This window comes from Methylobacterium sp. 275MFSha3.1 (genome assembly GCF_900108435.1).
In the GTDB taxonomy this organism is placed as follows: Bacteria; Pseudomonadota; Alphaproteobacteria; order Rhizobiales; family Beijerinckiaceae; genus Methylobacterium.
The window spans coordinates 167,709-222,228 of record NZ_FNWP01000003.1 but is presented as its reverse complement, the minus strand read 5'-3'; the positions used below and the strand labels follow the sequence as shown (position 1 = coordinate 222,228).

62 protein-coding genes (1 of these 62 running past the window's edge) are annotated in these 54,520 nt (G+C 71.1%); 39 read left to right on the top strand and 23 right to left on the bottom strand.

Annotation, left to right across the window (positions count from 1 at the left end):
• Positions 1-94, bottom strand: partial view of a HesB/IscA family protein gene (locus BLW78_RS04020; RefSeq protein WP_020092036.1) — the 5' portion only. It extends 233 nt beyond the left edge of the window; 94 of the gene's 327 nt are visible here — the first part of the coding sequence; its start codon is at positions 92-94; its stop codon lies beyond the left edge, outside the window.
• A 153-nt stretch (positions 95-247) separates the two neighbouring features.
• On the opposite strand from BLW78_RS04020, the gene BLW78_RS04015 reads away from it, so the two are divergent.
• A complete protein-coding gene (locus BLW78_RS04015; RefSeq protein WP_091676856.1) occupies positions 248-1,495 on the top strand; it encodes a deoxyguanosinetriphosphate triphosphohydrolase in 1,248 nt (415 codons plus the stop codon).
• A gap of 25 nt (positions 1,496-1,520) precedes the next feature.
• On the opposite strand, the gene BLW78_RS04010 is transcribed toward BLW78_RS04015, so the two are convergent.
• Entirely contained in the window at positions 1,521-1,958 is a 438-nt protein-coding gene (locus BLW78_RS04010) for a hypothetical protein (RefSeq protein ID WP_091676853.1), read from the bottom strand.
• Between the two features lie 279 nt (positions 1,959-2,237).
• Between BLW78_RS04010 and argS the strand changes: the two genes are divergently transcribed.
• The 6 genes from argS (at position 2,238) to tatC (ending at position 8,625) form a co-directional block, all read left to right on the top strand.
• Positions 2,238-3,989 (top strand): arginine--tRNA ligase, encoded by a 1,752-nt coding sequence (argS, locus tag BLW78_RS04005; RefSeq protein WP_091676851.1) that lies wholly within the window; start codon positions 2,238-2,240, stop codon positions 3,987-3,989.
• Between the two features lie 48 nt (positions 3,990-4,037).
• Positions 4,038-5,417 carry an SPOR domain-containing protein gene (locus tag BLW78_RS04000; protein ID WP_091676848.1) on the top strand — a complete coding sequence of 460 codons (1,380 nt, stop codon included), beginning with the start codon at positions 4,038-4,040 and terminating at the stop codon, positions 5,415-5,417.
• Between the two features lie 251 nt (positions 5,418-5,668).
• A complete protein-coding gene (gene nagZ / locus BLW78_RS03995; RefSeq protein WP_091676847.1) occupies positions 5,669-6,673 on the top strand; it encodes a beta-N-acetylhexosaminidase in 1,005 nt (334 codons plus the stop codon).
• 157 nt (positions 6,674-6,830) lie between these two features.
• Entirely contained in the window at positions 6,831-7,103 is a 273-nt protein-coding gene (locus BLW78_RS03990) for a twin-arginine translocase TatA/TatE family subunit (protein WP_020092042.1), read from the top strand.
• 119 nt (positions 7,104-7,222) lie between these two features.
• Positions 7,223-7,828 carry a Sec-independent protein translocase protein TatB gene (gene tatB, locus BLW78_RS03985; RefSeq protein ID WP_091676844.1) on the top strand — a complete coding sequence of 202 codons (606 nt, stop codon included), beginning with the start codon at positions 7,223-7,225 and terminating at the stop codon, positions 7,826-7,828.
• A complete protein-coding gene (tatC, locus tag BLW78_RS03980) occupies positions 7,825-8,625 on the top strand; it encodes a twin-arginine translocase subunit TatC (protein WP_091676841.1) in 801 nt (266 codons plus the stop codon). Before tatB ends, tatC begins: the two co-directional genes overlap by 4 nt.
• Positions 8,626-8,640: 15 nt before the next feature.
• Here tatC and BLW78_RS03975 read toward each other — a convergent pair whose 3' ends face one another.
• A complete protein-coding gene (locus tag BLW78_RS03975; RefSeq protein WP_091676838.1) occupies positions 8,641-9,324 on the bottom strand; it encodes a response regulator in 684 nt (227 codons plus the stop codon).
• Between the two features lie 32 nt (positions 9,325-9,356).
• Positions 9,357-10,628 (bottom strand): tyrosine--tRNA ligase, encoded by a 1,272-nt coding sequence (gene tyrS / locus BLW78_RS03970; protein WP_091676836.1) that lies wholly within the window; start codon positions 10,626-10,628, stop codon positions 9,357-9,359.
• Positions 10,629-10,751: 123 nt separating this feature from the next.
• On the opposite strand from tyrS, the gene BLW78_RS03965 reads away from it, so the two are divergent.
• From BLW78_RS03965 to ribB, 4 genes are all read left to right on the top strand, one after another.
• Complete coding sequence (locus tag BLW78_RS03965; protein ID WP_091676833.1) at positions 10,752-11,885, top strand: anhydro-N-acetylmuramic acid kinase; 1,134 nt, start codon at positions 10,752-10,754, stop codon at positions 11,883-11,885.
• The gene (locus BLW78_RS03960; RefSeq protein WP_091676831.1) at positions 11,882-12,499 is read left to right on the top strand and encodes a DUF3578 domain-containing protein; all 618 of its coding nucleotides are present in this window, start codon (positions 11,882-11,884) and stop codon (positions 12,497-12,499) included. Before BLW78_RS03965 ends, BLW78_RS03960 begins: the two co-directional genes overlap by 4 nt.
• Positions 12,500-12,602: 103 nt before the next feature.
• Entirely contained in the window at positions 12,603-13,703 is a 1,101-nt protein-coding gene (gene aroC / locus BLW78_RS03955; protein WP_042675260.1) for a chorismate synthase, read from the top strand.
• 32 nt (positions 13,704-13,735) lie between these two features.
• Positions 13,736-14,812 (top strand): 3,4-dihydroxy-2-butanone-4-phosphate synthase, encoded by a 1,077-nt coding sequence (gene ribB / locus BLW78_RS03950; protein ID WP_042675272.1) that lies wholly within the window; start codon positions 13,736-13,738, stop codon positions 14,810-14,812.
• Positions 14,813-14,832: 20 nt separating this feature from the next.
• Here ribB and BLW78_RS03945 read toward each other — a convergent pair whose 3' ends face one another.
• On the bottom strand, positions 14,833-15,450 hold the full coding sequence (locus BLW78_RS03945) for a LysE family translocator (protein ID WP_091676828.1): 618 nt from the start codon (positions 15,448-15,450) through the stop codon (positions 14,833-14,835).
• Between the two features lie 132 nt (positions 15,451-15,582).
• Positions 15,583-16,512 carry a histone deacetylase family protein gene (locus BLW78_RS03940; RefSeq protein WP_020092052.1) on the bottom strand — a complete coding sequence of 310 codons (930 nt, stop codon included), beginning with the start codon at positions 16,510-16,512 and terminating at the stop codon, positions 15,583-15,585.
• A gap of 190 nt (positions 16,513-16,702) precedes the next feature.
• Between BLW78_RS03940 and BLW78_RS03935 the strand changes: the two genes are divergently transcribed.
• The 10 genes from BLW78_RS03935 to BLW78_RS03895 all read left to right on the top strand — a co-directional run bounded on the left by BLW78_RS03935 (position 16,703) and on the right by BLW78_RS03895 (position 23,317).
• Positions 16,703-17,281 (top strand): L,D-transpeptidase, encoded by a 579-nt coding sequence (locus BLW78_RS03935; protein ID WP_020092053.1) that lies wholly within the window; start codon positions 16,703-16,705, stop codon positions 17,279-17,281.
• 162 nt (positions 17,282-17,443) lie between these two features.
• Entirely contained in the window at positions 17,444-17,884 is a 441-nt protein-coding gene (locus BLW78_RS03930) for a hypothetical protein (protein ID WP_020092054.1), read from the top strand.
• 100 nt (positions 17,885-17,984) lie between these two features.
• On the top strand, positions 17,985-19,988 hold the full coding sequence (locus BLW78_RS03925; RefSeq protein ID WP_056528777.1) for an acetyl-CoA carboxylase biotin carboxylase subunit: 2,004 nt from the start codon (positions 17,985-17,987) through the stop codon (positions 19,986-19,988).
• Positions 19,989-20,016: 28 nt separating this feature from the next.
• The gene (locus BLW78_RS03920) at positions 20,017-20,247 is read left to right on the top strand and encodes a hypothetical protein (RefSeq protein WP_056528780.1); all 231 of its coding nucleotides are present in this window, start codon (positions 20,017-20,019) and stop codon (positions 20,245-20,247) included.
• Positions 20,244-20,366: a hypothetical protein gene (locus BLW78_RS31980; protein ID WP_280142449.1), complete on the top strand. Its 123-nt coding sequence runs from the start codon at positions 20,244-20,246 to the stop codon at positions 20,364-20,366. Before BLW78_RS03920 ends, BLW78_RS31980 begins: the two co-directional genes overlap by 4 nt.
• Positions 20,367-20,383: 17 nt before the next feature.
• Positions 20,384-20,815: a gamma-glutamylcyclotransferase family protein gene (locus BLW78_RS03915; protein WP_091676826.1), complete on the top strand. Its 432-nt coding sequence runs from the start codon at positions 20,384-20,386 to the stop codon at positions 20,813-20,815.
• 146 nt (positions 20,816-20,961) lie between these two features.
• On the top strand, positions 20,962-21,810 hold the full coding sequence (locus BLW78_RS03910; RefSeq protein ID WP_020092058.1) for a formate/nitrite transporter family protein: 849 nt from the start codon (positions 20,962-20,964) through the stop codon (positions 21,808-21,810).
• A gap of 55 nt (positions 21,811-21,865) precedes the next feature.
• Positions 21,866-22,150 (top strand): acylphosphatase, encoded by a 285-nt coding sequence (locus tag BLW78_RS03905; RefSeq protein WP_091676823.1) that lies wholly within the window; start codon positions 21,866-21,868, stop codon positions 22,148-22,150.
• 79 nt (positions 22,151-22,229) lie between these two features.
• A complete protein-coding gene (locus BLW78_RS03900; RefSeq protein ID WP_091676820.1) occupies positions 22,230-23,003 on the top strand; it encodes a DUF599 domain-containing protein in 774 nt (257 codons plus the stop codon).
• Positions 23,000-23,317 (top strand): DUF3253 domain-containing protein, encoded by a 318-nt coding sequence (locus BLW78_RS03895; protein ID WP_042675267.1) that lies wholly within the window; start codon positions 23,000-23,002, stop codon positions 23,315-23,317. The genes BLW78_RS03900 and BLW78_RS03895 overlap by 4 nt, the downstream gene beginning before the upstream one ends.
• On the opposite strand, the gene BLW78_RS03890 is transcribed toward BLW78_RS03895, so the two are convergent.
• The 5 genes from BLW78_RS03890 to epmA all read right to left on the bottom strand — a co-directional run bounded on the left by BLW78_RS03890 (position 23,245) and on the right by epmA (position 27,561).
• Positions 23,245-24,081 (bottom strand): YdcF family protein, encoded by an 837-nt coding sequence (locus BLW78_RS03890; protein WP_091676818.1) that lies wholly within the window; start codon positions 24,079-24,081, stop codon positions 23,245-23,247. The two genes, BLW78_RS03895 and BLW78_RS03890, sit on opposite strands and share 73 nt — an antisense overlap.
• Before the next feature lie 5 nt (positions 24,082-24,086).
• On the bottom strand, positions 24,087-24,737 hold the full coding sequence (locus tag BLW78_RS03885; RefSeq protein ID WP_020092063.1) for an RraA family protein: 651 nt from the start codon (positions 24,735-24,737) through the stop codon (positions 24,087-24,089).
• A 100-nt stretch (positions 24,738-24,837) separates the two neighbouring features.
• Positions 24,838-25,449: a glutathione S-transferase family protein gene (locus BLW78_RS03880; protein ID WP_091676815.1), complete on the bottom strand. Its 612-nt coding sequence runs from the start codon at positions 25,447-25,449 to the stop codon at positions 24,838-24,840.
• A gap of 16 nt (positions 25,450-25,465) precedes the next feature.
• Positions 25,466-26,509 carry a lysine-2,3-aminomutase-like protein gene (locus BLW78_RS03875; RefSeq protein ID WP_091676813.1) on the bottom strand — a complete coding sequence of 348 codons (1,044 nt, stop codon included), beginning with the start codon at positions 26,507-26,509 and terminating at the stop codon, positions 25,466-25,468.
• The gene (epmA, locus tag BLW78_RS03870; RefSeq protein WP_091676810.1) at positions 26,506-27,561 is read right to left on the bottom strand and encodes an EF-P lysine aminoacylase EpmA; all 1,056 of its coding nucleotides are present in this window, start codon (positions 27,559-27,561) and stop codon (positions 26,506-26,508) included. Before epmA ends, BLW78_RS03875 begins: the two co-directional genes overlap by 4 nt.
• A gap of 191 nt (positions 27,562-27,752) precedes the next feature.
• Here epmA and efp point away from each other — a divergent pair, with 191 nt between their 5' ends.
• Positions 27,753-28,376 (top strand): elongation factor P, encoded by a 624-nt coding sequence (efp, locus tag BLW78_RS03865; RefSeq protein WP_199778764.1) that lies wholly within the window; start codon positions 27,753-27,755, stop codon positions 28,374-28,376.
• 45 nt (positions 28,377-28,421) lie between these two features.
• Here the strand turns inward: efp and BLW78_RS03860 are convergent, their stop codons facing one another.
• Complete coding sequence (locus tag BLW78_RS03860) at positions 28,422-29,441, bottom strand: heparan-alpha-glucosaminide N-acetyltransferase (RefSeq protein ID WP_091676808.1); 1,020 nt, start codon at positions 29,439-29,441, stop codon at positions 28,422-28,424.
• A gap of 353 nt (positions 29,442-29,794) precedes the next feature.
• On the opposite strand from BLW78_RS03860, the gene BLW78_RS03855 reads away from it, so the two are divergent.
• From BLW78_RS03855 to BLW78_RS03820, 8 genes are all read left to right on the top strand, one after another.
• The gene (locus BLW78_RS03855) at positions 29,795-30,400 is read left to right on the top strand and encodes a cold-shock protein (protein WP_244526763.1); all 606 of its coding nucleotides are present in this window, start codon (positions 29,795-29,797) and stop codon (positions 30,398-30,400) included.
• A gap of 210 nt (positions 30,401-30,610) precedes the next feature.
• Positions 30,611-31,045, top strand: a complete 435-nt coding sequence (locus BLW78_RS03850; protein ID WP_081636457.1) for a DUF192 domain-containing protein — start codon at positions 30,611-30,613, stop codon at positions 31,043-31,045.
• Positions 31,046-31,166: 121 nt separating this feature from the next.
• Entirely contained in the window at positions 31,167-31,571 is a 405-nt protein-coding gene (locus tag BLW78_RS03845; RefSeq protein WP_020092071.1) for a hypothetical protein, read from the top strand.
• An 80-nt stretch (positions 31,572-31,651) separates the two neighbouring features.
• On the top strand, positions 31,652-32,524 hold the full coding sequence (locus BLW78_RS03840; protein WP_091676803.1) for a dienelactone hydrolase family protein: 873 nt from the start codon (positions 31,652-31,654) through the stop codon (positions 32,522-32,524).
• Positions 32,525-32,714: 190 nt separating this feature from the next.
• Positions 32,715-33,170: a response regulator gene (locus tag BLW78_RS03835; RefSeq protein ID WP_042675510.1), complete on the top strand. Its 456-nt coding sequence runs from the start codon at positions 32,715-32,717 to the stop codon at positions 33,168-33,170.
• 78 nt (positions 33,171-33,248) lie between these two features.
• Positions 33,249-33,449, top strand: coding sequence for a hypothetical protein (locus tag BLW78_RS03830; protein WP_056528808.1), 201 nt, complete (start codon positions 33,249-33,251; stop codon positions 33,447-33,449).
• A gap of 115 nt (positions 33,450-33,564) precedes the next feature.
• Positions 33,565-34,740: an alpha/beta hydrolase gene (locus BLW78_RS03825; RefSeq protein WP_091676800.1), complete on the top strand. Its 1,176-nt coding sequence runs from the start codon at positions 33,565-33,567 to the stop codon at positions 34,738-34,740.
• A gap of 74 nt (positions 34,741-34,814) precedes the next feature.
• Positions 34,815-35,015: a hypothetical protein gene (locus BLW78_RS03820; protein ID WP_020092076.1), complete on the top strand. Its 201-nt coding sequence runs from the start codon at positions 34,815-34,817 to the stop codon at positions 35,013-35,015.
• A gap of 3 nt (positions 35,016-35,018) precedes the next feature.
• Here the strand turns inward: BLW78_RS03820 and BLW78_RS03815 are convergent, their stop codons facing one another.
• Genes BLW78_RS03815 through BLW78_RS03785 form a run of 7 tightly spaced genes read right to left on the bottom strand, consistent with a single transcriptional unit; the run spans position 35,019 to position 40,506 of the window.
• A complete protein-coding gene (locus BLW78_RS03815; RefSeq protein ID WP_020092077.1) occupies positions 35,019-35,975 on the bottom strand; it encodes a YncE family protein in 957 nt (318 codons plus the stop codon).
• Positions 35,972-36,505: an SRPBCC family protein gene (locus BLW78_RS03810; protein ID WP_020092078.1), complete on the bottom strand. Its 534-nt coding sequence runs from the start codon at positions 36,503-36,505 to the stop codon at positions 35,972-35,974. Before BLW78_RS03810 ends, BLW78_RS03815 begins: the two co-directional genes overlap by 4 nt.
• A 21-nt stretch (positions 36,506-36,526) precedes the next feature.
• Positions 36,527-37,117, bottom strand: a complete 591-nt coding sequence (locus BLW78_RS03805) for a DUF447 domain-containing protein (RefSeq protein WP_020092079.1) — start codon at positions 37,115-37,117, stop codon at positions 36,527-36,529.
• A 4-nt stretch (positions 37,118-37,121) separates the two neighbouring features.
• A complete protein-coding gene (locus tag BLW78_RS03800; protein ID WP_091676798.1) occupies positions 37,122-38,684 on the bottom strand; it encodes a DUF6513 domain-containing protein in 1,563 nt (520 codons plus the stop codon).
• Positions 38,681-39,256: an amino acid kinase family protein gene (locus BLW78_RS03795; protein WP_091676796.1), complete on the bottom strand. Its 576-nt coding sequence runs from the start codon at positions 39,254-39,256 to the stop codon at positions 38,681-38,683. The genes BLW78_RS03800 and BLW78_RS03795 overlap by 4 nt, the downstream gene beginning before the upstream one ends.
• Positions 39,253-39,954, bottom strand: coding sequence for a (5-formylfuran-3-yl)methyl phosphate synthase (locus BLW78_RS03790; protein ID WP_091676793.1), 702 nt, complete (start codon positions 39,952-39,954; stop codon positions 39,253-39,255). The genes BLW78_RS03795 and BLW78_RS03790 overlap by 4 nt, the downstream gene beginning before the upstream one ends.
• 27 nt (positions 39,955-39,981) lie before the next feature.
• Positions 39,982-40,506, bottom strand: a complete 525-nt coding sequence (locus BLW78_RS03785) for a DUF3280 domain-containing protein (RefSeq protein WP_091676790.1) — start codon at positions 40,504-40,506, stop codon at positions 39,982-39,984.
• Between the two features lie 186 nt (positions 40,507-40,692).
• Here BLW78_RS03785 and BLW78_RS03780 point away from each other — a divergent pair, with 186 nt between their 5' ends.
• From BLW78_RS03780 to BLW78_RS03740, 9 genes are all read left to right on the top strand, one after another.
• Positions 40,693-41,964, top strand: coding sequence for an ABC transporter substrate-binding protein (locus BLW78_RS03780; RefSeq protein ID WP_091676787.1), 1,272 nt, complete (start codon positions 40,693-40,695; stop codon positions 41,962-41,964).
• A gap of 121 nt (positions 41,965-42,085) precedes the next feature.
• The gene (locus BLW78_RS03775; protein ID WP_091676784.1) at positions 42,086-43,069 is read left to right on the top strand and encodes a YVTN family beta-propeller repeat protein; all 984 of its coding nucleotides are present in this window, start codon (positions 42,086-42,088) and stop codon (positions 43,067-43,069) included.
• A 67-nt stretch (positions 43,070-43,136) separates the two neighbouring features.
• Positions 43,137-43,571 (top strand): cupredoxin domain-containing protein, encoded by a 435-nt coding sequence (locus BLW78_RS03770; RefSeq protein ID WP_081636452.1) that lies wholly within the window; start codon positions 43,137-43,139, stop codon positions 43,569-43,571.
• Complete coding sequence (locus BLW78_RS03765; RefSeq protein ID WP_091676782.1) at positions 43,571-43,813, top strand: hypothetical protein; 243 nt, start codon at positions 43,571-43,573, stop codon at positions 43,811-43,813. The genes BLW78_RS03770 and BLW78_RS03765 overlap by 1 nt, the downstream gene beginning before the upstream one ends.
• Positions 43,810-44,559 (top strand): ABC transporter ATP-binding protein, encoded by a 750-nt coding sequence (locus BLW78_RS03760; protein WP_091676780.1) that lies wholly within the window; start codon positions 43,810-43,812, stop codon positions 44,557-44,559. Before BLW78_RS03765 ends, BLW78_RS03760 begins: the two co-directional genes overlap by 4 nt.
• On the top strand, positions 44,556-45,449 hold the full coding sequence (locus BLW78_RS03755; protein WP_020092089.1) for an ABC transporter permease: 894 nt from the start codon (positions 44,556-44,558) through the stop codon (positions 45,447-45,449). The genes BLW78_RS03760 and BLW78_RS03755 overlap by 4 nt, the downstream gene beginning before the upstream one ends.
• A gap of 13 nt (positions 45,450-45,462) precedes the next feature.
• Positions 45,463-46,101, top strand: coding sequence for a hypothetical protein (locus BLW78_RS03750; RefSeq protein ID WP_091676777.1), 639 nt, complete (start codon positions 45,463-45,465; stop codon positions 46,099-46,101).
• A 247-nt stretch (positions 46,102-46,348) separates the two neighbouring features.
• Positions 46,349-48,919 carry a TonB-dependent receptor gene (locus BLW78_RS03745; protein ID WP_091676773.1) on the top strand — a complete coding sequence of 857 codons (2,571 nt, stop codon included), beginning with the start codon at positions 46,349-46,351 and terminating at the stop codon, positions 48,917-48,919.
• 212 nt (positions 48,920-49,131) lie between these two features.
• Positions 49,132-49,485, top strand: a complete 354-nt coding sequence (locus tag BLW78_RS03740) for a hypothetical protein (protein WP_091676771.1) — start codon at positions 49,132-49,134, stop codon at positions 49,483-49,485.
• 41 nt (positions 49,486-49,526) lie between these two features.
• Here BLW78_RS03740 and BLW78_RS03735 read toward each other — a convergent pair whose 3' ends face one another.
• The 4 genes from BLW78_RS03735 to BLW78_RS03720 all read right to left on the bottom strand — a co-directional run bounded on the left by BLW78_RS03735 (position 49,527) and on the right by BLW78_RS03720 (position 54,467).
• A complete protein-coding gene (locus BLW78_RS03735; RefSeq protein WP_091676768.1) occupies positions 49,527-51,044 on the bottom strand; it encodes an undecaprenyl-phosphate glucose phosphotransferase in 1,518 nt (505 codons plus the stop codon).
• Positions 51,045-51,188: 144 nt separating this feature from the next.
• The gene (locus BLW78_RS03730; protein ID WP_091676765.1) at positions 51,189-52,388 is read right to left on the bottom strand and encodes a glycosyltransferase family 4 protein; all 1,200 of its coding nucleotides are present in this window, start codon (positions 52,386-52,388) and stop codon (positions 51,189-51,191) included.
• 141 nt (positions 52,389-52,529) lie between these two features.
• Positions 52,530-53,213 carry a PAQR family membrane homeostasis protein TrhA gene (locus BLW78_RS03725; protein ID WP_020092095.1) on the bottom strand — a complete coding sequence of 228 codons (684 nt, stop codon included), beginning with the start codon at positions 53,211-53,213 and terminating at the stop codon, positions 52,530-52,532.
• A gap of 150 nt (positions 53,214-53,363) precedes the next feature.
• Positions 53,364-54,467, bottom strand: a complete 1,104-nt coding sequence (locus BLW78_RS03720) for a COX15/CtaA family protein (RefSeq protein WP_091676762.1) — start codon at positions 54,465-54,467, stop codon at positions 53,364-53,366.
• Positions 54,468-54,520 lie beyond the last annotated feature (53 nt).

Below are 54,520 nucleotides of genomic sequence, written 5' to 3'. Positions count from 1 at the left end.
TGACGCTGATCCGCAGCGACGAGCCCGCCGGCTCCGCCACCATGATCTCGTTGATGCGCTTGGCCGCGCGGGCGGTCAGGGTGATCTCAGCCATCGGTCTCTGGCCACGCATTCGTTCGGTGGACGGCGCGCCTGGCCCGTTGCCGAGGGCGCCTCGACCCACAAGATATGAGCCGCAAGCCCGCGCCGCAACGCGCCGGGCGGGGAGCCGTCATGAGCAGGGTGCGTGAGTCACAGAGCGGATGCCGTGCGACCGAACGGTGAGCGCTGGCGCGCGCCCTACGCCACCGACCCGGCCCGCACCCGGGGCCGCCTGATCCCGGAGGCCGGCTCGCCGACCCGCAGCGACTTCCAGCGCGACCGGGACCGGATCATCCACTCGACGGCGTTCCGGCGGCTGAAGCACAAGACGCAGGTCTTCGTGCATCACGAGGGCGACCATTACCGCACCCGCCTGACCCACACGCTGGAGGTGAGCCAGATCGGCCGGGCGCTCGCGCGCGCCCTCGGGCTCGACGAGGACCTCGCGGAAGCTCTGGCCCTCAGCCACGACCTCGGCCACACCTGCTTCGGCCATACCGGCGAGGACGCCCTCGACGCCTGCATGGCGCGCCACGGCGGCTTCGACCACAACGCCCAGGCGCTGCGGATCGTCACCCGGCTGGAGCGGCGCTACGCCGGCTTCGATGGGCTGAACCTCGCCTGGGAGACACTGGAGGGCCTCGTCAAGCACAACGGTCCGCTGCTCACCGCGGACGGCCACCCGACGCCCCGCTACGCCGCCCGCGGCATCCCGGCGGCGATCCTGGAATACGACGCGCTGAATCCCCTCGACCTGTGGAGCCAGGCCGGCCCCGAGGCCCAGGCCGCCTCGCTGGCGGACGACATCGCCTACGCCGCCCACGACCTCGACGACGGGCTGCGCGCCGGCCTGTTCGAGATCCCGGAGCTGCGGGCGGTCCCCTTCCTGGCCGGGCTGCTCGACGAGATCGACCGGCTGCATCCGGGCCTGGAGCCGTCGCGGATGATCCACGAGCTCGCCCGCCGGGTGATCACCCGCTTCGTCGAGGACGTCATCCGCGAGGGCGGCCGCCGCATCGCCGCCCTGGATCCGCAGCGCGTCGAGGACATCCGCAACGCGGATCAGCCGGTCATCGTGTTCTCGCCGGAGATCGCGGCGGCCGACGCCGAGATCATGCGCTTCCTGTGGGAGCGGATGTATCGGCATCCCGGCGTGGTGGCCGTGCGGAAGAAGGCCGACGCCATCGTCAACGACCTGTTCGCCGCGTTCACCGCGGCGCCGGCCCGGATGCCGGAGGAGTGGAGCGCCGGTCTCGACGGGGCCACCGAGGCCCGGGTCGCCCGCCGGGTCGCCGACTACATCGCCGGCATGACCGACACCTACGCGGTCCTGGCGCACCGCAAGCTCTACGCGACGACGCCGGACCTCCATTGGGAGCTGCCCAGCCGGGGCCTGCCCCTCGCCGAGCCCTGAGGGCCCGGCGCGGGTCCGCCTCTGGTCAGCAGCCGCAGCCGCAGGTGAAGCTGCCGTAGCACCCGCCGTAGCCGTAGCCACCGTAGGCAGCGGGATAGCCGTAACCGTAGCCGTAACCGCCGTAGGCGGCCGGGTAGCCGTAACCGTAGCCGCCGTAGACGCTGCCGGCGGCGAGCCCGAGCCCGAGGCCGATCCCTGCGCCGGCCAGCCCGTAGCCGAGGGCCCGACCGTAGCCGCCACGATACCCGTAACCGTAGCCGCGCCCGTAGAAGCCGCGGGCCACGTAGCCGCCGCGGTAGCCGTAGCCGCCGCGGTAACCGCCCCGGAATCCGCCGCCGTGGAATCCACCACCATGGAATCCGCCGCCGCGGAAACCGCCGCCGCGGAAACCGCCCGCCTCGGCACTTGGCGCGGCCAGGATGAGCGCGCAGAGCGCCGTGCCCGCAATCGTCAAGGTCTTCATCAGTAACTCCGCGATCGGCCTACTCACGATCGCCGACGATGACACCGTGTCGTCTCGTTCGAGACAAGACGGACACTGGGCGATCCGTATTCGTCGCGCGGGATAACCCGTCGGCGACGCGCACGTGGTTACCGGAGCGATGCCGCGACCGCGGATTCCGCGGGCTCGGTGCGCGGCCCGGCGCCGTGACACCCTCCCGCCCCCTTGCTAGACCGCCGGGGCGGGCGCAGGCCGGACGGGCCGGGCGACGAGACCCCCGCGCGAGCGAGATCGAGACCCATGAACATCTTCGCCCTGTTCGAGGCGCGCGTGCGCGAGGCCGTGGAGGCGCTGACCCGCGCCGGCCACCTGCCCGAGGGCCTCGACCTGGGCCGCGTGGTCGTCGAGCCGCCCCGCGACGCGTCGCACGGCGATCTCGCCACGAACGCCGCCCTGGTGCTCGCCAAGGAGGCGCGGACCAATCCGAAGGCGCTCGGCGAGGCACTGGCGGAGGAACTCCGCGCGGACCCGCGGATCGTCGAGGCGAGCGTCGCCGGGCCGGGCTTCATCAACCTGCGGCTCGACCCCGCGATCTTCCACGCGGTCGTGCGCGACGCGCTGACGGCGCCGGAGGCGTTCGGCCGCGCGCGGCTGCCCGGCGGCCCGATCAACGTCGAGTACGTGTCGGCGAACCCGACGGGGCCGATGCATGTCGGGCACGGCCGCGGCGCGGTGTTCGGCGACGCCCTGTGCAACCTGCTCGTCGCCGCCGGCCGGCAGGTGACGCGGGAATACTACATCAACGACGCCGGCGTTCAGGTCGACGTGCTGGCCCGCTCGGCCTTCCAGCGCTACCGCGAGGCCCTGGGCGAGCCCTTCGCGATCGCCGAGGGCCTCTACCCGGGCGACTACCTGAAGCCCGTGGGCGGCGCGCTGGCCGAGACCCACGGCCGCGCGCTCCTCGACAAGCCGGAGGCGGAGTGGCTGCCCGCGGTGCGCGAGACCGCGCTCGGCATGATGATGGACATGATCCGGGCCGACCTGGCGGCGATCGGCATCCGCCACGACGTGTTCTTCTCCGAGCGCACGCTCCAGGAGAGCGGGGCCGTGAAGTCCCTGCTCGCGGAGCTGCGCGCCAAGGGCCTCGTCTACGAGGGGCGTCTGCCGCCGCCCAAGGGTCAGCTGCCGGAGGATTGGGAGGACCGCGAGCAGACGCTGTTCCGCACCCGGGAATTCGGCGACGACAGCGACCGCCCGCTGCTGAAGTCGGACGGCTCGTACACGTACTTCGCCTCCGACATCGCCTACCACCGGGCCAAGTATCTCGCCGGGGCGACCGAGTTGATCGACGTCCTGGGCGCCGATCACGGCGGCTACGTGAAGCGCATGCAGGCTGCCGTGAAGGCGGTCAGCGACGGCAAGGCCACGCTCGACGTCAAGCTCTGCCAGCTCGTGCGGCTGTTGCGCGCAGGCGAGCCGGTCAAGATGTCCAAGCGGGCCGGCGAGTTCGTGACCCTGCGCGACGTGATCGACGAGGTCGGCCGCGACGCGATCCGGTTCATGATGCTCTACCGGAAGAACGACGCGACCCTGGATTTCGACCTCGCCAAGGTCGTGGAGCAAACGAAGGACAACCCGGTCTTCTACGTCCAGTACGCCCATGCCCGCGTCCGCTCGGTGCAGCGGCAGGCGCGCGAGGCCTTCCCGGACGCCGACCTCTCGGCCGCGGCGCTGGCCCGCGAGGCGGATTTCTCCGTGCTGAGCGACCCGGGCGAGATCGAGATGATGCGCCTCATCGCGCAGTACCCGCGGGTCCTCGAATCCGCGGCGCTGGCGCACGAGCCGCACAGAATCGCCTTCCACCTCTATGAACTGGCCTCCGCGCTGCATAGTTTCTGGAACAAGGGCAAAGACTTGCCGCAATTACGGTTTGTTAATGCAACCGACCGAAAGTCGACGTGGGCCCGGCTGGCGCTCGTCGAAGCTCTGCGGAGCACGCTGGCGGCCGGCCTTGCGATTCTCGGTGTGACCGCGCCGGACGAGATGCGATAGGCCCGGGTGCATCGGGCCAGTCTTCGGCGTTGATGTGAGGATGCTGCCATGACGAACGCTTCGCGCGCTCAGGTCGATTTGGACGCCCTCGCGCGCGATCTGCGTCAGGAGAAGGGCCAGGCGCCGCAGGCGTCCGGCAAGGGCGACCCGCTGGCGGAACTCGCCCGCATCGTCGGCCAGGACGACCCGTTCCGGGCGCTGCTCGCGGCCCGCGACGAGATGCGCGCCGTCGCGCCCGCCGCGCCGCAGCAGGCCGCCTGGAATGCCCGGGTCGAGCCGAGCTTCGCCCCGGAACCCGCCAAGGCCACGCCGGCCGACGCGTTCGACCAGTATCTCGCCTCGGTAGAGCAGGACACGCACCGCGAGGGCGCCGGCTACGCTCCGGAGGGCGGCCCGACCTCGACCGGCGACGAGGAGACCTACGCGGACAGCCGCGCGCTCCGGCGCGCCAATCCGCGGCGGCGGCTCGCCTCGGTGGGTGCCGGCGTCGCCGTGGTGGCGCTCGCCGTCACCGGGGCGCTCACCTACAAGGGCCTGAGCAATTCCGGCCACGGCGGCGTTCCGGTGGTCCAGGCCGATTCCACGCCCCTCAAGGTCGCCCCGAAGGTCGCCGACGGCGTCGAGATCCCGGATCAGAACCGGCAGATCTACGACCCGAAGGGCAAGAAGGACGGCCAGATCAAGATCGTGAACCGCGAAGAGCAGCCCCTCGACGTGGCCGAGGCCGCGCGGGCGGCCCAGGGCCCAACGCAGCCGAGCGGCGCCCAGGGCGGCACGACGCCGGGCAGCGGCCCGTTCGAGGCCTTCGGGGAGCCGCGCCGCGTCCGCACCGTGGCGGTCAAGCCCGAAGCGCCGCCCGCGCCGCCGCCGCGCGAGCAGCAGGCCGCCGATGCCGGGCCGGCCCCGATCCCCACCATGGTCCTGCCGAGCGACGAGCCGCCCGCCCCGCCGGCCCCGAAGTCCAGGCCCGTCCGCCAGACCGCCGCAGCCATGCCGGCGACCACGGCCACGCCCGTCGACGCGCAGCCGGAAGCCGCGGTCGAGCAGCCGGCGCCCAAGCCGGTGGCCGTGAAGCCGCCGCCGAAGGCCGCCCAGCGCATCGCCGCCGTCGCTCCGGCCGGCGCGGCCGCGCCCGACACCACCGCCAGCACCACGACGGACGACGACGCCGTGAAGTCCGGCCCGGTCAGCGGCTTCTCGGTCCAGCTCGGGGTGCGCAGCTCCGCCGCCGAGGCCAAGGCCGCGTTCCACCAGTTGCAGGCCAAGTACGCGCAGCTCGCCGGCAAGCCCGAGCTGATCCGGCAGGCCGAGGTCAACGGCAAGACGATCTACCGCGTCCGCGTCGGACCGCTGGAGAAGGCCCAGGCCGCGAGCCTGTGCAGCGCCCTGCAGGGCGCGGGCGGCCAGTGCTTCGTGGCCAAGAACTGAGGGCCTGACGGCACCTCGCGGACGGGACGGCGTGCCCGTCCGCGGTGATCCGCGTCGCCCGTCCGACCGAGTCCCCTAGGCAACACGGGCGGCGCGATCGCCCCGGCCACCGGTCCGGGGCCCCGGTTTGGTCTTGCCGGCTCCCCGTTCCCGCCCGACTCTGTCGCCATCGATTCGCGCCGTCCGGCGGTTCCGCCGCCGTTCTCGCGCCGTCTTCGCGCCGCAACCGAGCTGTCCCCGAGTCGTTCCAGATGACCTCCCGCGCCCTGATTCTCGGCTGCACCGGCCCGTCGCTCACGGCGGAGGAGAGGGCCTTCTTCCGGGACGTGAAGCCCTGGGGCTTCATCCTGTTCAAGCGCAACATCGGGACGCCCGACGAGGTCCGCGCCCTCACCGGGGCACTCCGGGACTGCGTCGGGTCCGACCGGGCGCCGATCCTGATCGACCAGGAAGGCGGCCGGGTCCAGCGGATGGGTCCGCCCCACTGGCCGGCCTATCCGGCCGGCGGCCGCTACGGCCGCCTGAACGGCAGCGCCGCGACCGTCGCCCGGCTCGGGGCGCGCCTCATGGCGCACGACCTCGCCGAGGTCGGCATCAACGTCGACTGCGCCCCCGTCCTCGACGTGCCGGCGCCGGGCTCGCACGACATCATCGGCGACCGCGCCTACGCGACGAGTCCGGAGCGAGTCGCCGAGATCGGACGCGCCGTCGCCGAGGGCCTGATGGCCGGCGGCGTCCTGCCGGTGATGAAGCACATCCCCGGGCACGGGCGCGCCACCTGCGACAGCCACCACGGCCTCCCGGTGGTCGACGCGACCCGCGCGGATCTCTCCGGGCAGGATTTCCGCACCTTCCGCGCCCTCGCAGACCTGCCGATGGCGATGAGCGCGCACGTCGTCTTCACCGCCATCGACCCCGACCGGCCGGCGACCCAGTCAGACACCGTCATCCGCGACATCATCCGTGGCGCCATCGGCTTCGACGGCCTGCTGATGACCGACGACCTGTCCATGCACGCGCTGACCGGCACGTTCCGCGACCGGACGGAGCGCGCCTTCGCGGCGGGGATCGACATCGGCCTCCACTGCAACGGCGCGCGCGACGAGATGCAGGCTGTGGCCGAGGCGGCGCCCGAACTGACCGGCGAGGCCGCGCGGCGCGCCGCCGCTGCGCTGGCGCGGCTCGACCCCGCCGGCGACGGGCTCGACGTCGCGGAAGCCCGCGACCGCTTCGCCGCGGCTCTCGCCGCCGCCTGACCTGAGACACCGCGCGACGTTCCATCGCGGCCTTCCACCGGCCGTGGCATCGCCTCTGCTTGTGTTCGGGCGGCGCGATCCCTAGGTTCGCCCCGAAATCCTCAACCGGACGTGGCGTCACGCTCCCGCTTCTTCGGGGCGCCCGCAGGAGGTTGCCATGGGCAGCATGAGTATCTGGCACTGGGTCATCGTCGCGGTCATCGTGATGCTGCTCTTCGGACGCGGCAAGGTGTCCGACCTGATGGGCGACGTCGCCAAGGGCATCAAGGCCTTCAAGAAGGGCATGGCCGAGGACGAGACCCCGCCGGCGGCCCAGGCCGCGCCGCCGCCGGCCGAGCCGGTCCGCACCATCCCGCACACCGCCGAGACGAGCCCCGGCACCGCGATCCCGGCGAGCCATATCCCCGGCGGCGAGCGCAAGCCGGTCTGACGGCGGGCGCGACTGTAGGCGAGCCCGACTGTAGGACTGTCAGAGCGCGCGCGCTCGTGTAGAGCCTGACGGGGTCCGGCCGCCGTGCCGGATCTCGGGGCAGCAGGACCGTCGACGACATGCTGGACATGAGCTGGGGCGAGGTGATGCTGATCGGCGGCGTCGCCCTCATCGTCATCGGGCCGAAGGATCTGCCGAAGGCGCTGCGCACCGTCGGGCAGATCACCACGAAGCTGCGCCGCATGGCCGGCGAGTTTCAGATGCAGTTCAACGAGGCGATCCGCGAGGCCGAGCTCGACGACGTCCGGCGCGAGGTCGACGGCATCCGCAACACCGTCCGCACGGCCGGCTCGACCTTCAATCCGGTGCAGACGATCCGCGACGAACTGAAGGGCGCCGTCGAGGGCCGGGCCAAGATGGGTCCGGAGAAGATGGGACCGGAGTTGCCCGGCCCCGAGACCCCGCCGGTCGAGACCCGGTCGCTGGCCGACGCCACGGCGCAGCTGAAGGCCGAGCAGGAAGCCGCGGCGGCGCCTCACGCCGCTGATACGCATCCGGTGACGCCAGCCGGCGCGTCGGACCATGGTGCGGCGACCGAGGTCGCGGAGGCGCCCCTGCCCCTGCCCGTGCCCGGCTCGGTGGACGATCCGTTCGGTCCTCGGCCCGACCCGCCTGCCGCACACCCCGCCACCGAAGAGTCCAAGAACGGCACGGCTGCCCGATGATCAGCGAGGCGGACGAGGCCGAGATCGAGGCGTCCCGGGCGCCCCTGCTCGAGCACCTGATCGAATTGCGCGCGCGGCTGATCAAGTCGCTCATCGCCTTCGTGCTGATGTTCTTCGCGTGCTTCTTCTTCTCGCGCGACATCTACAACGTGCTGGTCTACCCCTACGTCTCGATCGTGGGTGCGCAGAACGCCGAGCTGATCGCCACGCACTTCCTCGAGCAGGTCTTCACCAACATCAAGCTCAGCGTCTTCGGCGCGGCCTTCCTGGCCTTCCCGGTGATCGCGACGCAGATCTACGCCTTCGTGGCACCCGGCCTCTACCGCAACGAGCGCAAGGCGTTCCTGCCCTACCTCGTCGCCACCCCGATCTTCTTCCTGCTCGGCGCGCTCGTGGTGTTCTTCCTGGCGATGCCGCTGCTGATCAAATTCTCGGTGTCGCTCCAGCAGGTGGGCGTCGCCGGGGAGCCGACGATCAAGCTGCTCCCGAAGGTCGACGAGTACCTGTCGCTGATCATGACGCTGATCTTCGCGTTCGGCATCGCCTTCCAGCTGCCGGTGATCCTGACGCTGCTCGGCCAGATCGGGATCATCGACGCGGCGTTCCTGCGCGAGAAGCGCCGCTACGCGATCGTGCTGGTCTTCGTCGCCGCCGCCATCCTGACCCCGCCGGACGTCATCTCGCAGCTCTCCCTCGCGATCCCGATGCTGCTCCTCTACGAGGCCTCGGTGTTCTCGGTGGCGCGGGTCGAGAAGCTGCGCGCCGCGCGGCGCGTCGAGGAGGGGCTGGAGCCCTGAGCCGGCGCGCCGGGCTCAATCCGGCGCGCGCAGGCGGTAGCCGACGCCGGTCTCGGTGAGCAGGTAGCGCGGGCGCTCGGGATCGGGCTCGAGCTTCTGGCGCAGCTGCCGGATGTAGACGCGCAGGTACTGCGGGTCCGACGAGGCCGGCGCGTGGCGCATGAGCTGCGCGTGGGTGAGCACCTTGCCGGCGTGCTGCACCAGCACGCGCAGGAACTCGTATTCCCGCGGCGACAGCTTCACCTCGCGCTCGCCGACGCGGACGATGCGGCGGACGAGGTCGACCGAGAGGTCCTCGACCCGGAAGACCGGCCGCTCACCCTGCATGGCGAGGCGATGGCGCAGGGCCGCGCGGATGCGCGCCAGCAACTCGTTCATGCCGAAGGGCTTGGTGACGTAGTCGTCGGCGCCGAGATCGAGAGCCTCGACCTTGCCGCGCTCGTCGTCGCGGCTCGACAGGATCACGACCGGCAGGTCGGGCCAGCGCTCGCGGATCGCCGCCAGGAGCGCGTGGCCGGCCATGTCGGGCAGGCCGAGGTCGAGGAGCGCGAGATCCACCCCGCCGGCCTCCAGGGCGACGAGCGCCGCGGCCCCGTCGGCGGCCTCGACGACCGCGTAGTCCTGCGTCCCGAGACCGGTGCGGAGCAGCCGGCGGATCGGCGGCTCGTCGTCGATCACCAGGATGCGGGCTATGCTCACGCGTTCCGTCCCTCGTGGCGGTCTCGGGCGGCCTATTCGGGCCGCAACAGCACGTGCCGCTTCTTGCCGAAGGAGAGCTTGATCACCCCGTCCGCGGTCACGTCGCCGCGGCCGAGGACAGCCTTCTCGTCCGTGACCGGCACGTCGTTGACCCGCAGGCCGCCGCCCTTGATCTGACGGCGCGCCTCGCTGGTGGACGGCACGAGCTTGGCGACCTCCGGCCCGAAGGCGGTGAGCACGCCGAGGCCCGCCTCCAGGGCGGCGGACGGCACGGTGACGCTCGGGAGGTCGGCGGCCAGCGTCCCCTCGACGAAGGTCTTGCGGGCGGTCTCGGCGGCGGCCTCGGCGGCCTCGCGGCCGTGCATCAGCGCGGTCGCCTCCGTGGCCAGCACCGTCTTGGCCGCGTTGATCTCGGAGCCGGCGAGGGCGGAGAGGCGCGCGATCTCCTCCATGGGCAGCAGGGTGAACAGCTTGAGGAAGCGGGCCACGTCCGCGTCCTCGGTGTTCCGCCAGAACTGCCAGTAATCGTAGGGCTTCAGCATGTGCGGGTTGAGCCAGACGGCGCCGGCCGCGGTCTTGCCCATCTTGGCGCCGGACGAGGTGGTCAGCAGCGGGCAGGTCAGGGCGTAGAGCTGCGGCGTGCCCATGCGGCGGCCGAGATCGATGCCGTTGACGATGTTGCCCCACTGGTCCGATCCGCCCATCTGCATGACGCAGCCGTAGCGGCGATTCAGCTCCACGAAGTCGTAGGACTGAAGGATCATGTAGTTGAACTCGAGGAACGACAGCTCCTGGTCGCGCTCCAGGCGCAGGCGCACGCTGTCCATCGACAGCATGCGGTTCACCGAGAAATGGCGGCCGACGTCGCGCAGCATCTCGATGTAGTTGAGCTTGGTCAGCCACTCGGCGTTGTCGACCATCACGGCGTCGCCGGCCGCGTCGCCGAAACGCAGGAACCGGTCGAAGGTCTTGCGGATCTCGGCTTTGTTGGCGTCGATCTGCTCGACGGTGAGGATCTTGCGGGTCTCGTCGCGGCCGGACGGGTCGCCGACCCGGGTCGTGCCACCGCCCATCAGGGCGATGGGCCTGCCCCCGGTGGCCTGCAGCCAGTGCAGCATCATGATCGACAGCAGGTGCCCGACATGGAGCGAGGGCGCCGTGCAGTCGTAGCCGACATAGGTGGTCAGCCGGCCCTCGAGGGCCGCGGCGTCGATGCCGGCGAGGTCCGAGGTCTGGTGGATATAGCCGCGCTCGGTCAGGATCCGCAGGAAGTCGGATTTCGGCGCGAAGCTCTCGGCGGTCATGGATGCCATCTCGGGTCGCGCGCTGGCGCGACAGGCCGAGGCCCCGCATGCTAGCTCGCGCTGGGTACAGGATACGGCGCGCTCTTAGCAGGGCGTTGGCCGAAAGGCACGGGGCAGCACGGCATGGCGATGATGCGCGCGATCGGACTGATGAGCGGCACCTCGCTGGACGGCGTCGACATCGCGCTGATCGAGACCGACGGCGAGCGCGTCCACGTGGTGAAGGGCCACAACAACTTCCTCGAACCGCTGGGTCCCACCGGCTACCGCGGCTACGCCGACGACGAGAAGGCGCTGCTGCGCGCGGCCACCAAGGACGCCGAATCCGTCCTCCATCCCGGCGACCGGCCCGGGCGTCTGCCGGAGGCCGAGGCCTTCGTCACCCTCGCCCATGCCGAGGCCGTGGAGCGCTTCCTGGAGGAGCACGGCCTGAATGCCTCCGAGATCGACGTGATCGGCTTCCACGGCCAGACCGTGATCCACCGTCCGGACCAGCGGATCTCGATCCAGATCGGCGACGGGCAGGCGCTGGCGACCCGGCTCGGCATCCCGGTCGTCTCGGACCTGCGCCGGGCCGATATCGAGGCGGGCGGGCAGGGGGCGCCGCTGGTGCCGGTCTTCCACAAGGCGCTCGCCGAGGCGTCGGGCTTCGACGGGCCCTTCGGCATCCTCAACATCGGCGGCGTCGCCAACGCGACGCTGATCGACTCGAAGGGCGGCGTCATCGCCTTCGACACCGGTCCCGGCAACGCCCTGATCGACGAGTGGATGCAGGAGCGCGAGGGCAAGAACCTCGACGATGGCGGCCGCACCGCCGCCCGCGGCCGCCCGGACGAGCAGCTGCTCGCCTGGCTCCTGACGCACCCGTTCTTCTTCCGCAAACCGCCGAAGTCGCTGGACCGGAACTGGTTCTCGCACAAGCTCGCCGGGCAACTCTCGACCGAGGACGGCGCCGCGACGCTCACGGCCTTCACGGCCCGAGCCGTGGCCCGGGCCCTCGACCACGCCCCGGAGGTCCCGACCCGCTGGATCGTGGCCGGCGGCGGCGCCCGCAACGGCGAGCTGGTGCGGCTCCTGAACTACCACCTGCGCGCCGAGATCACGACCGCGGACGCGATCGGCTGGTCCTCCGCCTATCTGGAGGCGCAGGCCTTCGCGTACCTCGCGGTGCGCTCGCTCAAGGGCCTGCCGATCACCTTCCCGGCGACCACCGGGGTACGCGAGGCCATCACCGGCGGGGTGCTGGCGCGGCCGTGAGCCTCGGCTACGCGCTCCGGCGGATCGTCGAGGAATACCCGCTCGCCCGGCTCGACCCGCCGGCCGGCCACCCGCTCGCCGCCGTCATCCGCAGGGGTGCGCCGGACGAGCTGCGCGCCGCTTTGGAGCCGATCGACGGGCCGTTCCTGGTGAAGGGCAGCCCGGGGCGCGGGAGCCACTGGGCCGCGATCCCCTGGATCGCCGTGTTCGATCCCGCCGTCACCACCAGCGCCACGCGGGGCTACTACCTCGTCTACCTGTTTCCGGCGCACCGCGAGGCGGTGCACCTGTCGCTGGCGCAGGGGACGGTCGCGGCGATCCGGAGCCACGGTCCGGCGGCGGCCGGTGCCCATCTTCGCGCCAGCGGCGCCGCGCTCAGGACGCGGCTGTCGGACTTCGCCGACGCGCTGCCGACCGCGACGATCGCCCTCGGCAGCGCGGGCGAGTTGCCGGAGGGCTACGAGGCCGCCCACATCCTCGGCCTCACCTACGCCCTCGCCGATCTCGGCGACGAGCGCCGGCTGCACCGGGATCTCGCGGCGGCGGTCGCGGCGTACCGGGCGCTCAAGGCGCGGGGCGGGCTCGATCTGCCCGGTTCGCCGAAGGCCCGGTGAGGCTGCCGGGCGCTCCGACCCGTCACCGCGCGCGGGTCTGCCCGGCCGCCCTGCACGGGCCGCGTTTGTGCCCCCGCCGCTCCCGCGCTAAGGCAGCCGCGCCATGTCGCACAACACCTTCGGCCACTTGTTCCGCGTCACGACCTTCGGCGAGAGCCACGGGATCGCGCTCGGCTGCGTCGTCGACGGCTGCCCGCCCGGCCTGCCCCTGGAGGCCGAGGAGATCCAGGCCGAGCTGGATCGCCGGAAGCCCGGCCAGTCGCGCTTCACGACGCAGCGCCGCGAGCCCGATCAGGTCAAGATCCTGTCCGGCGTCTTCGCGGACGACCGCACCGGCGGCCGCCAGCTCACCACCGGCACCCCGATCGCGCTGATGATCGAGAACACGGATCAGCGCTCGAAGGACTACTCGGAGATCCGCGACAGCTACCGCCCCGGCCACGCCGACTACACCTACGACGTGAAGTACGGCATCCGCGACTACCGCGGCGGCGGCCGGTCCTCGGCGCGCGAGACCGCCGCGCGGGTCGCGGCCGGCGCGGTGGCGCGCAAGGTCATCCAGGGCGTGACCATTCGGGCGGCCCTCGTGCAGATGGGCCCGCACGCCATCGACCGGTCCCGCTGGGACTGGGACGCGGTCGGCAAAAACCCGTTCTTCTGCCCCGATGCCGAGACGGCGTCCTTCTACGAGACCTATCTCGACGGACTCCGGAAGGACGGCTCGTCGGTCGGCGCCGTCATCGAGGTCGTCGCCGAGGGCGTGCCGCCCGGTCTCGGCGCACCGGTCTACGGCAAGCTGGACGCGGACCTGGCCGCCGCGATGATGTCGATCAACGCCGTGAAGGGCGTCGAGATCGGCGACGGGTTCGCGGCGGCGGCCCTGCGCGGCGAGGACAACGCGGACGAGATGCGGGCCGGCAACGGCGGCCGGCCGCGCTTCCTGGCGAACCACGCGGGCGGCATCCTGGGCGGCATCTCCAACGGCGAGCCGGTCGTGGTGCGGTTCGCCGTGAAGCCGACCTCCTCGATCCTGACCCCGCGCCGCTCCGTCACCCGCGACGGCGGCGAGGTCGATCTCGTCACCAAGGGCCGGCACGATCCCTGTGTCGGCATCCGCGCCGTGCCGGTCGCGGAGGCCATGATGGCCTGCGTGCTGGCCGATCACTATCTGCGCCATCGCGGACAGGTCGGATCCCAGCCCTGATCCGGGTCCGTCCCAACGATTCGAGAATGCCCGTGCCCCACTGCACCGTCACAGAGGCCATCGCGGCCTTCGCCCGCGGCGAGATCGTGGTCGTCACCGACGACGACGACCGCGAGAACGAGGGCGACCTCGTCGTCGCCGCCTCGCTCTGCACGCCGGAGAAGATGGCGTTCATCATCCGCAACACCTGCGGCATCGTCTGCGCGCCGATCACCCAGAGCGAGGCGCGGCGCCTGCACCTCGCCCCGATGGTCGCGTCGAACGACGCACCGCTGGGCACCGCCTTCACGGTCACGGTCGACGTCAAGCACGGGCTGACGACCGGCATCTCGGCGGAGCAGCGCTGCAACACCGTGCGGGCGCTGGCCAACGGCAACATGGGCGCCGGCGACTTCGTGCGGCCCGGCCACGTCTTCCCGCTGATCGCCCGCGACGGCGGCGTACTCATGCGCTCGGGCCACACCGAGGCCGCCGTCGACCTGTGCCGCCTCGCCGAGCTGCCGCCCGTGGGCGTGATCTGCGAGCTCGCCAACGACGACGGCACCGTCATGAAGGGGCCGCAGATCGAGACCTTCGCCGAGAAGCACGGCCTCAAGCAGGTCTCGGTGGCTGACCTGATCGCCTATCGGCAGGCCCGCGATCGTCTGGTGGAGCGGGTCGGACACTTCCCGGTGCGCTCGAACCACGGCGACCTGAACGCTTACGTCTTCTCGACGCCCTTCGAGTCGATCCAGCAATTCGCGTTCGTGATGGGCGAGATCGGCGACGGCCGCGACGTGCTGGTGCGCCTGCACCGCTCCAACGTCGCCGCGGACGTGATCGGCGGCGGCAAGCAGATCGACGCCGTGCTCAAGCGCTTCGCGGCGGCCGGGCGCGGCGTGCTGGTCTATCTCCGCGACGGCACCGCGGGTGTCCCGGTCAAGAGCGTCACCGACGAGGGAACGGAGGCGCTCCGGGCGCGGCAGTGGCGCGAGGTCGGGCTCGGCGCCCAGATCCTTCGCGATCTCGGCGTGGTCTCGATCCGCAACCTCGCCACCTCGTCCCGCTCCTATGTCGGCCTCTCGGGCTTCGGTATCGAGCTCCTCGGCGACGAGCCCCTGGAGGGCTGAGGCCCGGAAGAGCGCACCAGTCAGGCGCGGCGCAGGACGGTCCAGACCGCCGCGCCGGCCATGATCGCCGCGGCGCCACGGTTCAGCCGCGCGCGAAAGGCCGGCCGCCGGAGAGACTCGCGCGCCCGCGCCGCCAGCGCCGCGTAGGGCGTCATCACGGCGAAGAGGATCGCAGCCGTGATGACGACGAGGCTGACGCAATCCGCCGCCGTCACGCCCCGCAGATCGACGAGCGTCGGCAGGATCGCGAGGTAGAAGACGATCGTCTTCGGATTGCCCAAGGTGATGGTCAGCCCGGCGACGAAGCTGGTCCACGGCCGGTCCCGCGATTCGCCCTCGACCCGGGCTGCGGCTCCGGCCAACCGCCAGAGCCGGAATGCCAGGTAGGCAAGGTAGAGCGCCGCGCCGTAGCGGACGACGACGAAGACCGCCCCGAGCGCCTCCGCGATCAGCGACAGGCCGAAGATCGCGGCGGCGAGATAGGTCAGGTCGCCGAGGATCAGGCCGAGCGAGAAGGCCATCGCGGCGCCGAAACCGGCGCCCAGGGCCCGGGCGACGAGGGCGACGACGCCGGGCCCGGGGATCGCGGCAGCGACCCCGAGGGCCAGCGCGTAGGTCAGGAAGCCCGCGAGCGTCATCGAGCGGTGCCCGCGGCCGGGACGGGAATGCTCCGCAGGGGTGGGCGCAGACGGCTCCGTGGCGGCATGGCGGCGATCTCCTCCGAGACGCCGATTATCGCGTGCCGCCGGACGACCGCAACGCAGCCGCCGTCAGCGGCCCATCAGCGCGTCGACGTGGGCGGCCACCGACTTGCCGAGGCCCTCGAGGCTGTAGCCGCCCTCGAGGATCGAGACGACCCGGCCGCCCGCGCAGCGCTCGGCCAGGTCCATCAGGCGGCGGGTCGCCCAGCCGAAATCCTCGGCCTCCAGCCGCAGATTGGCGAGGGGGTCCAGCCGGTGCGCGTCGAAGCCGGCGGAGATCACGATCACGTCCGGCCGGAACGCCTCCAGGCGGGAGAGGATGCCGGTCTCGAACGCCTCGCGGAACACCTCGCCGTCGTCGTTCGGCCGCAGCGGCACGTTGACGATCGTGTCCTTCTCGCCCCGCTCGGACGGCGATCCGGTCCCGGGATAGAGCGGCATCTGGTGGGTCGAGCAGTAGAGCACCGAGGCGTCGTTCCAGAAGATGTCCTGGCTGCCGTTGCCGTGGTGGACGTCCCAGTCCACGAGCGCCACCCGCTCGGCGCCGTGCTTCTTCCGGGCGTGCAGGGCCGCGATGGCGGCATGGTTGAACAGGCAGAAGCCCATCGCGCGGGTCCGCTCGGCGTGGTGGCCGGGCGGGCGCATGGCCACGAAGGCGTTGCGGCACTCGCCGCCGACGACGGCGTCGACGGCGTGCATCCCGCCGCCCACGGCCCGCAGCGTCGCCTCCAGGCTGCCCGCCGACAGGATCGTGTCGGAATCGATGCCGACCATGCCGTGCTCGGGCACCGCCGCCACCAGCGCATCGACGTACTCGCGCGGGTGCGCGAGCGTGACGGCCTCGATCTCGCCCCGGGGCGCCGTGGCCCGCACGAGGCCCGCGAAGCGCTCGTCCTCCAGGGCCCGCTCCACCGCGCGCATCCGGGCCGGTCGCTCCGGATGCCCCTCGGGGACCTCGTGATCGAAGCTGGCGGGATGGCTCACGTACAGGGTGGTCACGAGGGTCGCTCCCGGATGCTCGCCTGTCGCGCACCGGCAACAGGAGCCGGCAATGTGCCACGGGCCCAACGCGCGGACTACGGCGGGGTGCCGTTGCCCCCTTATGGTTGCGTGATTCTTCCACGGGACGGACCCGGATCGGCGATCCGCGCGCCCCGTCCGCGGCCGCGACGACCTTCGAGGCGGGGATATGCGCATCATCTCGGGACTCGGCTGCGCCCTGCTGCTGGCGGGCTGCACCTTCAAGGGCGTGCCCGATCCGGCGCTCTCGGCCCGCGACGCCGAGTACATGGCCCTGGTGCCCGAGGCCGAGTTCGATCCGCACTTCGCCCGCTATGAGATCGCCGACCCGACCCGGGAAGCGCCCGGCACGATCGTCGTCGAGACCAAGGAGCGCCAGCTCTACCTCGTCCTGCCGAACGGCCGGGCGATGCGCTACGGCGTGTCGGTGGGCGACGAGGCGTATGGCTGGACCGGCACGGCCCGGATCGACCGCAAGGCGGAGTGGCCGGCCTGGAACCCGCCGGCCGAGATGATCCGGCGCTGGCCGCACGTCCACGCCATGCAGGGCGGCCCGATGAACCCGCTCGGCGCCCGCGCCCTGTACCTGTCGGACCGCGGTCGGGACACGCTCTACCGGATCCACGGCACGAACGAGCCCGAGAAGATCGGCCAGGCGGTCTCCTCGGGGTGCATCCGGATGCGCAACATCGACGTGGTCGACCTCTACAACCGGGTGCCCGTGGGAGCCACGGTCATCGTCCGGTAACGCAACCGGTCAACGTCCCAATAAGCCTGCTTGCTCGGGGGGTGTTTACCTGAACTTCCGTTCAGATCTCGCCATTAACCTCTGGAAGGGGAGCGGTCCCGTAAGTTGAAGACACACAGGGACTAGAGCCGACCGCAACAAAGGTCGGGGAGGCAGGCGATCATGACCACCATTTCCGTTCAACAGTTCTGCAACCATGCTGTCTCGGCCGGCACGATCAGCGACGAGGACCTGCTCGTCCTGAAGCGCGAGGTTCTCCCGGACGGCCTCATGAACCGCGAGGAGGCCGACCTCCTGATCGCCCTCGAGCGGGCGGTGATCGGTTCCGACGCCTTCGCCGACTTCCTGGTCGCCTCGGTCGTCGACTTCGCCGTGTGGGGCTCGCGCCCGACCGGCTACATCGACCGCGACGTCGCCGCCTGGCTCGCCGCCTCGCTCAGCGGCCGCGACGGCCCGAGCGCGGTGGGTGCCCGGATCGCCATGGAAGTCGTCCGTGAGGCCGAGAGCAGCGCCGAATCACTGGTGGCCTTCGCCCTCGAGGCCAACCGTCGCGCCCGCGACACGGTCCAGGCCCCGCGCATGACCTTCGCCCTGGCCGCCTGAGCCTCAGACCAAGGCGCAGCTTCCGTCCGCGGCGCAACTGATCTATCGGGACAGTCAAGCCGGTGCGCAATCCGGCGATCTCGAAAGCAGTGCGCCAGCGATGTTCGACAAGATCCTGATTGCCAACCGGGGTGAGATCGCCTGCCGGGTGATCAAGACGGCCCGGAGGATGGGCATCAAGACCGTAGCGGTCTACTCGGATGCCGATCGCGACGCCGTGCACGTCGCCATGGCCGACGAGGCCGTGCATATCGGGCCCGCTGCCGCCTCCGAATCGTACCTCGTGATCGAGAAGATCGTCGAGGCCTGCAAGAAGACCGGCGCCCAGGCCGTCCATCCGGGATACGGCTTCCTCTCCGAGCGCGAGGCCTTCCCGAAGGCGCTCGAGGCCGCCGGCATCGTGTTCATCGGCCCCAACCCGGGGGCCATCGCCGCCATGGGCGACAAGATCGAGTCGAAGAAGGCGGCCGCCGCCGCCGAGGTCTCGACGGTTCCGGGCTTCCTCGGCGTGATCGAATCACCCGAGCACGCCAGGAAGATCGCCGACGAGATCGGCTACCCGGTGATGATCAAGGCCTCCGCGGGCGGCGGCGGCAAGGGGATGCGCATCGCCTACTCGGGCGAGGAAGTGGCGGAGGGCTTCGCCCGCGCCAAGTCGGAGGCGGCCTCCTCCTTCGGCGACGACCGCGTCTTCATCGAGAAGTTCATCACCGACCCGCGCCACATCGAGATCCAGCTGATCGGCGACAAGCACGGCAACGTCGTCTACCTCGGCGAGCGGGAGTGCTCGATCCAGCGCCGTAACCAGAAAGTGATCGAGGAGGCGCCGTCGCCGCTCCTCGACAAGAAGACCCGCCGCAAGATGGGCGAGCAGGCCGTCGCGCTCGCCAAGGCGGTGAACTACGACTCGGCCGGCACGGTCGAGTTCGTCGCCGGGCAGGACAAGTCCTTCTACTTCCTGGAGATGAACACCCGTCTGCAGGTCGAGCATCCGGTCACCGAGATGATCACCGGCCTCGACCTCGTCGAGCTGATGATCCGCGTCGCGGCCGGCGAGAAGCTGCCGATCACCCAGGACGACGTGAAGCTGAACGGCTGGGCGGTCGAGAGCCGCGTCTACGCCGAGGACCCGACCCGCAACTTCCTGCCCTCGATCGGCCGGCTGACCACCTACCGTCCGCCGGAGGAGGGCCAGCAGGGCACGGCGATCATCCGCAACGATACCGGCGTGGAGGAGGGCGGCGAGATCGCCATCCACTACGACCCGATGATCGCCAAGCTGGTCTCCTGGGCGCCGACCCGGGCCGAGGCGATCGCCGCGCAGGGCGAGGCCCTCGACGCCTTCGCCATCGACGGCATCCGCCACAACATCCCGTTCCTCTCGGCGCTGATGGCCCATCCGCGCTGGCAGGAGGGTCGGCTGTCCACAGGCTTCATCGCCGAGGAATTCCCCGAGGGTTTCACGGCTCCGGAGCCCGCCGGCCCGGTGGCGATCCGCATGATGGCGGCGGCGGCGGCGATCGACCACAAGCTCAACCAGCGCAAGCGCGGCATCTCCGGGCAGATGCGCGCGCCCGGCCTCTTCGCCTTCGAGCGTGAGCGCGTGGTGATCCTGGCGGGTCACTCCTTCCCGGTGACGGTCGAGCCGGAGGGCGAGGACATCCTCGTCACCCGCGACGACGGCACGGCGCTCACGGTGGCGAGCGCCTGGCGCCCGGGCGAGCCGGTCTGGATCGGCACGATCGGCTCGGAGCGCGTGGCGATCCAGGTGCGCAGCCTGCTCAACGGCGTGTTCCTGCAGCACGCCGGCGCGGCCGCCGAGGCCCGGGTCTACACCCGCCGCGAGGCGGAGCTCGCCGCCCTGATGCCGGTGAAGGAGCAGGCCGGCTCGGGCAAGCAGGTGCTCTGCCCGATGCCCGGCCTCGTGAAGCAGATCCTCGTCACCGAGGGCCAGGAGGTGAAGAACGGCGAGCCGATCGCGGTCGTCGAGGCCATGAAGATGGAGAACGTCCTCCGCGCCGAGCGCGACGCGACGGTGGGGAAGATCCACGCCAAGGAGGGCGACAGCCTCGCGGTCGACGCGGTGATCCTGGAATTCGCCTGATCGCGGGGCACGCGTCGCGCTCGCGGCCGTGACTGCGGTTCACAACGAGCAGACCAAGCTGCTGGCGACGGCGCTGAACAACATCGCGGTTGCCTACGTCGTCATCGGCTTCGTCACGCCGATGACGGCCGCGAGCTTCGGTGTGCCGAGTGCACCGGCGCTGCGCGTCGAGAACGCGATCTTCACGCTCGTTCGGCTGGGGACCGGCTGCGCACTACATTACGGCGCGAGGCGTGCCCTCCGGAGCCTGAAGCCGTGAACTACGACTGGATCTTCGTAGCGTTCGGCATTCCGGCGATCACGCTGGCGATCGCCTACGCGGCCGTGCGCGCGAACGAGCGGGCCGCGCGGCGCCTCGATCCTCCCGCGGGCGAGTAGGCTCTCACAGCTCCGGCATGCCCCTCTATTTCGCCTACGGCGCCAACATGGATGCCGCCGCGATGGCGCTGCGCTGCCCGGTTTCGCGGCTGATCGGCGGCGGACATCTGCCGAACCACCGCTTCATCATCATGCGCGAGGGCTACGCGTCCGTCGTGCCCGATCGAAGGCGCACCGTCTGGGGCGTCCTGTGGGAACTCGCTCCCGACGACATCCCGGCCCTCGACCGCTACGAGGGCGTCGCCGGGGGGCTCTACACCAAGGCGGCGCTGCCGGTCCGCACCGGGGAGGGCGTCAAGCGCGCCCTGATCTATCGCGGATGCTCGACCGCGCCCGGCCGTCCGAGGCCCGGATACCTGGAGGCGGTCGTCGCGGCGGCGCGCGCGGCGCAGCTGCCGCCCGCCTATCTTCGGGAACTCGGCACCTGGGCCCGCGGCCTGCCCGCCTGAGCGTCGCGCAGTTGGTACGCGACATGCTTGCCCACGAGCGAGCTGGAGGGCGAGCGGCAGCACCGCGCCCGTCCGGCCATCCGTGATTGCGCGGCGCGCCCGTCGGTCAACGACGATCGGCGTGCGTTCGCGAGGGAGAGTTGTGCATGTCGTATCTGGCGCCCGCCGATTTTGTGAAGAAGGCCGTCGATGCCGGTGAGGCGAAGGTCTTCATGGCTACCAAGGACACGTTCATCCGAGCCTACATGGCCGGCGCGATCCTGGCGCTCGCCGCCGCCTTCGCGGTGAGCGTCAACCAGGCGACCGGCCAGCCGCTGGTCGCGGCGCTGCTGTTCCCGGTCGGCTTCTCGATGCTGTACCTGCTCGGCTACGACCTGTTCACCGGCGTCTGCGTGCTCACGCCGCTCGCCCTCATCGACAAGCGCCCCGGCGTCACCGTGGCCGGCGTCGCCCGCAACTGGGTGCTGGTCTTCTTCGGCAACTTCGCGGGCGCCCTGACCACCGCGGTGATGATGTCGATCGTCTTCACCTTCGGCTTCGCCACCGAGCCGAACGCCGTCGGCAAGCTCATCGCCGGGATCGGCGAGGCGCGCACCCTCGGCTACGAGAAGTACGGCGCGTCGGGGATGCTGACGCTCTTCGTCCGCGCCATGCTGTGCAACTGGATGGTCTCGACCGGCGTCATCGGCGCCATGCTGTCGACCTCGGTGCCCGGCAAGGTCATCGCGATGTGGATGCCGATCACGGTGTTCTTCTTCATGACCTTCGAGCACTCGGTGGTGAACATGTTCCTGTTCCCGTCGGCGATCCTCATGGGCGGCCACCTCACGGTGATGGACTACCTGCTCTGGAACGAGATCCCGACGCTGATCGGGAACATCGTGGGCGGCATCGCCTTCACGGGCCTGATGCTCTACTCCACGCATGTCCGCACCGGCGCGACGCGGACCCCGGCCCTCGGCGCCGGCATGCGTCGCCCGATCGCGGCCGAGTGAGGCGATCCCGGCCCGCGCCGCCGGCGCGGGCCCATCCAGGTGAGACCGCGCCCGCATGAGCGAGACCCGGACGATCTCCGTCATCGTCACCGGTCGCGTCCAGGGCGTGTCCTACCGGGCCTGGACGCAGTCCGAGGCCCGCGCCCGCGGCCTCGCCGGTTCCGTGCGCAACCGCGACGACGGCACGGTCGAGGCGGTCTTCAGCGGCGCGCCGGAGGCCGTGGCGGAGATGGCGGCCCTGTGCCGGTCGGGTCCGCCGGGTGCGCGCGTGACCGACGTGGCCGCGCGGGACGGCGGCGACGTGCCGCGCGGCGGCGAATTCCGGATCCTGCGCGACTGAGATCGCCGCCGCGGGTTCAGCGCGCGCCCGCGGACTGGTATGGCGGACGGCCCCTTCGCGTATCCGCCATCCGGAGACCATGACCGACCTGTCCGCCGGCAGCGCCGCCTTCTCGCATCTCGATCTCGCGGCGCTGCTCTACTTCGTCCTCGCCTGGATCGCCTACGGCCTGTCCGTCGGCCGGCTGCGCGGCAGGATGGTCTCCCTCAGCCAGATCATGAACGGCCACCGGGCAAACTGGGCGCGCCAGGTCATCGGCCGCGACAACCGGGTGGTCGACACGCAGATCAACGCGTCGCTGCAGAACGGCACGGCCTTCTTCGCCTCGACCTCGCTCATCGCGCTGGGTTCCGTCCTGACCCTGTCGCGCTCCGGGGACGACGTCCTGAATATGTTCGCCACGCTGCCCTTCGGGACGGTGGCCAATCGCCTGACCTGGGAGCTGAAGGTCGCCGGCCTCGCGCTGATCTTCGTCTACGCGTTCTTCAAATTCGCCTGGGCCTACAGGCTGTTCAATTACACGGCGATCCTGCTGGGCGCCGTGCCGCACAAGGGGTCCGGCACGAGCGACGTCGAGATGCTGCGGGCGGTGCGGCGGCTCGCGGCCATGAACGTCAGCGCCGGGCGGCACTTCGCCCGCGGTCAGCGCGCGTTCTTCTTCGCGCTGGCCTATCTCGGCTGGTTCATCAGCCCCTACGTGCTGTTCGTCTCGACGACGGCCGTCGTGATCATCATGTGGCGCCGTCAGTTTGCCTCGGAGATCCGCAAGGCGCTCCTCGAAGCCGGGGAGGGGCCTCACGAGGGACCGCTCGAGGCGCCGCTCCTGTCGCCCGCCGAAGAGGCTCGCACATGACCGACCCACGACCCGACGACGCCGCGATCGAGACGGCGATGCTGCGCCTCGTGGCCGAGCGCGGCGCCGAGAAGACCGTCTGCCCCTCGGAGGTGGCCCGCGCCCTCGGCGGCCCGCACCCGGACGGCTGGGGCCCGCTGATGCAGCCGGTCCGCCGGGTCGCGGTGCGGCTCGCCCATGCCGGGCGGATCGCGATCCTGCGGAAGGGGAAGCCCGTCGACCCGGACGATTTCCGCGGGATCTACCGCCTGTCGCTGCCGGCCTCCGGCGCGGCCCCGTCGGGATCCGGGCCCGGCAGCCAGTCCGGCGTGTAGCCGGACAGGCGGTAGGCGACGAGGCCGATCCACTCCTTCACGGCCAGGTCGAACTGGAGCAGCCCGTCCGACGCGAAGCCGTGGAAATGCGCGACGTCGCCCCAGCCGCGCGTCCGGTAATCCACCGGGAAGGCGTCCACCGCGAATCCGGCCTGGCGGAAGCAGCCGACCGCCCGGGGCATGTGCCAGGCCGAGGTCACGAGCAGCCAGCGCTCGCCGGGCTTCGGCTGGACCAGGGCCGCCGAGAAGGCGGCGTTCTCGTGGGTGTTGCGCGAGCGGTTCTCCAGGATCAGGCGCGTCCGCGGCACGCCGATCACGTCCGCCTGCCGGCTCACGATGTCGGCTTCGGCCATGCCGCCCGCGATGAAGCCGCTGCCGCCGGAGAAGACCAGCCGCGCCGCCGGGTAGCGCCGGGCGAGGTCGGCGAGATAGATCGGCCGCTCGCCGGCATCGTTGACGACGATCTGGCGACGCGCCTCCGAGAGGCCCGTCTCGATGCCGCCGCCCAGCACGATGATCCCGGCCGGGGCCGGCCCGTCTTCCGGATAGGCGGGGAAGCGCTGCTCGAGGGGGATCAGGGCCACGTCCGACAGGGGTGCCAGCCCGGCCGCGCCGAGCAGGAGGGTGCCGAGCAGCGCCAGAGCGAGGCCGGCCCTCCGCCACCGCGTCAGCGCCGCGACGGCGATCCCGAGCAGGATCGCGAAGATGCAGAAGTTCGACGGGGTGATCAGGAAGAAGATCACCTTCGAGACGGGGAAGAACACGGTGCTCAGGCCGGCTTCGTCTCGGCCTCGAACCGGGCGAGCGCCGCGGCGTCCGGCGGAAGGAGACTCGCGAGGTCGGCGCCGCGCTCGACCTCGCGCTGGATCCAGAGATCGAGGCGCTGCTGCTCGACGGCCTCCAGGGCGACCCGTTCGGCGAGCGCCGCCGGCACGGCGACGAGGCCGCTCGAGTCGCCGACCAGGATATCGCCGGGATGGATGGCGGCGCCGCCGCAGGCGACGCGCTCCTGCGTGCCGACCAGGGCCAGGGCCCCTGTGGCCGCGGCCGGCCGGCACCAGGCGGGGAGGCCGATCTCCTCGGGCAGGGCCGCGTCGGTGATCAGACCGACGGCGCCGCGCTGGGCGAGGCGTGCCGCCAGGATCGCTCCGAAGGGCAGGGCGAGGGCGGAGGCCGCGGCATCGATCACGACCACAGCGCCTTCGGGGACGGCATCGATGGCCGCGGCGAGATCGCCCGCGGCGTCGTCGCGGGCCGGGATCATCCGCATCGTGTAGGCGGGCCCGACCACGGTTCCGCTCCCCCGCGCCGAGAGCCCGTGCGGCGTGCAGGCCTTCACCCCGGCCCGCGCCAGGGCGCGGGCGAGGCTCGCCGGTGTCACGGCGGAGAGCGCGTCGCGCAGGGTCGGGTCGATCGCCATCGGGGGCTCCGTGAAAGGCCGGTCCCGGTCCGGGCGGCGCGGTCGGGGAAGGTGGATCGCGCGGGCGTGCCGGCAAGGCTCCGGGCGCCCGCGGCGGCCGTCAGGCGATGGGCTCGCCGAGCGCCCGGGCGGCGCCGGGTCGGGCGGCGATCCGGTCGTACCAGCGCCGCAGCGCCGGGCGCTCGATCCGCTCGGCCGGAAGGTTCAGCCAGCGATGCGTCGCGCAGCCGAGGGCGATGTCGGCGATGCCGAAGCTGTCGCCGACCGCGTAGGTCCGGTCCGCGAGATGGCGGTCGAGGATCTCCGCCATGGCCTCGCTCTTCTTCAGCGATGCGGCGATCAGGCCGCGGTCCGGGTCGGCCGCGCGGTAGAGCTGCCAGAAGGCGTCGCGCATGGCCGGCGTGAAGCTCGTGGCCTGCCAGTCGAGCCACTGCTCCGCGTGGGCGCGCGCCCGGGGGTCAGCCGGCAGGGCCAGGGCAGGGCTCACAGCCGCCAGGTAGCGGAGGATCGCGTTGGATTCCCACAGGACGAAGCCGTCCTCCTCCAGGGTCGGGACGAGGCCGTTCGGGTTCATCGCGCGGTAGCCGGGGTCGTCGACGACCCCGTGGGCGCCGCCGGCCTCGACCCGCTCATACGGCAGGCCCGTCTCGTCGAGTCCCCACACCGCCTTCTGCACGTTCACCGAGGTGAGGCGGCCCCAAAGCCTGCGCATAATCGAAGAGTCTCCGTCACGCCTTCGGCGGGTAGGCGTGGTCCTGCCCGCCCGGATCGGTCACGCGCACCCCGTCGGGGGTGTCGTGCAGGTAGCCCGGTCCGATCGGCACCTTGCCGTGGCCGCCGGGAATGTCGAGCACGTAGGTCGGCTGGGCGAGGCCGGAGAGGCGGCCGCGCAGGGCGCGCATCAGCGCCTGCCCCTCGGGCACGTCCGTGCGCAGGTGGGCCGTCCCGGGGGCCAGGTCGCCGTGGTGGAGATAGTACGGTTTGATCCGGTTCTCGACGAGGATGCGCATCAGCGCCTCGAGAGTCGCGGCCTCGTCGTTGACGCCGCGCAGGAGCACCGACTGGCTGACCAGGGGAATGCCGGCATCGACCAGCCGGGCGCAGGCAGCGCTGGCGGCGGGGGTGAATTCCCGCGGATGGTTGGCGTGGACGGCGACGAAGACCGCGCGCCCGAACCGCTTGAGCGCTTCGACGAGGGCGTCGGAGACGAGATCGGGCTTCACCACGGGCACGCGCGTGTGGACCCGCATGACCCGGACATGGGGGATGGCGGCGAGGCGCTCCGCGATGGCGCCGAGGCGGCGCGGCGAGAGCGCGAACGGGTCGCCGCCGGTGAGAACCACCTCCCAGATCCGCGGATCCCGCGCGATGTAGGCGAGGGCGGCGTCGAGCTCGGCGTCGGTGAGGGTCCCGAGCCCGTCGGGTCCGACCATCTCCCGGCGGAAGCAGAAGCGGCAGTAGACCGGGCAGACGTGGAGCGGCTTCAGCAGCACGCGGTCCGGGTAGCGGTGCACGATCCCCGTCACCGGGGCGTGGGCGGCGTCGCCGATCGGGTCGGCGCGCTCCTCCGGCGTCGCCACGGCCTCCGCGGCGCGGGGCACGAACTGGCGGCCGATCGGGTCGTCGGGGTCCTGCGGATCGATCAGCTCGGCCATGTCGGGCGTCACCGAGACCGCGTAGCGCGCGAGGACGGCGCCGAGGGCCTCGGCCTCCGGCCCCGAGATCAGGCCGGCGGTGAGGAGGTCGTCCGCGCTGCGCAGGACCCGGTTCATGGCCGCGTCTCCGCCACGGGAGTCCAGATCACGTCCTCGACCCGGGTAGCCCCGCAAGCCAGCATCGCCAGGCGGTCGAAGCCCAGGGCGACTCCCGACGCCTCCGGCATGACGGCCAGCGCCGCTAGGAACTCGTCGTCGATCGGGTAGCGCTCGCCGTAGACCCGCTGCTTCTCGGCCATCTCGGCCTCGAACCGGCGGCGCTGCTCCGCCGGGTCGGTCAGCTCGCCGAACGCGTTGGCCAGCTCGACGCCGCAGGCGTAGAGCTCGAACCGCTCGGCCACCCGCGGGTCGTGCGGCGCCGGACGGGCGAGGGCGGCCTCGCTGATCGGGTACTCGCACAGGATGGTCGGGCGGCCGAGGCCGAGATGCGGCTCGATCCGCGCGACGAGGACGCGGGAGAACAGGTCGGCCCAGGTATCGTCCGGGGCGACCCGGAGGCCGGAGGCCGCGACGGCGGCGGCCAGAGTCTCGCGGTCCGTCTCGCCGCCCGGTGCGACGCTCGCCAGCAGGTCGATCCCGGCGAAGCGGTCGAAGGCCTCGGCCAGGGTGAGGCGCTCCGGCTCGACGAAAGGGTCCATCTCCCGGTCGCGGAAGGTGAAGCGGCGGGCGCCGGCGATCTCGGCCGCGCCGGCGAGCAGGGCGGCGCAATCCGCCATCAGCGCCGTGTAGGGGTCGCCGGCGCGGTACCACTCGAGCATCGTGAATTCGGGATGGTGCAGCGGCCCGCGCTCGCGGTTGCGGAACACCCGGGCGACGCTGAACAGCCGCGTCTCGCCCGCGGCCAGGAGCTTCTTGCAGGCGAATTCCGGCGAGGTGTGCAGGTAGAGGGGCGTGCGGGCGCCGCTCGCACCGATGGCTTCCGTGGCGAAGGCCGACAGATGCGCCTCGTTGCCGGGCGAGACCTGCAGGCAGGCGGCATCGACCTCGACGAAGTCGCGGTCCGCGAACCACGCGCGGAACGCCGCGAGGACGCGGTTGCGCAGGAGCAGTGCCGGGCGCCGGTCGGCGTGGCGGCCGGCCGACCACCACGGGGAGGCGGGTCCGCTCACGACCGGCTTCCTCGCCGGGGTGGGACCGGCCGGCTCCGACGGAGACGCGTCGCGTTCTGGAGCACTCTCATCCTCGGACCTGACTGGCTCCGGGCCGCGGAGACGCGCCGCGGCCGATGCCGGTTGCCATCGACGGTCCACGCCCGCCCGCTGGCAACCGCGGCGCAGATGCGATAGTGGCGGGGTCCGAGATGCAGCGCCCGCGCTTGGCGCGTGCCGGCCCCCATGTCAATGCAGGACGCAATTCCGTGAAGGTGATCGCCTCAACGCTCCGTAAGGGCAACGTCGTCGAGAAGGACGGCAAGCTCTACGTGATCCTGTTCGCCGAGAACATCCACCCCGGCAAGGGCACCCCGGTGACCCAGCTCGACATGCGCCGGATCACGGACGGCGTGAAGGTGTCCGAGCGCTACCGGACGACCGAGCAGGTCGAGCGCGCCTTCGTGGAGGATCGCGAGCACACCTTCCTCTACAGCGACGGCGAGGGGTTCCATTTCATGAACCCCGAGAACTACGAGCAGATCGCGGTGCCGCAGGACGTGGTCGGCGACGCCGCCCCGTACCTGCAGGAGGGCATGGCGGTGATGCTCTCGGTCCATAACGGCGTCCCGCTGACCATCGAGCTGCCCCAGCGCGTCACGCTCGAGGTCGCCGAGACCGAGCCGGTCCTTAAGGGCCAGACCGCCTCGTCGTCCTACAAGCCCGCGACCCTGTCGAACGGCGTGCGCACCACTGTGCCGCCCCACATCGCCGCCGGCACCCGCGTCGTCGTCATGACGGCCGACGGGTCTTACGTCGAGCGCGCCAAGGACTGATCCGGTCCGCGCCGGCGACCAACCCTGCGAGGTCGGTCGCCGCGTTCAGCGCGCGGATCGCGCGGCGCCCTCCAGGGTGGCGTAGCAGCCCTGCGAGATCGCCTGCGCGCGCAGGCGCTCCGTGCCGCTGAAGGGGCGGCCATCCTCCCGGAACAGGTCCTCGCGGAGCAGCGCCTCCGAGGTGCAGCGGGCTGCGATGCGGCAGAGCGGCGGCTCGCCGCCGGTGCGCGCGCAGATCGTCACGTAATCGGCGCGGAACGCCCGCAGCCCGGCGCGCGGATTGGCGCCGACCACCGTGACGAGCCCGGTCAGCAGCGCCAGCAGCAGCGGCTGGTGGATGAGGTAGATCGCGAGGCTGTGCCGGCCCGCGAAGGTGACGGCGCGGCCGAGCCGCGTGCGCGGCGCCCAGGCTCCCAGCCGCGACCGGGCGAGCCGCGGCAGGGCCAGACGACCCAGGACGATGCCGGCCAGCACAAGCCCGAACCAGGGGAAGAGCGGCACGTAGTCGTTCGTCCGCGGCAACACCGAGCCGAGGCCGAGGAAGAACAGGGCCGGCGCGTCGAGGACGGGCGCGTGCACCACGTGCGGCGCGGCGAGCACGGCCGCGGTCGCGACGGCGGTGACCGGGACCGGCAGGAACAGGAACGGCAGCCCGAGCAGGCTCGAGACGGCGATGCAGTGGAGCACGCCGAAGAACACGAAGGCGTCCGGGAACATGACCCAGGTGCCGAGGGTCACGAGGAGCGCCGCCCCGCCGATCCGCGCGAGCCGCAGCAGCGTCGGTCGAAGCCGGACCCCGCGCCCGTTCATCAGCACGAGGCCGATGCCGACCAGGACCAGGAAGGTGCCGGCGATCGCCTCGGCGGCGTGCCGCCCCGTCGGCGTCAGCGCGTAGTTCTCCGCGGTCAGCCGCAGGTGACCGAGATCCCAGAGCGTGTGGTAGCTCGCCATCGCCAGCAGGGCGGCCGCCCGCGCCGCGTCGATGACCGGCAGGCGGCGCCGCTGCGAGGCGGGAGCGACCGGGGTGGCGGCGACGGGACGGTCGAGGGTGACGTCAACGGACATGATGGTGCACCCAAACCATGTCGGGGCCGCCCTTTCCATCGCGCCGTGCGACGGACGCTCCGACCGAGCCCGAAGCGGGTGTGTCGGCTCTCGGAAACGTGAACGCCGACGCGGCGTGCGCGGGAGTGCCGGGAGGGAGAGCCGGCATCCGGAAAACCCCTCGGCAGCCCCGACGCTTAAACGCCGGTTTCGCCCGAGCCTGCGACCGATCGACTGTTGCGGCCCCGCCTCCTTGCGCCAAGATTGCAACTTGGCGTCACTGTTCTGCCGGCCAAATGGGCTTCCCGGACATCAGGACTTCGTTAATCTTGCCGCGAGAGCGCGCGGCGTGATTCGGTGTAGGTTGCTCGGCCATGTCTGACGAACGCGGATCCGGGCCGGAGAACCCCGAGCGGGGAAATGTCGCCCGAACCGGCGAACTGGATCAGCACGAGGATGAGGCGCTCGACCTCGTCGAGGTGGCCGGCCGCATCAAGTGGTTCGACGTCTCCAAGGGTTTCGGGTTCATCGTGCCCGACGACGGTGCGCCCGACATCCTGCTCCACGTCACGTGCCTGCGGCGCGACGGCTACCAGGCGGCCAGCGAGGGCGCCCGCATCGTCGTCGAGGCCGTCGAGCGGCCCCGCGGCTGGCAGGCCTTCCGGGTCATCTCCCTCGATCAGGCGACGGCGGTGCATCCCTCCGAGCTGCCGATGCCGCGCACGCACGTCACCGTGACGCCGACCAGCGGGCTCGAGACCGCCGTCGTGAAGTGGTTCAACCGCCTGCGCGGGTTCGGATTCCTGACCCGCGGCGACGGGACGCCGGACATCTTCGTGCATATGGAAACGCTGCGGCGCTACGGGATCGCCGAGCTGAAGCCCGGCGAGTCCGTCCTGGTGCGCTACGGCGATGGCTCGAAGGGCGTGATGGCGGCGGAGGTGCGGCTGATCGACGGGACGATGCCCGCGTCCCATTGAGGCCGCGTTTCCCCGGCCCGGCACACCCCGTCCTATCTCCTTGTCGAAACTCGGAAAATCCGGAGTCGGATTTCCCTTCGGCATGTCCTGGTCTATCACCGGGCGACGGGCCTCACGGTCCGCGCGCCATCCCACGAGAGGCATGAGCCTGTGAGACCCCTCCTTCGCACCGCCCGGGTGACCGCCATCGCCTGCCTCGCCCTGACCGCGATCGCCCCGGCGCCCGCCGTCGTGGCGCAGGCGGCCGCCCGGGCCGCCGCGACCAAGTCGGAGCCGCTGACGATCGTCACGAAGGCCGGGCCGAAGCGCTTCGACGTCGAGGTGATGCGCGACGACGCCGCCCGCGCCCGCGGCCTCATGTTCCGCCGGCACATGGCGGCCGACCACGGCATGCTGTTCGACTTCGAGCAGAACCAGCCTGTCACGATGTGGATGAAGAACACCTACCTGCCGCTCGACATGGTGTTCATCCGGCCCGACGGGACGATCAGCCGGATCGCCGCCGACACCGAGCCGCTCTCCACGGCGATCATTCCGTCGGGCGGCCCGGTCGTGGCGGTGCTCGAGCTGAACGCCGGCACCGCGGCGAAGCTCGGGATCGCCCCGGGCGACCGGATCGAGCACGCCATGTTCAAGGCCCGCTGAGGCGCGCCCGCGCGATTCGCGAACGCACCGGGAACAAGCGCCTTGACCACCGCCGATTTCCGCTCCAGTGTTCCGGCAATGTTCCGGTGCGCCGGAAGGCTGGTTCAGGGCGGAGGACCCGATGGGCGACGCGGCTGAGGTCGAACTGTTCGGCAACGACGACTGGTCGGTGCAGGCGGACGGAATCGAGCACCGCCAGACCGGCTACTTCATCGCCCGCTCCGCGCTCGCGACGCGCCGGGCGGAGGGCCTGTGGGACTGGCCGCTGCAGATGGCCGAGAAGCGCTGGTGCCGGCCGAGCCTGTTCCGCGAGGCGTTCCTCGCCGCTCTCGACCGGTTCGGCATCCCGCGGGACGCCGAGCTGATCCGCTCCTTCGCGCTGGGCTACGGCATCCGCGCCGTGATCTCGCCGGCCGCCGAGACCTTCGTGAGCCTGGGCGACATGCTGAAGCCCCGCGAGATCGCCGAGCCGGCGCGCGCCGCCAGCCCGCGGCCCGTCCGGGCCCTGGCGGCCGCCGGCGCCTGAGGGCCCGGCGACGGGGGCCGATTTGACCCGGGCGGCCGCCCGCGGATAGCCCTCAGCCTCGGAACGAGGGAGAGAGCACGATGGCGGATCACGACCGGGCCGGACTCGACGGGTTGATCACGCCGCCCCTGTCGCGACGGGGCTTCGTGATGACGAGCCTGATGAGCGGGCTGACGCTCGCGACCACCCGCGTCGAGGCCCAGGTGATTCACACCGACAGTGCGGGCATCGAGGCCGGCGAGGTGAAGATCCCGGCCGCGGACGGGCCGATGCCGGCCTACCGCGCGGTTCCGGAGGGCGCGGGCCCGTTCCCGATCATCCTGGTGATCGAGGAGATCTTCGGCGTCCACGACTACATCAAGGACATCTGCCGCAGGCTCGCGAAGGCCGGCTACTGCGCCGTGGCCCCCGAGCTCTACGCCCGCCAGGGCGACCTCTCGACCATGTCGGATCCGAAGCAGATCATCCGAGACGTCATCGCGAAGACGCCGGACGCGCAGTGGATCGGCGATCTCGACGCGACGGTGGCCTGGGCGGCCTCGGCGGCGAAAGGCGACCCGAACCGCCTCGGCGTCATGGGATGGTGCCGCGGCGGACGCGCCACGTGGCTCTACGCGGCGCATCGTCGCGACCTGAAGGCGGCCGTCGCCTGGTACGGGCCGGTCGGCGGCGAGCGGACCGACATCCAGCCGCGCACCGCCGGCGACGTGGCGGCCGAGATCCACGCGCCGCTCCTCGCCCTCTACGGCGGGGCCGATACCGGCATCCCCGTGGCGGCGGTCGAGGAGGCGCGCGACCGCGCCAGGGCGGCCGGCAAGAGCGTCGAACTCGTGGTTTACCCGGACGCGCCGCACGGCTTCCACGCGGATTATCGTCCGAGCTACCGCCGCGAGGCAGCGGAGGACGGCTGGAAGCGCGCGCTGGCCTTCCTGAAATCGCACGGCGTCGGCTGAATAGTCGGCCCAGGACGCCCGATCGGGCGCGTTCCGGCGTGGCTGTGTTACCCAAGACACGGCCACAACTTCACAATCGTGCAAGGATCCAAGGAGGATCTGTGCCCGCGCGGGTCTGGCCCTTCGCGGCGCTCGGGCGTTGAACCGATCGAAGCGACCGCCGTTCAGCCCCTGTAGAGTGTCCTGGTCCATGAGCGATTCGGTACAGCCTGGCCAGAAGCCCGTGATCCTCGTCGTGGAGGACCAGCCCGACGAGCGCTTCCTCGCGGCCACGCTGCTGGAGGATACCGGCTTCACGGTGATCGAGGCCGAGACCGCCGATCGCGCCCTGGCGATCCTCAACGATCGCGCGGACGAGGTCAGTGTCGTCTTCTCGGACGTCCGCACGCCCGGACCGATCGGCGGCTTCGAGCTCGCGCGGATCATCGGCGTGACTTGGCCGCGCGTGCGGGTCCTGCTGACCTCGGGCGACGCGGGCGACCAGCCGAGCGACCTGCGCGTCTCGGCGACCTTCATCCCGAAGCCGTGGCGCGCCGAAGACATCCTCGCCTGGGTGGAGCAGGCGGCCGGGCGACCCTCGGCCGGGTCGGGACCGTCCGTTATCGGACCGGGCGGCAAAATAATCCCGTCCGGCTTGGAAACCTGAGGCGGCCGCACAGTTGTACGCCACTCCGGAGCGCGCCGCGCCCGGACTTCCGCAGTACAACCGATCCCCGACGCCGCCATGAAGATTGTCGCAACCAACCACGCCGATTCACTCCGACGCCCCGGTTCGCGGGATTCGGCGGAATCCGCCGTTCTCGACACGGTCCGGGAGGGGCTGCTCAGTGTCTACGGCACGGCGGATCGCGACCTGCCGGCGGAATTGGCGGCGCTGGCGCGGCAGCTCGACCGTCCGGGTCCCACGGGCTGCGGCCCGACCTAGCTTCCGCCGCGGAACCTTGACAGGAGACTGCGCCAGCGGGTCGCCAAGACGAGAGAATCTGCTATTCAGCGCATTCTGACCTGCCGACGCAGTGCGTCTCTCAGTCGAGTCCCGGATGCGTCTCACAGTTCTTCGCGGATCGCTCACCGCCGCCGCGATCATGACCCTGGCCGGTCTCGCGTCCGTTCAGGCGGCGACCCCGCCGGCCCAGCCCGCCGACGGCGCGGGCGGTGTGGGTGACCGCAAGGCGACGGTGACCAAGCGGCTGCTCGGGCGCGGCACGGCCTCGACCTACGCGTTCTACGCCGCGGGCGCGGCCCCCGAGACGGGCCGGCCGGTCGCGATCGTCCTGCACGGGTGGGGCGCGGTCAATCCGCAGAGCTACGGCGGCTGGATCGATCATCTCGCCCGCCAGGGCTGGCTCATCTTGTATCCACGATTTCAGGAGGTGAACCGGACCCGCCCGGCCGACGCCCCGGCCATCGCGGAATCCCTCGTCAAGGCGGCACTCGCCGAGATCGCGACGGACGGCGAGGCGAAGCCCGACCTCGGCCGCGTCGCGATGATCGGCCACCTCGCCGGGGCTCCGCTCGCCATGGATCTGGCTGCCGCGGCCAAGGCCCAGGGCCTGCCGGTGCCGAAGCTGATCTTCGCGGTGATGCCTGGCGGCATCGCCAGCGGGCCGAAATCCCGCGGCATCGCCCTCAACGACCTGTCGGCGATCGATCCCGCGACGCTGATCGTGACCATGGTCGGCGACAAGGACACGCGGGCCGCCGATCTCGCGGCCAAGCGCCTCCTGCGCGAGGCGAGTGCCGTGCCGCTGGAGCGCAAGCTCTTCGTGCGGGCGCTGTCGGACGATCACGGCTTCCCGGCCCTGACGGCGACCCTGGCGGCCCCGGCCGGCGTGGACACGGCCTACGACGGCGGCGCCATCAAGCCGGGCCCTGAGCCGAAGGACGCGCCCAAGGACGCGACGAAGCCGCCGCCGTTCCGCTGGTCCGCCGACATGGCGCTGTCCGGCGAGCAGCAGACCCTGGTCTCGCAGATCAACCTCGCCCGGGTCGACGCGCTCGATTATCTCGGTTTCTGGAAGACCTTCGACCTCGCCGCCGCGGCGGCCTTCGCCGGATCGGACGCGACGGCGCTGAAGAACAATCCGCGCCTCGCCGACATGGAGCGCTGGAGCGACGGCTGGCCGGTGAAGCGGCTCGCCGTCGAGACGCCGCGGCCCACGCCGGCCGCGCAGGCCGGGACGCCGGCGCCGGCACCCGCCGGACGCAAGCGCTGAGGTCGGACGGCCCGGCAGCTTGGCCTTGGCGCGCGGCTTGCTAATCTCTCCCCGTTCGACACGGGAGGGAGATCATGCCCGAGTTCGTCGCCAGCCTGCTCGCCGCCGCGGCCTTCTGCCTGACGTTGCTCGCGCTGAACGCGCTGACACGGCTGCTGATCCAGGCGCATATCGCCCCCTCGGATCTCGGCGAGACCGGCTTCCTGCAGGTCGGCGGTGCGCTCCTGATGGCCCGGGCGGCCTACCGGCGGGCGCCCCAGCGCCGACCGGGCTGACGCTCAGCGCAGGAACGCGCCGAACGAGCGTGGGCCGTTGCCCGTCGGGATGGTCGCCAGCACCTTGAGCGTCTTCGAATCGAGAACGCTCAGCGTGTTGTCGCCCCAGTTGGCGACGTAGAGGCGTCCGTCGGGATCCGCGGCGATCCCTTCAGGGTGGTCGCCGACATCGACGTCGGCGATCGGCTTGAGCGTGGCGAGGTCGAACGCCGTGACGCTGCCGGCATACTGGTCCGTCACGAAGCCGCGCCCGCCAGCGAGGGCGATGACGTAGGGCCGGCGGCCGGTCGGGATGCGGCCGATCTCGCGCCCTGTCTTCAGATCCAGCACCGAGACGTCGTCGCCGGTCACGTTGGCCGTGTAGGCGCGCCCCGCCGCGGCATCGAGCGTGATTCCGAACGGATGCTGCCCCACCGGGATGACCTTGGTCTCCCGCCGGGTCGCGGCGTCCACGACCGAGACCGTGTCGGCCTCGCGGTTGGCGACGTAGAGCGTCGCCCCGTCGGGGCTGACGGCGATCCCCGAGGGCGAAGCGCCGACGGCGATCTCGCCGTCCGGAACCAGGGTGCCGTCGCGCTCGGTCAGCACGAACAGGCGGTGCCCGTACCAGTCGGCCACGTAGACCGCGCCGCCCCGCGGGTCGGAAGCGACGCCGAGCGGGCCGCCGGGCAGCGGCACCTCGGACAGGACCTTGCCGGCGTCGAGGTCGAGGATCGCGAGGCCGTGCCCCTCCGGCCGCGTGACGTAGGCCCGCCGGCGATCGGGCGACAGGGCGATCCCAGCCGGGGCCCCGTCGACGGGGATGCGGCGCACCACCTTCCCGGCGGCCAGGTCGACGATCTCGACCGCGCCGCCGAGCTGGGCGGTGACGATGGCCTCCCGGGCCGGTTCGGCGCGGGAGGCGGTCGCCACGAGGACGAGGCCGGCGACGAGGGTCGCGCGGCCCCGAGCCGGGCTCACGAGCCCTTCTCGACCTTGGCCTTCAGGTTGGCGAGGCTCGCCTTGATCCAGTCGCCGACGCCCTTCTCGGAGGCCTCGTCGTTCAGATCCGGCGGCGGGTCGTTGTTCATGTAGCCGCGATAGAACGCCGCCTTCCACTCGACCTTCGACTTGGCGTTGCCCTCGGGCTCGACCGTGATGGTCGCCGAGTAGTCGTTCGCCGGAAGATCCTTCACGTCGACCTTGTCGATGTAGTAGGAGAACAGCTTGTCCTCCGGCTTGTACTTGTTGCTGGTCTCGGAGATCTGATTCCCGTTCTTGAGCGTCAGCACACGCTTGAACTTGCCGGCCGGGTCGCCGTTGAGCTCCGTCTTGGTGACGTTCTGCATCCAGTCGGAATTCTTCAGGTCGCCGACCACGGCCCAGACCTTGTCGGCGGGGGCGTTGATCTCGATCGACTCGGTGATCTTGCGCCGGGTCGGGCCGTGGGCCTGCGCGGTCGCCGCCACCAGGGCCGCCGTGGCCGCCAGGGCCAGGGTGATTTTCTTCATCTTGTCCTTCTCCTCCCGCCCTCAGCGGTCGTCGCGATCGAGGACGCGCGCCTCGGGGCCGAGGGCCGCCGCGACCTTGTCCTCGATCCAACCCCAGGCCTCGCGCTCGCGCGGTCCCGCGGTCTTGCCAATGGCGATGGCGAGGTAGGCCATCTCCGTCAACACCTTCTCGGGCTCCAGCATGTGGAGCCGGGTCGAAAGAATGGCGGCCTCGAGGACCGCCGCCTGCGCGCGGTTGAAGCCGATGAACGGCGAATGCGCGGCGCTGTGGACCATCCGGCCGCGAAAGCGAGGCCGGGTCTCGTGGGCCTCGACGGAGGCGACCGCGAATTCCGCGTGGCCGAAACTGTCGGCGAGGCGGCGGCCCTCGATCGCCGCGCACGGCAGCGTCGGCCACTCGCGCCGGCCCGTCACCGCGCCGGCGATCACCCGGATGTCGCGCGGGCTCGAGGCCGCGAAGCAGGGATTGGCCTCCAGGTTGACGATCGTCGGCGATGGCCGGAACGGCGCGAGGACGTAGCCCTCATCCTCGCCGATCAGCCCGAACGGGACGAGGTGCAGCTCGCCCGCCGGGGACAGCGTCGTGACGATGGTCTCGAGGATCAGCGGCATGGCCTCACGCCTTGTCGGCGGGGACGAGGCGCCCGCAGACCAGCTTCGACGGCGGGTCCTGGGGGCGCTCGGGGGAGGCCGCGGCGCGCGCCGCGGCCTCCGGGACGGTCTCGGGCGGGCTCGCGCCGGCTTCGGGGCCGGCCAGGCGCGCGTCGCGGGTCCCGGGCGGGGGCGCGTCGGGTCCGGAATGGCGGGTGTGGCCGGCCTTCTTGAAGGCGGTGGCATCCTCGACGTCGGCGTCGGCCGCGCAGCCCCAGTCGAGGGCCTCGTCCTGAACGTAGCGCTTGCCGAGCCGCCACGCCGTCTCGGCCTTGGCGAGTTCGGCGCCGAGATAGAAGGCGTGGGCGCCGTCGCTCGCCACGTCGAGGTCGGGGAAGAAGGCCATCGCGTCGGTGCCGACCCTGTGGATGTCGCGGTTGTAGAGGTGGATCCCGTCCTCGGCGATCACGATCCGGTAATTCGGGTCGCGCACCTCGGCGGCGGCCTGGGCGATCTCGTCGGCGGTCTGCACGAACGGGCGCTTGTCGTGAAGGGCGAGGAGCGCCCGGCCGTAGCCCTTCGGCAGCGCCGAATCGGCCTTGGCCGCGTACATGACCCGCCGGGCGGCGTCGTGCTCCTCGACGGTGCGGCGGGTGTGGTTGGAGACCTGCACGATCAGCACGTTGCGGATCGACAGCTCCGAGCACATCCCGACGAGCAGCGCCGTGACGCCCAGGGAATCGGCCTCGGTCAGCTCGGTGAGGTTGCCGGTGCCCATCATCATGTCGATCTCGGGCCAGCGGGCGCGGGTGTCGCGGTAACGCGCGATCGAGTCGACGAAGCCGTGGTGGATCGGCTCGAGGATCGGGTCGGCCAGGAACGGCCGCCCCGCCTTGAGCATGCGCTCGATCGCCCGATCGAGGGAGGGCAGGTCGTCCGGCCGCATCGGCACGAGGATCGGCACCGCGTCGGTCTCGAAGGCGAGATCGAGGGTCTCCTCGTTCAGGCTCAGCAGGAAGTCGGCGCCGGCGCCGGCGCCCCGGACCAGTTCCTCGCGGGAGAAGGAATCGACGCTGACCCTCAGGCCGGCGCCCTTCAGCGCCCGCACGGAATCCTCGAGGTGCGGGAACGGGGTATCGGGCAGGCCGCCGAGATCGATGACGTCCGCGCCGCGCCCGGCGAGATCGAGCCCCTTGGCGAGGATCTGGTCGACGCTCATCTTCGACGCGTCCACGATCTCCGAGAAGATCCGGAGGTCGTGCCGGGACAGGTCGACCTTGCGGGCGGTCAGGCCGAGCCAGGCCGGCAGGTCGACCACCTCGTCGGGTCCGCGCTCCACCGGGACGCCGAAATGCGCCGCGAGGTGCTCGGGATTGGCCCGGCACCGGCCCGGCAGGACGATCCGCGTGGCGCCCTCGGGCAGCACGACCCGCCGGCGGATGATCTCCTCGGTCATCAGCGCCGCGACCTTCACGCCGGCATCCGCGATGCTCCAGTGGAGGGTCTGCGGGAGCCCCGCCGCGACCTTCTCGAGCCGCGCCCGGGCGAGGCGGCCGGTGACGAAGACGATGTGCTCGGCGGTGCTCACGCGGCGGCCCTCGTCTCGACCGCGACGCGGCGGTGCGGTCCCCAGACCTCGATCGTACCCCCGAAACATGCCGCGAAGCCCGGGAAGGCTGCGTCCACGATCCGGTCCCGCGCCAGCGCGGCGGGGTCGACGCCCGGCGGCGCATCGACGGATTTCACCAGGACGCAGCGCTCCGCCCCGACCCGCGCGGCGAGCCAGAGGGCGAGGCTGTCCGAGGTGACGTCCCAGGTCTCCGGGATGTCCGGGTGGCCGGCTCGGAGAGCGCGCGGGTTCCAGACCCGAATCCGCGCGGGCGCCGTCTCAGCCCAGGGCTCCAGGCTCTGCACGAGCCGCGGCTCGATCCCGCGGAAGATGCCGGCCGCGTCGCTCATGGCGTCGAGCGCCCGGCGATGGGCCTCGGCGTCTCCGAAGCGCTCCCGCGCCTGCGCGGCCCGGACGGCGTCCGCGAAGGCGCCGCCGCCCGGCACCACGATGCAGCGCCCGTGCGTGCCGTCGCCGATCGCCTCCAGCAGGGCGCCGCGGCGATGCGGATCCGCCTCGAGGCTGCCGCCGATCTTGATGACGCTCGTCACGCCGCGTCCTGCCGGCTCGGCCGCAGGGCGCGCAGGGCCTCGGCCACGCGCAGGGGATCGATGCCGTTGCGGCGGTCGAAGTCCCGGCACAGGCCGCCGCGGAAGCCGAGGTAATCCGGCCGGTGCGCGCAGAGGCCGGGGATGTCGATGACCCGCAGCGACCCGGCGAGGCCGCTCATCAGGCCGTTCGCCCGGCAGGCGGAGGTGAAGGCCGAGAGGTCCGAGGGGGCGGCGAGGTCGGGCAGGCGGGCGCCGGTCTTGCCGGCAGTGTCGATCATGGCGCCGGCGAAGCCGGCGGCCGCCAGGGCGGGCACGTGCGGGGCCGCCGGCCCGTCCTCGGCGAACAGCACGGCGATCAGCCGGCCCGGCGCGGCCGCGACGCGATCGGCCAGCATCGCCGCGTCCCGGATCTCGGCAGGACGTAGACCGACCTTCACCCAGTCGACGCCGGTCCGGGCCAGGGCGGCGACGGATCCGGCCGCCGGATCGGCCACCGCGCTCGTCGCGGCACCGCCGGACACGCGGGCGACGATCTCCCGCACGACGTCCTCGTCCAGGGCGCCGAGCGCCCCGCGCTCCGGGTCCTTGGCGTCGATCAGGTCGGCGCCGGCGAGGCGGGCTGCCTCGGCCTCGGCCGGATCGCGAACGCTGACGAGGAGCCGGGGCAGGGGATCTTGCTGGATGGTGGACGCGGGCACGAAACACTCGAACTTGAACGGGCCGTCTCAGGACTTCCCGGGCAGCCGCTCGGCGAGCAGGCGGTTCTTGACCACCCAACGCATCGCGTGCGCCCAGGTATCGTCGGTGTCGGCCCGGATCGTCACCTGCCCGCCGCGCACCACCTTGCCGGTATCGGCTTCGGCGATCGCGACGCTCAGGTTGAAGATCTGGCCGGACCCCTTCTCCACATAACCGGTCACGACGAGGTCCGCACCCAGGCTCTTGGCGATGTCGGCCGCGCAGCCGTTGCATTTGTAGAGCGGCCCCTCCTTGGCCACGACGTCGGCCTTGGGCGCGGTATCGACGATCTCCAGACCGGCCTTGTCGCGCAGGGCGTTGCGCAACTCGTCGGTGACGAGGGCGAGCTTCCGGGCGTCCACCGGCCGCGTCCGGGATCCGTAGGCGGCACCGGGATCGAACAGCTCGACCGGGAAGACGGCGGCCTTCTCGGCGGCGCCGGCCGCACCGGGCAGGGCGGTCCACAGGACGACGCCGCAGGCGAGCGCGGCGCGGAGAGACGTGTGGCGCATCGGCGGGAGCTTCCTCTCGAGGCGTGCGACCGCCCGAGGCGGCGGCATCGTTCCCGCCATAGGTCGGGCGAAGGGACAATTTGGCAATGTACTTCCGCGCCCGCCTATCCCACGACGGTAACGTGAACGTCGGGACGAGACGCCGCGGTTGAGCGGCCTGAGCGGAAGCTGATAGAGGCCGCGCGCATGCACCATCCTGCACCCGACACGGCCCTCCGGCACAAGACGCGCCCGTCCTGGCTGCGCGCGGCCGCCGTCGCGCTCGCCATCGCCCCGGCGGCGGCGCGGGCCGAGGACCCGGCGCCGGCCGCGGCGGCGCAGCCGGCCCAGGCCGCCGCTCCGCAGGCGCTCGAGACCCATGTCGGCCTGATCTACCGGCCGCAGCCCGCCCCGTCCTCGTACGATGCCGAGGCGGCGCCGGAGGACGAGGGCCTGGCCGGTGCCAAGATGGGCATCGCCGACAACAACACCACCGGCCGCTTCACCAAGCAGACCTACGTCCTCGACGAGGTCGCCCTGACCGACGACAAGCCGGACGCCGTGGCGGCGGCCAAGGAGCTGATCGGCAAGGGCGTGCGCTACCTGGTCCTGGCGCTCCCCGCCGACGCGGTTCTGGCCGTGGCCGACGCCGTCAAGGACACGGGCGCGGTCGTGCTCAACGCGGGGGCGTCCGACGATCGTCTGCGCGGCGCCGAGTGCCGGGCCAACGTGTTCCACATCCTGCCGTCGCGGGCGATGCTCACCGACGCCCTGGCGCAGTACCTGACCGTGATGCGCTGGCGGAAGCTCTTCCTGATCGTCGGCCCGACCGACGCCGACAAGGCCTACGCCGACGCGATGCGCAACTCGGCGCGGAAGTTCGCGCTTAAGATCACCGCCGAGAAGCCCTGGACCTTCGGCCCCCTCGCCAAGGCGCGCGGCGACACGCCGACCCGCGCCGAGGCGATGGTCTTCACCCGGGGCCTCGACTACGACATGGCCATCGTGGCCGACGAGGAGGGCGACTGGGGCGACTACGTGCCCTACCGCACCGTCGATCCGCGCCCCGTCGGCGGCACGCAGGCGCTGACGCCGACGACTTGGTCCCCCGTGCTGGAGACCTGGGGCGCCGCGCAGGCCCAGAACCGGTTCCGGCGGCTCGCCTCCCGGCTGATGCGCCCGCTGGACTATCAGGTCTGGGCCGCGGTGCGGACGGTGGGCGAGGCCGTGACGGCCAAGAAGACCAACGACCCAGCCGTGATCGCCCCGTACCTCGTCGAGCCCGCCTTCACGCTGCCGGCCTACAAGGGCGTGCCGCTGAGCTTCCGGCCCTGGGACCACCAGCTCCGGCAGGCGATCATCGTGGTACAGCCGAAGGCGCTGGTCTCCGTCGCGCCGGAGCAGGGTTTCCTGCACCAGCGCACGCCCCTCGACACGCTGGGCGTCGACCTCCCCGAGACCACCTGCAAGTTCAAGTGAACCCGCGGCCTGCGGCGATGGCGAGCGGCCAAGGCCCTCGCAACGCGCGGAAATCGCACTACAAATGTCCCCCGAGAACGTCCGCCCAGGGCGCCGGGCCGTCGCAAGGGAAGGAAACCGTATGAGCCGCCGCGTCGAGGCATGTCTGAGTGGGGTCGCCCTCGGTGCGTGGTTCGCCCTGTGCGGGCCGGCCGCCGCCTTCACCGCCTACGTGACGAACGAGAAGGGCAACTCGGTCAGCGTCATCGACACCAACACGATGGCGGTGACGGCGACGTGGAAGGTCGGGCGGCGCCCGCGCGGTGTGACCGTCTCCAAGGATGGCAAGGAGCTGTTCGTCTGCGCGAGCGACGACGACCGGATCGACGTGCTCGACACCGGTTCCGGAAAGGTGGTGCGCTCGCTGCGCTCCGGGCCGGATCCGGAGCAGTTCATCCTCGACGCCTCCGGGAACCCGCTCTACGTGGCCAACGAGGACGACAGCCAGGTCACGATCATCGACATCGAGAAGAACAAGGTGCTCGCCGAGGTACCGGTGGGCGTCGAGCCGGAGGGGATGGGCCTGTCGCCGGACGGGAAGATCCTCGTCAACACCTCCGAGACGACCAACATGGCCCACTTCATCGACACGAAGACATTCCAGGTCATCGACAACGTGCTGGTCGACGCCCGGCCGCGCTTCGCCGAGTTCACCGCCGACGGCAAGTTCCTGTGGGTCTCGGCGGAGGTCGGCGGCACGGTGAGCGTGATCGACGTCGCCCAGCGCCGCGTGATCAGGAAGATCGCCTTCAAGATCCCGGGCGTGAACGACGAGGCGATCCAGCCGGTGGGCATCCGGATCACCAAGGACGGATCCAAGGCCTTCGTGGCCCTCGGGCCGGCGAACCGCGTCGCCGTGATCGACGCCAAGACCTACGCGGTCGAGAAGTATCTGCCGGTCGGCCAGCGGGTCTGGCAGCTGGCCTTCACGCCTGACCAGAAGCAGCTCTTCACCACGAACGGTACCTCTAACGACGTCTCGGTGATCGACGTGGCCGCCGAGAAGGTGGTGAAGAGCATCCCGGTCGGGCTCCTGCCTTGGGGCGTGGCGATCTCGCCGAACTGATCCGCGCGACCTCCGGGCGCCGAGCGAGGACGGCCGCGCGCGACGCGGCCCTAGGGTGGAACACGACATGACACGCATGTTTCGAACGGCGGCCCTCGGCCTGGCAGGGCTGCTCGCCGCGGCACCGGCCAGTGCCCTCGACCTGACCAAGAAGCGGGAGAACCTGCCCGACCTCGTCCTGGGCGACGATCAGGGCAACGACTTCGTGGTCGAGAACAAGGACATCACGCTGGAATCCGGCAAGGCCTACCGGCTACGGATCGTCGCCAAGGGGCGCCAGGAATACAAATTCTACGCGCCGGAGTTCTTCCGCTACATCTGGTTCAACCAGATCGTGATCGAGCACAAGGAGATCCACGGCGGCGGCCCACCCGATCACCTGGAGTTCGACGATCCCGGCGAGATCGCCATCGAGTTCGTCGCGATCAAGCCCGGCACCTACACGTGGTCGGTGCACGGCCTGGAGTCCAAGGGCATGACCGGCACGCTGACGGTGAAGTGATGCGCCTCCTCCTCCTCTCCGCCTGCCTCCTCGCCGCCGGCCCGGCCCTCGCGGCCGACGACGCCGCGTCCTGCGCCGAGGGCATCACGATGATCCGCGACGCCCTCGCCCTGAACCCGCCCGAGACGGCGGTGCCGAAGCTCAGGAAGGCCCTGCGGGTGGCCGAGCGGGAGCAGAAGGAGGGCGAGTTCGACGAGTGCCTCGACGCCGTCTCCGACGCCCGGAAGGTCCTGGGCCGATGAGCGCGACCGAGCCGGCGGCCCTCCTGATCGAGCATGTCGGCCACAAGTTCGGCGCCCGCGCCGCGCTGGACGACGTCTCGATCACGGTGGAGCGTGGCCACTTCGCCGCGCTGCTGGGGCCGAACGGCGCCGGCAAGACGACGCTGTTCTCGGTCATCACCCGGCTCTACAACAACCAGACCGGACGGGTCTCGATCTTCGGCCACGCCCTGGATCGCGAGCCGTCCCGGGCGCTGGCGCGGCTCGGCGTCGTGTTCCAGGCCCGGACCCTCGACACCGATCTCACCGTCGAGCAGAACCTCCTCTACCACGCGAGCCTGCACGGCATCGCCCGCCGTCCCGCCAAGGTGCGTGTCGGCGAATTGCTCGACCGCGTCGGCCTGGCGGACCGGCGCCACGACAAGGTGCGCACGCTCTCGGGCGGCCAGTCGCGCCGGATCGAGATCGCCCGCTCGCTGATCCACCGCCCGGACCTGCTGCTCCTCGACGAGCCCAGCGTCGGCCTCGACCTCGAGTCGCGGGCCGACATCGTGGCGATCGTCCGCGCCCTGGTGCGGGAGGAGGGCTTGTCGGTGCTCTGGGCGACCCACATCTTCGAGGAGATCGCGGACGACGACGACGCCGTGGTGCTGCACCGGGGCCGGATCGTCGCCCGGGGCCGGGCCGGCGGGATCGGCAGGCCCGGCGAGGCGCTCGCCGACGCGTTCCGCCGCCTGGTCGCCGAGCCGGGGAGGGCGGCGGCATGACGAACCCGACACCGCTCGCCACCCGGATCGGCACCGCCCCGCCGCGCGGCCAGGCCGCGCGGATCGGCCGCCTCGACGCGGTCGGCTACCTGATCTGCCTCGGCGGCATCGTCCGCCGCGAGCTGCTGCGCTTCTTCAATCAGAAGGAGCGGTTCTTCTCGGCGCTAGTCCGGCCGCTGGTCTGGCTGTTCATCTTCGCGGCCGGCTTCCGCAACACGCTCGGCGTGTCCATCGAGCCGCCCTACCAGACCTACGTGCTCTACGAGGTCTACGTGGTCCCGGGCCTCGCCGTGATGATCCAGCTGTTCAACGGCATGCAATCGTCGCTGTCCATGGTCTACGACCGCGAGGTCGGCTCGATGAAGGTGCTGCTCACCTCGCCCTATCCGCGGTGGCTGCTCCTGCTCGCCAAGCTGATCGCCGGCGTCGCCGTGTCGATCGTGCAGGCCTACGCGTTCCTGGCCGTGGCGTATTTCTGGGAGAGCGACATCCCGTGGCTGGGCTACCTCGCGGCCCTGCCGGCTTTCCTGGCCACGGGGCTGATGCTGGGGGCGATCGGGCTGTTCCTGTCCTCGCTGGTCCGCCAGCTCGAGAACTTCGCCAGCGTGATGAACTTCGTGATCTTCCCGATGTTCTTCGCCTCGTCGGCCCTCTACCCCCTGTGGCGGATCCGGGAATCCTCCGAGACCCTCTACTGGATCTGCGAGCTGAACCCGTTCAGCCACGCGGTCCAGCTCGTCCGCTACGCCCTCTACCTCCAGTTCGAGCCGGTCGCCTGCGCCGTGGTGCTGGGCGTGGGGCTCGCCTTCTTCGGCATGGCGGTGGTCGCCTACGACCCCGGCCGCGGCATCATGGCCCGGCGCGGCGGCCCGGCCGGCGACAACACCTGATGGAGTCCGCCCAATGAACGTCCTCCTGACCCGCATCGTCGGCCCGGCGCTGGGGCTCGCGATCCTCGCCGGTCCCGCCCTGGCGCAGCCGAAGCAGGATCCGGATTGGCCCTGCGTCCAGCGCAAGGTCGCCACACTTAGCCCCGGCCAATTCTGGACCGGCCCCGACGTGGAGGCCGCCGGCGACTGGGGCAGCGACAACGACGCCGCCGTCCTGGCGCAGAAGATCGCGTCGCGCCGCACCGACCTCTCGCAGGTCGGCCCGCTCCTCGACACGTTCGCGGAGAAGTTCGGCTCCGACAAGGACGCGAAGGACAAGGCCCTGACCCGCGTCTACGCCGGCGTGTTCGAGGTGCTGAACGGCGAGCGCAACAAGGTGGTGGGTGGCATCGCGCGCTACGCGCAGGGCCAGCGCCGGATGGCCGAGCGAATCCGCGACGAGGCCGACAAGATCAGTCAGGTGAAGGACGCGCCGAGCGCCTCCGACGCCACGGAACTCCCGAAGGACCAGTCCGAGCTGGAGACGAAGTTCGCCTGGGATCGCCGGATCTTTCAGGAGCGAAGCCAGTCGCTGACCTATGTCTGCGAGGTTCCGCAGCTGCTCGAGCAGCGGCTCGGCGAGATCGCGCGCCTGATTCAGGCGCGGCTCTGACCCCGCGCCAGCGATCATTGCCAAACTATCCCGGGCAGATTGCCGAAATATCCTTAAGTGCCTGAAATCTTTACCGAAACTGTTGCTGTTTAACCACGTGGCGGCGGCTTCGGTCGGCGCGGCCCGGAAATGAGGCCGAAACGCGTCTCACGTGTTCTTGAACCAATTGTGCGCGTTCCCGGCACCCGCCAAGAAAGACCCAAGCTCGGCAGTCACGAGCACGTGTTTGGGTTTGAGGGGGTTGGGGATGTCACTTCGGGCGCTTCGGAGCAGCCTGGTCGCGTCGGCATCGGTTCTCGCCGGGACGGTTCTCCCGGCGGCGGTGCAGGCTCAGCAATCGGTCACGCTCGGCGAGATCAGCGTCGTCTCGACGTCGCCGGTCGGGTCCGGCGGCGGAAATTCGAGCCAGGCGCAGATCTTCAACGGTCCCGGACCGGTGCCGCCGGCCGGCTCCCTGGGACCGAGCACCGGCGTGCGGCTGCGCGGCTCCGAGCAGCCGCTCTACAAGATCCCCAGCACCGTCGAATCGGTCACGGCGAGCGATATCACGATCGATCGCGCCAGCGACAACCTGACCACGACGCTGGCCCGCCGCACGCCCGGCATCAACGTCTCGGACTCGCAGGGCAACAACAACCGCGTCGACATCACCTACCGCGGCTTCACGGCCTCGCCCGTGCAGGGCGTGCCGCAGGGCCTCGCCGTGTATCAGAACGGCGTGCGCATCAACGAGGCCTTCGGCGACATCGTCAACTTCGACCTGATCCCGCCGCAGGCAATCCAGCGCATCGACGTGGTCACCGGCAACCCGGTCTTCGGCCTCAACGCGCTCGGCGGAGCGGTCAACATCCAGATGAAGAACGGCTTCACCTGGCAGGGCACCGAGATCTCGGCCTGGGGCGGCTCGGACGCGCGCACCGCCGGCTATCTCGAGTACGGCAAGGTCTCCGGCCCGTGGAGCGTCTACTTCACCGGCGACGGCCTGAACGACCGCGGCTGGCGCTACGAGAGCCCGAGCACGATCGGCCGTCTCTACGGTGACATCGGCTACCGCTCGCAGGATGCGGAGTTCCACCTGATCGGGCTCGCCGCCCGCAGCTTCTTCGGCGCGGCCGCGGCCACGCCGGTGGACTTCACCCACCGCGACCCGCGGGCGATCTTCACCTTCCCGCAGACCACCACCACCGAGGTCGGCACGCTCCAGCTGACCGGCCGGGTCGACATCTCGCCGACCTGGGACCTCGCCGGCAACGCCTATTTCCGCCGCTTCAGCCAGACCTACGTCGACGGCAACGACGGCAACTTCGAGAACTGCAGCACACGCTCCAGCTTCCGCGGCAACCTCTGCTTCGAGGATGACGGGTTCAGCCCGGCGGCCGGACAGTCGCAGCTCGCCTTCCGCAACCAGTTCCTGATCCTGGGGCAGCAAAACCAGCGCATCCCGTTCCGGGCGGGCATCCCGTACGGCACGCTGGACACGACCCGGACGGAAGCTACAGGCTTCGGCGGCTCGCTCCAGGCCGCCAACCGCGACCGGATCTTCGGCTTGTCCAACACCTTCGTGGTCGGCGGCAGCATCGACGCGGCCAATTACGGCTTCAAGTCGTCCAGCACGCTCGGCGTCATCAACCCGGATCTGTCGATCACAACCAACCCGAGCAACCCGTTCTACGGCAACGTCCCGGGCCTCGGCACGCCGCAGCTACGGACCGCCGGCGCGCTCGGCATCGCGCCGAGCTCGGTCAACGGCTCCAACCTCTACATGGGTCTCTACACCCTCGACACGCTCGACGTGACCGACCGGCTGTCGCTGACCGCCGGCGCCCGGCTCAACTTCGCGCGCATCCAGAGCGAGGACCTGACCGGCTTCTCGCCGGACGTGACCGGCACGCACTACTTCAACAAGATCAACCCGGTCGCCGGCCTGACCTACCGGTTCTTCGACGCGCTGAACCTCTACGGCAGCTACTCGGAGTCGAACCGCGCCCCGACCCCGCTGGAGCTGGCCTGCGCCAACCCGGACCGGCCGTGCCTGCTGCCGAACTCGCTGGTGGCCGACCCGCCGCTCAAGCAGGTCACCGGACGGACCTACGAGGTCGGCTTCCGCGGCCAGCTGCCGAACACCTATGACGGCGGCATCATCACCTACAAGATCGGCGCCTTCCGCACCGATCTCGCCAACGACATCCTGTCGCTGGCCACCCCCGGCAACACCGCCCGCGCCTACTTCGTCAACGTGCCGTCGACGCAGCGGCAGGGCATCGAGGTCGGCGGCGAGTACACGGCCGATTACCTGCGGGTCTACGCCAACTACGCGCTGGTCGACGCGACCTTCCAGTTCAACGGCACCCTGTCGTCGCCCAACAACCCGCTCGCGGATGACGGCGCGATCCAGGTCCGCAAGGGCAACGTCGTGCCGCTGGTGCCGACCCACCAGATCAAGGCCGGGTTCGACTACTTCGTCACGCCCAACTGGCAGTTCGGCCTCTACCTCCAGGCCTTCTCCTCGTCCTACTTCCGCGGCGACGAGTCGAACCTGAACCGCAAGCTGCCGCCCTACTACGTTCTGAACTTCCAGACGAAGTATCAGGTGACGAAGAACCTCGAGGTCTTCGGCCTCATCACCAACCTGACCAACAACCGCTACACCACGTTCGGCACCTACGCCGAGCCAGGCGCGGTGGCCGGCAACCTGCGGATCAGCGATCCGCGGACCACCACCCTGGCGCAGCCCTTCTCGGTCTACGCCGGCATCCGCTACGCCTTCGGCGCCGACCCTGTGCCGATGTCGCCGGAGCCGATCATCCGGAAGTACTGATCCGTCAGCATGTCGAGAGGCGGGCGCCTCCCGCGGCCAGAGGGCCGCGCGGGGCGCCCGTCGCGTTCCGGAGCGGCCGCATGCGGCCTCCTGTCTCGGGAACGGGCCCCTTCGCCCGGCGTCTCCCCGGTAGCCGCACCGGCGCATCACCGCCCGCTCACGCATGAGGGGTCGGCGCCGGCCGCATCCCGACACCGTGGAGCCTCGTCTCGATGATCATCCGTTTCGCCGTCGCAGCCCTGGCCCTGGCGGCCGCCACGCCGGCCCTGGCGACCCCGTGCTCCGACGAGGTCGACACGCTGCAGCGGCGGCTCGACAGTGCCGGCGCCGCCTCGGTGACCGGCACGACCCCGCCCGGCGGCACCACGTCCTCGAACTCGCCCAAGGCCCTCGACACGCCGCCGGCGCTCACCAAGTCGGACGCCGCCGTGAAGCCCACCGCCTCGGGCGTGGAGGAGGCCAAGAAGCTGGTCGCCCAGGCGCGCCAGCAGGACAAGGCCGGCGACGCCCAGGGCTGCCGCGACACGATCCTGAAGGCCAAGGAGAAGGCCGGCGCGCTGCCGTAGCGGGCTTCCGGCCGGCACCGCTCCGGTGCCGGCCCTTCCGCTCAGTAGGCGTTCTCGGTCTTGAACAGCGCGAACGGCGTGGTCAGCAGGATCTGCAGGTCGAGCAGCACCGACCAGTTCTCAATGTAGTAGAGGTCGTGCTCGACGCGCCGCTGCAGCTTCTCTGAGGTGTCGGTCTCGCCGCGCCAGCCGTTGACCTGCGCCCATCCGGTGATGCCGGGCTTCACCTTGTGGCGCGCGAAGTAGCCGTCGACCACTTGGTCGTAGAGTGTGTTGGCGGCTTTGGCCTGCAACGCGTGCGGGCGCGGCCCGACCAGCGAGAGATCGCCCTTGAGCACGTTGAACAGCTGCGGTAGCTCGTCGAGCGAGGTCTTCCGGATGAAGCGCCCGACCGGCGTGACCCGGGGATCGCCCCGTGTCACCATCTTGGTCGCGCCGGCATCGCACTGATCCACGTACATCGAGCGGAACTTGTAGACCTCGATCAGCTCGTTGTTGAACCCGTGGCGCTTCTGCCGGAACAGCACCGGCCCGCGCGATGTCAGCCGGACCGCGAGGGCGATGACCAGCATGAGCGGCGATAGCGCCAGCAGCATCATCAAGCCGACGCAGCGGTCGAACAGCGCCTTCACCACGACGTCCCAATCGGCGATCGGACGGTCGAACACGTCCAGCACCGGGACGGAGCCCAGATACGAGTAGCTGCGCGGGCGCAGGCGCAGCTTTGCGGCGTGCGCCGAGAGGCGGATGTCGATCGGCAGGACCCAGAGCTTGGCGAGCATCTGGAGGATCCGGGCCTCCGCGGTGATCGGGATCGTGAAGACGATCAGGTCGAGCCGGGCGTGCCGCGCGTAGGCGACGAGGTCGTCGACGTTGCCGAGCTTTGGGTGCCCCGCCACCACGTCTGAGGAGCGATCGGCATTGCGGTCGTCGAACACCCCGACGATGCGGATGCCGCTCTCGCTCTGCGTCTCCAGGGCGGCGATCAGGTCCTCCGCGGGCTGTCCGCCGCCCACGATTGCGGTGCGCCGGTCGAACCGTCCCGCCCGGGTCTGGGCATCGATGATGCGGAAAAGGACGAAGCGGCCGACCAGCAGCATCGCGAGGCCGGTGCCGAAGAAGGTCGCGAGCCAGAGGCGCGAGTAGTGGTCGGCGACCTTGGCCAGCACGAGGCCGGCGGCGACCATCAGGAACGTCATCGACCACGCAGCGATCAGCCGGACGGCGGTCTTGAAGAAGCTCCGGAAGGCGGCGACCCGGTAGCCGCCGGACGCCTGGATCAGCGTCACGGTGATCACCGCGATCATGCCGATCGCGCCCGCGTAGGTCAGCCCGAACGGGACGCGGCCGCGGAGCATCAGCACGTGCAGCAATGCGCCCAAGCCGAAGATGAGCGCGCATTCCAGCCCGCGCACCAGACCGGCCACCACGACGGGCGAGATCGCCGTCGGGCCGGGGACGGCGGTCTCGGCGAGGGGCACGCTGCTCGTGGCCGGGGTCGAGGACGCCTCCATCGGGACGGCGGCCTCGAGAAGATCGCGAATGTCGAACGCGCTCATCGATCGGCTCCCCCCGAGCCTTGCGGTTGCTGCCTCGGCGAAACCTTGGCACGGGGCGTTGTGGGAACATTTAAGAGCGCGGGCGCCGCCGCCTTTTCCACCGCGGCGCACAGGCCCCCGTTCCTCTTGCTGCTGGTCTCGTCGTCAGGCGGTCCGGGCCCCGGCGATCGCGCGCGGTGCGGGATCGCGGCGCTCCGCGCGGGCCTCGAAGGCCGCGGCGTAGCCGGAGATCACCTCGCTGCCCATGCGTTCCAGGGAGAAGCGCTGCCGGATCGAGGCGCTCAGACTCTGCGTCCGCTCGGCCAGGGCCTCCGGCGCGGCGTCGAGGACCCGTCGGATCCCCTCCACGAGCGCCGCCGGGTCGCGCGACGGCACGAGGTCGCGCGCGGCCGCGCCGAAGATCTCCGGGATTCCGCCGACCCGAGTGGCGACCAGGGGCTGCGCCGCCGCGGCAGCTTCCAGCACGACGTAGGGCAGCGACTCCGCGAGCGACGGGACGACGAGGATCCGCCCGCGTGCGAGCACGGAGCGGATCGCCTGCGGCGGCTCGAACGCCACCGCGTCGGCGAGGCCGAGCCGCGCAACGGTGTCGCGAAGGATCTCGGCATCCGGTCCCGACCCGACGAGGAGCAGGCGCAGCGCCCGGCCCTCGGCCCGCAGCCGGACAAGGGCCTCGAGCAGGTAGGGCAGGCCCTTGGCCTCCCGCAGCTCGCCGACATAGAGCAGGTCGAAGGGCTCGGCGACGCGGTCCAGCGGCGCGAACTCGGCCTCGGCGATGCCGTTGTGCACGATCCGCGTCACGCGCTCGGGACCGCCGACGAAGCTCCGATGGCGGCCGGCGACGTACTCGCTCTCGAACAGGAACGCGTCGGTGCGGCGGGCGAGCACCGCCTCGGCACCCATGTAGAGGCGGTGCAGCGGGCTGCCCGGCCGGTAATTGTAGCTGCCGCCGTGCGGCGTGTAGGCGCGGATCGCCGGACCCGCCGCGGCGAGCCGGGCATAGGCCCCGCCCTTGGCGCCGTGTCCGTGCAGGACCTCCGCGCCGACCTCCGCGGCCCTCTGCGCCACGGCCCGGAGGCAGGACCAGTCCGACGGATGCGGATTGCGGCGCATCGGCAGCCGGACAAGGCCGAGGTCCAGGCAGGGCACCAGGTCCGCCAGGGCGCCCGCAGCGCGGTCGCCGCCGGTGCTGGAATCACAGACGAGACCGACATGGTGCCCCGCGGCCGCCTGGAGGCGAGCGAGATCCATGACGTGCCGGAACAAGCCGCCCACCGGCGCGCGGAACACGTGCAGGATCCGGTAACGCTGAGCGATGCCAGAGTCGTTCGTCTTCGGGACCACGGTCCAGCTCCCGGGAATATCAGTCCCCAGGTTGTGGTGCACCCGTGGTCGCAGGAAACTTAAAGCAGGTCGCCGCGTCTCGACCTTTCCATCAGGACGGTAACCGGAATTTTACGCGCACGATCGCAATCGATCCCAACGCTACGTCATCGGCGAGCCGTTCAGGCTGGCCCAGATCGTCCCGTAGTGGCAGGCCGTGGCGGCGAGGACGAAGCCGTGCCAGATCGCGTTCTGGAAGGGCAGGGTCCGCCAGATGTGGAACACGACGCCGATCGAATAGAGCGCTCCGCCCATTCCCAAGAGCCACAGGGCGGTCGGCTGAAGCGCCGCGATCACTGATTCGTAGGCGAACAACCCGCTCCAGCCGAGCAACAGGTAGAGCCCGATCGACAGGCGGTCGAACCGGCCCGGCAGAAACAGCTTCACGGCGATCCCGATGAGGGCCACGACCCAGATCATCGCCAGGAGCGCGTAGGCCCGCGGGCCCGACCCGACGAGGGCCACCAGCGGCGTGTAGGTCCCGGCGATCATCAGGTAGATCAGCGCGTGATCGGCGCGGCGCAGGAGCCATTTGCGCGGGCTCACAGGGTAGAGATTGTAGACGGCCGAGACGCCGAGCATCAGGACGAGGGCCGTGGCGTACACGACAACGGCCGCACGTTCGCCGAGCCCGAGATGCGCCGTGACCGCGGTCGCCACCAGGGCAACGGCACCGGCGAGGCCGAGCACCACGCCGAGACCGTGGATCACGCCATCCGCCATGATCTCCCGCGGCGTGTAGTGCCAGGTCAGGGAGAGCGGTCGACCATCCTCCGCGAGAGACATCTTGAAGCCTCCTGCCACGCGTGCAGCTTAAAGCTTGAGAAGTCTTAGTCGTTCCATGTGCAGATTGCTGATGGGGAGTTATCCCAAGGTTCCACTGAAAGCGGTAAAAGTCTCGTGCGGCGCAGCAAGGTCGCTGCACCGCACGAGAGCCTAGATGCGGCCGGCGGCGAGCCCCTCGAAGCCCAGCGGCGGCTCGGCGGCTGCGGGCTCGACCAGGCCGGATCCCCGGCCGAGGCGGGCATGGACGGTGGCCATCGTGAGCACCGCCATGGCGAGCACCTGATGCGCGAGCGCCGCCCAGAGCGGCACGGCGAGGAGCAGCGTCGCGATCCCAAGCGCCATCTGGGCGAGGACGAGGATGACGACCCCCGTGGCCCGCCCAGCCGCGCTCTTCGGGCCGGTGAGCCGGGCGTCGACGGCGTGCAGCACCGCCACGACGAAGACGAGGTAGGCCGTCACTCGGTGGTCGAACTGAACCAAGGCGTGGTTGTCGATAAAATTCTCGATCCACGGCCGGATCGCGAACAGGCTGTCCAGCGGCGGGACGAGATGGCCGTCCATGGTCGGCCATGTGTTGTAGACGAGGCCGGCATGCGAGCCGGCAACGAGGCCACCGAGGAAGATCTGCACTAGGACGAGGATCGGCAGCAGCAGGGCGGTCGCCCGCAGGCGCGCCGGGGCCGGCGCCAGGACGCCGGGGCGCTGGCCCGCGGCCAGCCAGACCAGCCCGGCCAGGATCAGGCTCGCGGTGGTGAGGTGCAGGGCGAGCTTGAGCGGCGCCACGGCCGTCATGCCGGGCTGGAGGCCCGAGGCGACCATGATCCAGCCGATGGCGCCCTGGAGGCCGCCGAGCGCGCCGAGACCGAGCAGGCCGAGGCCGAGCCGCCGGCTGATCCGGCCCTGCCACCAGAACACGATCAGCGGCAGGAAGAACACGAGGCCGATCACGCGGCCGAGCAGGCGATGGCCCCATTCCCAGCCATACAGCACCTTGAAGGCCGACAACCCCATCCCCTGGTTGAGGATGTTGTATTGCGGCGTGTCCCTGTACTTGGCGAACTCGGCCGCCCAGTCGGCCTCGGTGAGCGGCGGGATCGCGCCCGTGACAGGGCGCCACTCGGTGATCGACAGGCCGGACCCGGTCAGCCGCGTCGCGCCGCCGACCGCCACCATGGCGACCACCAGGGCCGCGACCACGTAGAGCCAGGCTCGCACCGCCCCCGACCGCCGGTCGCCCGCGCCGCTCATGTCCATGCACGTCCCTTCCGCGGAGACCGGGATGCTCCCCGCGGTGTCCGGGTTAGGGG

What these genes read in the sequence shown, in the direction of transcription:
- BLW78_RS03770 (WP_081636452.1), top strand. Translation starts at nt 43,137, where the DNA reads ATGACACGCATGTTTCGAACGGCGGCCCTCGGCCTGGCAGGGCTGCTC.
- BLW78_RS03900 (WP_091676820.1), top strand. Translation starts at nt 22,230, where the DNA reads ATGACCGACCTGTCCGCCGGCAGCGCCGCCTTCTCGCATCTCGATCTC.
- BLW78_RS03765 (WP_091676782.1), top strand. Translation starts at nt 43,571, where the DNA reads ATGCGCCTCCTCCTCCTCTCCGCCTGCCTCCTCGCCGCCGGCCCGGCC.
- argS (WP_091676851.1), top strand. Translation starts at nt 2,238, where the DNA reads ATGAACATCTTCGCCCTGTTCGAGGCGCGCGTGCGCGAGGCCGTGGAG.
- BLW78_RS03820 (WP_020092076.1), top strand. Translation starts at nt 34,815, where the DNA reads ATGCCCGAGTTCGTCGCCAGCCTGCTCGCCGCCGCGGCCTTCTGCCTG.
- BLW78_RS04010 (WP_091676853.1), bottom strand. Translation starts at nt 1,958, where the DNA reads ATGAAGACCTTGACGATTGCGGGCACGGCGCTCTGCGCGCTCATCCTG.
- BLW78_RS03860 (WP_091676808.1), bottom strand. Translation starts at nt 29,441, where the DNA reads ATGTCCGTTGACGTCACCCTCGACCGTCCCGTCGCCGCCACCCCGGTC.
- BLW78_RS03905 (WP_091676823.1), top strand. Translation starts at nt 21,866, where the DNA reads ATGAGCGAGACCCGGACGATCTCCGTCATCGTCACCGGTCGCGTCCAG.
- BLW78_RS04000 (WP_091676848.1), top strand. Translation starts at nt 4,038, where the DNA reads ATGACGAACGCTTCGCGCGCTCAGGTCGATTTGGACGCCCTCGCGCGC.
- BLW78_RS03735 (WP_091676768.1), bottom strand. Translation starts at nt 51,044, where the DNA reads ATGAGCGCGTTCGACATTCGCGATCTTCTCGAGGCCGCCGTCCCGATG.
- BLW78_RS03880 (WP_091676815.1), bottom strand. Translation starts at nt 25,449, where the DNA reads ATGCGCAGGCTTTGGGGCCGCCTCACCTCGGTGAACGTGCAGAAGGCG.
- BLW78_RS03840 (WP_091676803.1), top strand. Translation starts at nt 31,652, where the DNA reads ATGGCGGATCACGACCGGGCCGGACTCGACGGGTTGATCACGCCGCCC.
- aroC (WP_042675260.1), top strand. Translation starts at nt 12,603, where the DNA reads ATGTCGCACAACACCTTCGGCCACTTGTTCCGCGTCACGACCTTCGGC.
- BLW78_RS03805 (WP_020092079.1), bottom strand. Translation starts at nt 37,117, where the DNA reads ATGCCGCTGATCCTCGAGACCATCGTCACGACGCTGTCCCCGGCGGGC.
- BLW78_RS03740 (WP_091676771.1), top strand. Translation starts at nt 49,132, where the DNA reads ATGATCATCCGTTTCGCCGTCGCAGCCCTGGCCCTGGCGGCCGCCACG.
- BLW78_RS03915 (WP_091676826.1), top strand. Translation starts at nt 20,384, where the DNA reads ATGCCCCTCTATTTCGCCTACGGCGCCAACATGGATGCCGCCGCGATG.
- BLW78_RS03945 (WP_091676828.1), bottom strand. Translation starts at nt 15,450, where the DNA reads ATGACGCTCGCGGGCTTCCTGACCTACGCGCTGGCCCTCGGGGTCGCT.
- BLW78_RS03885 (WP_020092063.1), bottom strand. Translation starts at nt 24,737, where the DNA reads ATGGCGATCGACCCGACCCTGCGCGACGCGCTCTCCGCCGTGACACCG.
- BLW78_RS03935 (WP_020092053.1), top strand. Translation starts at nt 16,703, where the DNA reads ATGCGCATCATCTCGGGACTCGGCTGCGCCCTGCTGCTGGCGGGCTGC.
- BLW78_RS03750 (WP_091676777.1), top strand. Translation starts at nt 45,463, where the DNA reads ATGAACGTCCTCCTGACCCGCATCGTCGGCCCGGCGCTGGGGCTCGCG.
- BLW78_RS03785 (WP_091676790.1), bottom strand. Translation starts at nt 40,506, where the DNA reads ATGCGCCACACGTCTCTCCGCGCCGCGCTCGCCTGCGGCGTCGTCCTG.
- BLW78_RS03755 (WP_020092089.1), top strand. Translation starts at nt 44,556, where the DNA reads ATGACGAACCCGACACCGCTCGCCACCCGGATCGGCACCGCCCCGCCG.
- BLW78_RS03720 (WP_091676762.1), bottom strand. Translation starts at nt 54,467, where the DNA reads ATGGACATGAGCGGCGCGGGCGACCGGCGGTCGGGGGCGGTGCGAGCC.
- BLW78_RS03895 (WP_042675267.1), top strand. Translation starts at nt 23,000, where the DNA reads ATGACCGACCCACGACCCGACGACGCCGCGATCGAGACGGCGATGCTG.
- BLW78_RS03760 (WP_091676780.1), top strand. Translation starts at nt 43,810, where the DNA reads ATGAGCGCGACCGAGCCGGCGGCCCTCCTGATCGAGCATGTCGGCCAC.
- BLW78_RS03910 (WP_020092058.1), top strand. Translation starts at nt 20,962, where the DNA reads ATGTCGTATCTGGCGCCCGCCGATTTTGTGAAGAAGGCCGTCGATGCC.
- BLW78_RS03780 (WP_091676787.1), top strand. Translation starts at nt 40,693, where the DNA reads ATGCACCATCCTGCACCCGACACGGCCCTCCGGCACAAGACGCGCCCG.
- tatC (WP_091676841.1), top strand. Translation starts at nt 7,825, where the DNA reads ATGATCAGCGAGGCGGACGAGGCCGAGATCGAGGCGTCCCGGGCGCCC.
- BLW78_RS03835 (WP_042675510.1), top strand. Translation starts at nt 32,715, where the DNA reads ATGAGCGATTCGGTACAGCCTGGCCAGAAGCCCGTGATCCTCGTCGTG.
- BLW78_RS03830 (WP_056528808.1), top strand. Translation starts at nt 33,249, where the DNA reads ATGAAGATTGTCGCAACCAACCACGCCGATTCACTCCGACGCCCCGGT.
- BLW78_RS03845 (WP_020092071.1), top strand. Translation starts at nt 31,167, where the DNA reads ATGGGCGACGCGGCTGAGGTCGAACTGTTCGGCAACGACGACTGGTCG.
- BLW78_RS03825 (WP_091676800.1), top strand. Translation starts at nt 33,565, where the DNA reads ATGCGTCTCACAGTTCTTCGCGGATCGCTCACCGCCGCCGCGATCATG.
- efp (WP_199778764.1), top strand. Translation starts at nt 27,753, where the DNA reads ATGCAGCGCCCGCGCTTGGCGCGTGCCGGCCCCCATGTCAATGCAGGA.
- nagZ (WP_091676847.1), top strand. Translation starts at nt 5,669, where the DNA reads ATGACCTCCCGCGCCCTGATTCTCGGCTGCACCGGCCCGTCGCTCACG.
- tatB (WP_091676844.1), top strand. Translation starts at nt 7,223, where the DNA reads ATGCTGGACATGAGCTGGGGCGAGGTGATGCTGATCGGCGGCGTCGCC.
- BLW78_RS03725 (WP_020092095.1), bottom strand. Translation starts at nt 53,213, where the DNA reads ATGTCTCTCGCGGAGGATGGTCGACCGCTCTCCCTGACCTGGCACTAC.
- BLW78_RS03875 (WP_091676813.1), bottom strand. Translation starts at nt 26,509, where the DNA reads ATGAACCGGGTCCTGCGCAGCGCGGACGACCTCCTCACCGCCGGCCTG.
- BLW78_RS03810 (WP_020092078.1), bottom strand. Translation starts at nt 36,505, where the DNA reads ATGAAGAAAATCACCCTGGCCCTGGCGGCCACGGCGGCCCTGGTGGCG.
- BLW78_RS03745 (WP_091676773.1), top strand. Translation starts at nt 46,349, where the DNA reads ATGTCACTTCGGGCGCTTCGGAGCAGCCTGGTCGCGTCGGCATCGGTT.
- BLW78_RS03925 (WP_056528777.1), top strand. Translation starts at nt 17,985, where the DNA reads ATGTTCGACAAGATCCTGATTGCCAACCGGGGTGAGATCGCCTGCCGG.
- tyrS (WP_091676836.1), bottom strand. Translation starts at nt 10,628, where the DNA reads ATGACCGCCGAGAGCTTCGCGCCGAAATCCGACTTCCTGCGGATCCTG.
- BLW78_RS03855 (WP_244526763.1), top strand. Translation starts at nt 29,795, where the DNA reads ATGTCTGACGAACGCGGATCCGGGCCGGAGAACCCCGAGCGGGGAAAT.
- BLW78_RS03930 (WP_020092054.1), top strand. Translation starts at nt 17,444, where the DNA reads ATGACCACCATTTCCGTTCAACAGTTCTGCAACCATGCTGTCTCGGCC.
- BLW78_RS03775 (WP_091676784.1), top strand. Translation starts at nt 42,086, where the DNA reads ATGAGCCGCCGCGTCGAGGCATGTCTGAGTGGGGTCGCCCTCGGTGCG.
- BLW78_RS03990 (WP_020092042.1), top strand. Translation starts at nt 6,831, where the DNA reads ATGGGCAGCATGAGTATCTGGCACTGGGTCATCGTCGCGGTCATCGTG.
- BLW78_RS03965 (WP_091676833.1), top strand. Translation starts at nt 10,752, where the DNA reads ATGGCGATGATGCGCGCGATCGGACTGATGAGCGGCACCTCGCTGGAC.